34 protein-coding genes (1 of these 34 running past the window's edge) are annotated in these 47,284 nt (G+C 44.8%); 7 read left to right on the top strand and 27 right to left on the bottom strand.

The genetic code is table 11. The annotated features are described in order from the left end of the window. Positions 1–418: 418 nt before the first annotated feature. From folE to ACRRU2_RS18335, 12 genes are all read right to left on the bottom strand, one after another. On the bottom strand, positions 419–1,009 hold the full coding sequence (gene folE / locus ACRRU2_RS18390) for a GTP cyclohydrolase I FolE (RefSeq protein ID WP_331702566.1): 591 nt from the start codon (positions 1,007–1,009) through the stop codon (positions 419–421). Positions 1,010–1,039: 30 nt separating this feature from the next. Continuing rightward, entirely contained in the window at positions 1,040–1,258 is a 219-nt protein-coding gene (locus ACRRU2_RS18385) for a YneF family protein (protein ID WP_331702567.1), read from the bottom strand. 479 nt (positions 1,259–1,737) lie between these two features. Continuing rightward, on the bottom strand, positions 1,738–3,168 hold the full coding sequence (locus ACRRU2_RS18380; protein WP_331702568.1) for an extracellular solute-binding protein: 1,431 nt from the start codon (positions 3,166–3,168) through the stop codon (positions 1,738–1,740). A 265-nt stretch (positions 3,169–3,433) separates the two neighbouring features. Then, positions 3,434–6,796, bottom strand: a complete 3,363-nt coding sequence (locus ACRRU2_RS18375; protein ID WP_432503882.1) for a chitinase N-terminal domain-containing protein — start codon at positions 6,794–6,796, stop codon at positions 3,434–3,436. 148 nt (positions 6,797–6,944) lie between these two features. Next, positions 6,945–7,739: a M55 family metallopeptidase gene (locus ACRRU2_RS18370; protein WP_432503880.1), complete on the bottom strand. Its 795-nt coding sequence runs from the start codon at positions 7,737–7,739 to the stop codon at positions 6,945–6,947. Positions 7,740–7,753: 14 nt separating this feature from the next. Next, positions 7,754–8,512, bottom strand: a complete 759-nt coding sequence (locus ACRRU2_RS18365) for an FIMAH domain-containing protein (RefSeq protein WP_432503878.1) — start codon at positions 8,510–8,512, stop codon at positions 7,754–7,756. Positions 8,513–8,527: 15 nt separating this feature from the next. Next, positions 8,528–11,344 carry a hypothetical protein gene (locus ACRRU2_RS18360; RefSeq protein WP_432503876.1) on the bottom strand — a complete coding sequence of 939 codons (2,817 nt, stop codon included), beginning with the start codon at positions 11,342–11,344 and terminating at the stop codon, positions 8,528–8,530. 122 nt (positions 11,345–11,466) lie between these two features. Beyond that, positions 11,467–13,119 carry an extracellular solute-binding protein gene (locus tag ACRRU2_RS18355; RefSeq protein WP_432503874.1) on the bottom strand — a complete coding sequence of 551 codons (1,653 nt, stop codon included), beginning with the start codon at positions 13,117–13,119 and terminating at the stop codon, positions 11,467–11,469. A gap of 35 nt (positions 13,120–13,154) precedes the next feature. After that, complete coding sequence (locus ACRRU2_RS18350; protein ID WP_331702571.1) at positions 13,155–14,042, bottom strand: carbohydrate ABC transporter permease; 888 nt, start codon at positions 14,040–14,042, stop codon at positions 13,155–13,157. Between the two features lie 15 nt (positions 14,043–14,057). Continuing rightward, entirely contained in the window at positions 14,058–15,026 is a 969-nt protein-coding gene (locus ACRRU2_RS18345) for an ABC transporter permease (RefSeq protein ID WP_432503871.1), read from the bottom strand. Positions 15,027–15,137: 111 nt separating this feature from the next. Then, positions 15,138–16,712, bottom strand: a complete 1,575-nt coding sequence (locus ACRRU2_RS18340; RefSeq protein ID WP_432503869.1) for a response regulator transcription factor — start codon at positions 16,710–16,712, stop codon at positions 15,138–15,140. Beyond that, on the bottom strand, positions 16,712–18,460 hold the full coding sequence (locus ACRRU2_RS18335) for a sensor histidine kinase (protein WP_432503867.1): 1,749 nt from the start codon (positions 18,458–18,460) through the stop codon (positions 16,712–16,714). Before ACRRU2_RS18335 ends, ACRRU2_RS18340 begins: the two co-directional genes overlap by 1 nt. 703 nt (positions 18,461–19,163) lie before the next feature. Between ACRRU2_RS18335 and ACRRU2_RS18330 the strand changes: the two genes are divergently transcribed. Further along, entirely contained in the window at positions 19,164–20,468 is a 1,305-nt protein-coding gene (locus ACRRU2_RS18330) for an enolase C-terminal domain-like protein (protein WP_432503865.1), read from the top strand. Between the two features lie 84 nt (positions 20,469–20,552). After that, entirely contained in the window at positions 20,553–21,542 is a 990-nt protein-coding gene (locus ACRRU2_RS18325; RefSeq protein ID WP_432503863.1) for a hydroxyacid dehydrogenase, read from the top strand. An 80-nt stretch (positions 21,543–21,622) separates the two neighbouring features. Here ACRRU2_RS18325 and ACRRU2_RS18320 read toward each other — a convergent pair whose 3' ends face one another. The 3 genes from ACRRU2_RS18320 to ACRRU2_RS18310 all read right to left on the bottom strand — a co-directional run bounded on the left by ACRRU2_RS18320 (position 21,623) and on the right by ACRRU2_RS18310 (position 25,100). Next, the gene (locus ACRRU2_RS18320; RefSeq protein ID WP_432503861.1) at positions 21,623–22,465 is read right to left on the bottom strand and encodes a creatininase family protein; all 843 of its coding nucleotides are present in this window, start codon (positions 22,463–22,465) and stop codon (positions 21,623–21,625) included. A gap of 45 nt (positions 22,466–22,510) precedes the next feature. Beyond that, positions 22,511–23,887: an MFS transporter gene (locus tag ACRRU2_RS18315; RefSeq protein ID WP_331702579.1), complete on the bottom strand. Its 1,377-nt coding sequence runs from the start codon at positions 23,885–23,887 to the stop codon at positions 22,511–22,513. A 460-nt stretch (positions 23,888–24,347) separates the two neighbouring features. Beyond that, the gene (locus tag ACRRU2_RS18310) at positions 24,348–25,100 is read right to left on the bottom strand and encodes an AraC family transcriptional regulator (protein WP_331702580.1); all 753 of its coding nucleotides are present in this window, start codon (positions 25,098–25,100) and stop codon (positions 24,348–24,350) included. Positions 25,101–25,418: 318 nt separating this feature from the next. Here ACRRU2_RS18310 and ACRRU2_RS18305 point away from each other — a divergent pair, with 318 nt between their 5' ends. Further along, complete coding sequence (locus tag ACRRU2_RS18305) at positions 25,419–26,087, top strand: hypothetical protein (RefSeq protein WP_432503858.1); 669 nt, start codon at positions 25,419–25,421, stop codon at positions 26,085–26,087. Between the two features lie 332 nt (positions 26,088–26,419). On the opposite strand, the gene queG is transcribed toward ACRRU2_RS18305, so the two are convergent. From queG to ACRRU2_RS18275, 6 genes are all read right to left on the bottom strand, one after another. Beyond that, positions 26,420–27,589, bottom strand: a complete 1,170-nt coding sequence (gene queG, locus ACRRU2_RS18300; protein ID WP_432503890.1) for a tRNA epoxyqueuosine(34) reductase QueG — start codon at positions 27,587–27,589, stop codon at positions 26,420–26,422. A 9-nt stretch (positions 27,590–27,598) separates the two neighbouring features. After that, positions 27,599–28,033 carry a ribonuclease HI gene (gene rnhA / locus ACRRU2_RS18295; RefSeq protein WP_331702582.1) on the bottom strand — a complete coding sequence of 145 codons (435 nt, stop codon included), beginning with the start codon at positions 28,031–28,033 and terminating at the stop codon, positions 27,599–27,601. A gap of 92 nt (positions 28,034–28,125) precedes the next feature. Then, positions 28,126–28,659, bottom strand: a complete 534-nt coding sequence (gene lepB / locus ACRRU2_RS18290) for a signal peptidase I (protein WP_432503855.1) — start codon at positions 28,657–28,659, stop codon at positions 28,126–28,128. A 233-nt stretch (positions 28,660–28,892) separates the two neighbouring features. Continuing rightward, complete coding sequence (locus ACRRU2_RS18285; RefSeq protein ID WP_331702586.1) at positions 28,893–29,315, bottom strand: GNAT family N-acetyltransferase; 423 nt, start codon at positions 29,313–29,315, stop codon at positions 28,893–28,895. A 640-nt stretch (positions 29,316–29,955) separates the two neighbouring features. Further along, entirely contained in the window at positions 29,956–35,559 is a 5,604-nt protein-coding gene (locus tag ACRRU2_RS18280) for a phosphodiester glycosidase family protein (RefSeq protein WP_432503853.1), read from the bottom strand. Between the two features lie 153 nt (positions 35,560–35,712). Beyond that, positions 35,713–36,729, bottom strand: coding sequence for a helix-turn-helix domain-containing protein (locus ACRRU2_RS18275; protein ID WP_432503851.1), 1,017 nt, complete (start codon positions 36,727–36,729; stop codon positions 35,713–35,715). 231 nt (positions 36,730–36,960) lie between these two features. On the opposite strand from ACRRU2_RS18275, the gene ACRRU2_RS18270 reads away from it, so the two are divergent. Together ACRRU2_RS18270 and ACRRU2_RS18265 are read left to right on the top strand one after the other, a co-directional pair. Then, positions 36,961–37,572 (top strand): superoxide dismutase, encoded by a 612-nt coding sequence (locus tag ACRRU2_RS18270; protein ID WP_331702698.1) that lies wholly within the window; start codon positions 36,961–36,963, stop codon positions 37,570–37,572. 206 nt (positions 37,573–37,778) lie between these two features. After that, a complete protein-coding gene (locus ACRRU2_RS18265; protein WP_432503848.1) occupies positions 37,779–38,240 on the top strand; it encodes a hypothetical protein in 462 nt (153 codons plus the stop codon). A 141-nt stretch (positions 38,241–38,381) separates the two neighbouring features. Here the strand turns inward: ACRRU2_RS18265 and ACRRU2_RS18260 are convergent, their stop codons facing one another. The 6 genes from ACRRU2_RS18260 to ACRRU2_RS18235 form a co-directional block, all read right to left on the bottom strand. Beyond that, positions 38,382–39,500 (bottom strand): S1C family serine protease, encoded by a 1,119-nt coding sequence (locus ACRRU2_RS18260; protein ID WP_331702696.1) that lies wholly within the window; start codon positions 39,498–39,500, stop codon positions 38,382–38,384. Positions 39,501–39,513: 13 nt separating this feature from the next. Continuing rightward, on the bottom strand, positions 39,514–40,782 hold the full coding sequence (locus ACRRU2_RS18255) for an FxLYD domain-containing protein (protein ID WP_432503846.1): 1,269 nt from the start codon (positions 40,780–40,782) through the stop codon (positions 39,514–39,516). A gap of 1,091 nt (positions 40,783–41,873) precedes the next feature. Further along, positions 41,874–43,550 carry a ribulokinase gene (locus ACRRU2_RS18250; protein WP_432503844.1) on the bottom strand — a complete coding sequence of 559 codons (1,677 nt, stop codon included), beginning with the start codon at positions 43,548–43,550 and terminating at the stop codon, positions 41,874–41,876. 524 nt (positions 43,551–44,074) lie between these two features. After that, a complete protein-coding gene (locus tag ACRRU2_RS18245; RefSeq protein ID WP_331702182.1) occupies positions 44,075–44,569 on the bottom strand; it encodes a GNAT family N-acetyltransferase in 495 nt (164 codons plus the stop codon). 125 nt (positions 44,570–44,694) lie between these two features. Next, positions 44,695–45,573 carry a UTP--glucose-1-phosphate uridylyltransferase GalU gene (gene galU, locus ACRRU2_RS18240; protein ID WP_432503842.1) on the bottom strand — a complete coding sequence of 293 codons (879 nt, stop codon included), beginning with the start codon at positions 45,571–45,573 and terminating at the stop codon, positions 44,695–44,697. A 53-nt stretch (positions 45,574–45,626) separates the two neighbouring features. Next, on the bottom strand, positions 45,627–45,794 hold the full coding sequence (locus ACRRU2_RS18235; RefSeq protein WP_432503840.1) for a hypothetical protein: 168 nt from the start codon (positions 45,792–45,794) through the stop codon (positions 45,627–45,629). Between the two features lie 176 nt (positions 45,795–45,970). On the opposite strand from ACRRU2_RS18235, the gene trxB reads away from it, so the two are divergent. Beyond that, positions 45,971–46,912 carry a thioredoxin-disulfide reductase gene (gene trxB / locus ACRRU2_RS18230; RefSeq protein WP_432503837.1) on the top strand — a complete coding sequence of 314 codons (942 nt, stop codon included), beginning with the start codon at positions 45,971–45,973 and terminating at the stop codon, positions 46,910–46,912. Positions 46,913–47,001: 89 nt separating this feature from the next. After that, positions 47,002–47,284 carry the beginning of an MATE family efflux transporter gene (locus ACRRU2_RS18225; RefSeq protein ID WP_432503833.1) on the top strand. It continues 1,157 nt past the right edge of the window, so 283 of the gene's 1,440 nt are visible here — the first part of the coding sequence; the start codon lies at positions 47,002–47,004; its stop codon lies beyond the right edge, outside the window.

Genomic DNA, 47,284 nt, shown 5'->3' with positions numbered 1-47,284 from the left:
GGTTGAAAGAGTCTCCTGTCAAAAATGCCACTTGACAGGCTTTATTAAGATGCGTCAAAAACAAAGGTGCAACAGAAGCGCTTGACAGGTTTCGTTCATATCAGCGCTTCTGACAACCGTTAACGGTTTTCATTGACCATTTGCATAATCCGATGTCTAGACCAGGAAACTAATAATCGAAAGGCAGGAGCAACAACACCCCAAAAATTGTAAACTATGTAGGGCAAGGATAAACGGCTCCGCCATCCTTTGGGACAGGCGCGTTTACCGATGAAATATAGAAACATGTATAAGATGTAACTTATACTTTCTAGTATTTAAAAAAAGCTACCTGCCAATATAAACTGTACCCTATCGAGTAGACACTTTAAAAAAGTCTCTCGATAGGGTACTTTTGTTTATAGCAGATAGCTTTTGCTTATTTAATCAAAGACATAAATTCTGCACGAAGTGCCGGATCTGTACGGAACTGGCCGCGAACGCCTGATGTAACCGTCAAGCTGCCCGGCTTTTTAATGCCGCGTGCGCACATGCACATATGCTCGCCTTCTACGACGACCATCACACCATGCGGGGAAAGCTCCTCATCCAAAATATCAGCAATTTGCGCAGTTACACGCTCTTGCACCTGCAAGCGTCTTGTAACGGCATCGACCAAACGAGCCAGCTTGCTCAGCCCTACAATTTTGCCGCTTGGGATATAGCCGATATGGGCTTTGCCGAAAAACGGAGCCATATGATGCTCGCAATGACTGTAAAACACGATATCTTTAACAATAACCAGCTCTTCATGCTGCTCATCGAAGGTTACGCCAAGCACTTCACGAGGGTCTACGCTATAGCCTGCAAACACCTCTTCATACATCCGTGTAACGCGAGCCGGAGTTTCTATTAACCCTTCACGCTCTACATTCTCACCCATTAACCGCAATATTTCTTTCACATGGTGTTCTATCTGTTCCCGGTTGTCTGAAACATTCGAATTGACGTAGTCTTTCTTGCCCGCCATTCAAAACACTCCTTCCGGCATTCCGCCTCTTTATCTACGAGGAAACTTTTGATTTTTCATCATATTTTGTGCACGAGCCATTTGCTGCTTATTTAAATTGTATCCCATTTGTTTCGCCATCTTCTGCATCATTTCAGGATCGTTCTGCATTTTCTCAAGCTGCTTGCGCAAATAGAACACGCCAATAAAGAAGCCGCCTGCCAATCCAATCAGCAATGTTACAATGGGAATCACGTAATCATACCACATTCAAATTCACCTATTCCTTTTTAAATATAAAAACCCAACATCACTGTATAATAGCATGTTCAACCCTAGACCGCAATTGAGAAACGGAGAAAATATATAAAAGAAGTCTCTGCAACGCTAAAATCCCACGAGACTCCTTTTTTATTTTGCTGAATGGATCAAAACTGTTGCGATTTCAGCGCTATTAAAAAATGATACAAACGTAATTTTCCACTTTCAGCGCCTAACCACTTTGTATGTTTTTTCGCCACAATTGTGCTCCTCGGGGCATTTCCTTTTATTCGAGCTCACTCACCCGCGTTGCCGTTCCCCTTTCCCTTCTCGTTGCCTCTCCTGCTCCTGCTCTGATCCTCTTTCTCCGAACAATCAAAGCACAGCAGGGTCTTATCCTCCAATACAACCCCGTTAATAAACCCATCCTGACAAAAAACTTGCTTGTTGCATGATATACAATAGCCTACTAGTTCCTGCATCGCTCTCTACTCCTCCTTAGAAGCAGTCTCAGTGATTTGTTTCGCATGCAAACGAAGAAACATCTCATTCACTTCGACGCACAACGCTTCGTCATCAATGAGCCCCCACCAATATTTTTTAAACAACTGCCGAAGTCCGACGAATGATTCGTTCGATAAATTCATTTCACGATGCAGTCGATAAGATGACATTATTTCACGGTAGAGAGCGAATCGAGACGGGCGATTAATTCCTTGTTGCGGTTCAAGCTGTAATTCCGTCACCGACCTTCTGGCAGTCAAGCTGACTGTCCTCTCGCGAATTATTTTTTGAGCCCGATCAGAAGCTAGATAATCCACCAGCAATTTAGCCATTTCCTTATTTTTTGAATGTTTATTAATGGCAATGCCGATTACAGTTAAAAGCGTGCGCGGTTCATACCTGTAAGGCAAAGGCGATATATCAAAGTCTATATTTTTAAAATCATTCATAGACATGTACGTCGTCATAATCATTGAAATCTTGTCTTGCATAAATAATTCCGTCACATCTTGACTGCTCTCAGATACATAGCTTGGATACACTTTCGAATCCGTTACAATCCGCTTGCACAGGCGAATGCATTCCATCAAGCGAGTATCCGCCAACTGTAGAGAACCTTCCTCGTCCGGCTCAAACTTCATTCCGCTTTGCACAATAAAGATAGGCCACCGGTTATCAGATAACAAATAAAAATATAACCCGAATTTATCTCCGCCAGCGGTCAGCTCTGCTGCATAACGCAAACAATCATCCCATGTCCAGCTGCTATCCGGCTCGGGCACATTAGCTTCTTGAAAATGTTTTCTATTATATGCAAGTATAATGGGAGAGAATACTAACGGCCTAGCATATAGTGTTCCGCCATCATAAAAGGCATCTTCCGTAAAGGGGTATAAATTTCTATCTGCCTGCAGAGCTTCTAGCAAATGAAGCTGACCGAAATCCGCAATACTTTGAAAATCCGTATTATTTAATGTAAATACATCTATTTGAAATTGATCCAAATGCTCCTTCAAATTATCCGCATAATCCGATACCGTCTTTACGAGCACGGTCCTTACCCGTTTGTCCGGATACAAGGAATGAAAATCTTCCAGGAGAGCTGTTAAGCTAATATCCCGTTCGATGGAAGACGTTACGCCAAGCGTAATGGTAGATTGGCTGCCAGGTATATAATCGAGCACTCGGCTGCCGACGCGATCTATTTTGGCAATAAGCTGCTCCTCTACAAGCATATCAAGCCCTTTGCGAACCGATTTATTGCTTAATTGATATTGCTCGGACAGCATCTTCTCAGATGGCAGATATTGCCCCGGAGCCAAACGGCCATCATAAATATCAGAGCGCAAACGATCTATCATGCCATGCAGCCTCGCGTTAAAAGACTTTCGACTTGGTTTATCAGGTTTGTCCATAAGCAAATGGCTCCCTTTCTCTTTGTTCTAGACAAACACTATTCTACCAAATATTCAAAGTATTTATTAGTTATTTTACGCTTACCCCCGACAATAGTTGACTGAATCATTGGCTTGTCTCCGTTTAATCGATCATATTGACTTAATACGACGGTTGTCTGGTGTAGAGAAGTATAACAAGGGTTTAAAAAGAGTACACAAATGGGGCGATCCAGTGATCAGCTTTCGCTGACTTTCCGGAGCACCCCATCATTATATATTCTACTTATCGGACAACCTTTACACTCTTTATTTCGCTGGAAGTGACGCCCGCATCATTGACAAGCTCAATGCGATATTCATACGTTCCAATTGCCTTGCCGCTAATCTTTGTCTGCGCTGTCTGAGCGCCTGGTGTTGCCGCAACAAGCGGCTGCTCGTCAATCAATACGCCGTTCTCGTACAGACGATACGCAGTGCCGTTCGTTCCCCACCACATATTCATAGTTACGGTATAATCGCCGTCACCGTCCCAGTTGTCATGGGAGAGAACCGGTTTGTCCGGAACTGCGTCAGTCACTGTAACTGTAAGCAGACTGCTTGTCGTTGTACCATAGCTGTTGACCAACTCAGCGCGATATGTGTAGACGCCATTCTCCCGACCGCTAATCGCAGTTCCCGTTGTTTGTGCCGCCGGCGCCAGATCGTTCAACGATTTCGTATCAATCAGCACATCATTCTCATACAGTCGGTAGATAGTGCCATTATTCCCCCACCACATATTCATCGTAATCGTGTAAGCACCATCGCGCAAACCATTGTCATGACCATTGTTATGAGACAATACCGGCTTGCCCGGCACCCCAGCGCTTGGTCCGCTTGGAATTTCCGGCTTTTCCTCTACTACGTTTACTTGCAATCTATTTGACTGCTTCGTCACTCCATTGACAGTCAAACTAACATAAATTTCAGCCTCACCGCTCTGCAGAGACGTAACTATTCCCCCCTCAACAGATACAACCTCAGGGTTACTGGAATAATAATCAATTTGCAAACTGCCGGACATACTTAGTTTTCTGCCTTTCTCCAAGAAGGCCTGTATATCCAACACTGCATGTTCCTGCTCATACATTGTCATTTTCTCCAAAGCAATCTCTACTTTGTCCAAGTTTACCAATAGTGATTCGTCAGTATATTTCCACAAATTAACTTTATCATCTTGAAAATAAAAATTGCCGAAATCGTCTTGGGCCAAGAAATTAGGTCTCGAAGGCGTTTTAAATAAAGTTACCTGTTTCGTTTCAGCATCAACTTTAAAAAACTTATCCCTGCTTACCCCATATACATTGCCATCAGTGGCTACTTGCAAGTAAGCGTCTCCCCAAACCGTACTTATATAATTGACAGGAAACAGCTCACCGCTATATATGACTTCATTCTTTTGAGGATCAAAAATAAACAGATAGCCTTCGCTGACCCCCCATATATTTCCGTCCGGCCCTTCTATAAGTCCCGTAACAGCCTTCTTGCCTGCAACAGGCACAATTTCCATTTCCTTCACTCCGCTGCCCACATCCCAAACAAATAGCTTACCTTCCGTTTCCAAAGGCTCTATTCCTAGACCGCCCCAAACGCTGGTTCCGCCATACACCTTGCCATCCTTGTAAGCTAACGAAACTACACTTTGATTTCCAACTATATCCCCAATGACTTGAGTATTCTGGGTCTCAGGATCATAGATTGCAAACGCGCCTTGATGTTTACCGTAATTAGCTACAGTACCTATAAACAATTTATTTTCCTGCTCGACACCCAACATGCCGAATGGCCTATCTTGACCAGGGATATCGAATAATGTGTTGAAATTCCACTTCGTCGACACATCGTATTCCACGATTCTAGCCCCTGGATAAACACCATAATACAGTTTGTTCCCTAAACTTGTAATCGCTTCCGATTGACTAATTGCGCTAAACATGTCGATATTCCCTGTAATCGGGTCGTACACCCCTGCGCCGCCCAGGTAACCGCCGCTATATATTTTGCCGTCAGGACCTTGGGTAATACTGCGAATTTCATTTGGCTGGCCTGGAATTTCCAGCGGCGTAATTTCGGTTTCGCCTGTTTGCAAATTATATTTCAATAAAGTAGTGCTTAATAACGCCACAAGCGTAAAACCTGGATACTCTGGGTCATCCAATTCCATAAAGTGCATACTTCGAGGATAAGCACTTAGTCCGATATTAGAAATCGTCCCCTTCTCCTTGCTAACTAAATCATAATAATTAAAATCCCCGTCTTCCGTGAAATAATATATCTTATCGTCATATGGGGACACGGGACTAACTTTTTCGTGTATACGATCGCCAAGAACATCATCGACGTTGTCAGTCTCGGTATCAATCACAATCATCGTATTGTTATCACCCAGTCGAACGAACAGTTTTCCTTGGCGCAAGCCGAGCCAATAAGGGAAAGCGCCTTCCGCATATTCCTCCGGTAAAATATTATTCTTTTGCCCTGTTTGCATATCGTACTTAATGATATGCGGTTTTGTCCCGACTGCCGCATAAAGAAGCTGCTTGTCAGAATCGACATCCAATCTTCTTACATAATATTCGTTATCAGTCATTCGACCAAGGTCTGAAAATTGATTTGCATGAATGTCATAGGCAAATACTTTTCCGCCCGGGTAGGTGCCTCCATACAACTTACCGTCCGCTCCATTTTCCAAAGACCAGATATGGGTTTCACCCGAGATTGCCGCCCCCAAATTATCAACCTTGTCTGAACCGGGAGTATACCGATAAATTCGTCCGGTGTTAGAAGAACCTATATAAATATTACCGTCAGGTCCCGTCGTCATCGCCCATGAGATCTTTGTATCCGGAAGTTCGATCATCTTTTCAACCGAGTAAGTCTTCAGATCTACTACTGCCAGTTGGGCTGGAGTCCCATTAACGCCAACAAATAATAGAGGTTTGCCACTTGGATCATAACCAATAGTAGAGCTTGCTGTAACTGCTCTAGTAATTTGTGTCCCCAAATTAGTAAACTGTCCTTTGTCCGGTTCCTCCTGCATGAGAGCGACCTTATCGAAATATGCTGTTGCGATACCAGGTAATGTTGAATAAAGCAGAATAGTTGCATAGGCCGTATTTTCGGGAGCTGTAGCGGAAACGGCAAGTGGCGCGAAGTTATTTTGATGTGCAGCTGTGCTTGACGCACTGGCCTGATTCAGCCTTACATTTTGGCTATCGTAAAATCTCAAATATATTTGCACTTTGCCTTCTAGCGTATACGCCATAACAGATGCGTTATAGCTCTCTCCCGCGACTATTGGAATAGGTTTGGTTTCCACCCCTGCTGTATGCTCTGTACTTCGATCAATGATCTTCAAGCTTTGTGAACCTTTGTAATACTGTTCATCCGTAATAATATATTCATTAAGAGGAGTGTTAATAATTTTGTTCCAACCGGGAATATTATTTTTGCTATCCACAGGCTCTTCAAAACTATCGTTTGTAACGATGACAGGAACATCCGCACGGACCGTTTTTGGAGCAACAAACATGGACGGAAACAACAGAGTTAATACAATAAACAAGATGATGACGCTTCCAAATCTGTTTGATTGAGTACGCAACATTTTCTCACCTCATCAGAAATAGATGGGCTGTCGTTTAGACAGCCCTCATATTATTTGATTAACCGGATATTGGAGTGTATCGGTTAACTGTGATAGGGCAACAAGCAATTGAAAGCGATGTTACTGCGATCAAGTTTGGGTACTCCTGTTAAAACGCAGCAGCCAAAAGATCAATTAAGTCATCACTTCTGTACACAGCTGTCAAGCCATCCATTCGTTGTGCATTAACATTATCATATCTTCTTGCATCAGCCTGTTCCGTATGAAGAAAACGAATTATCAATTCATACGGTCCAGATAAAGAATACGGCTTACAGAAAGCAGTATTTTGCACTGCTTTCTTGACCGCATCCTTCAGCTCTGAACGCGAACGTGAAGGAGGCTTGATTATAGCCGAGTGCCTGCCAGTTGCGGTTTTTGTTGCGTATACAGCTATGTCGCCCAACTCATCTACCGCTTCGGCACAGGTTTTATCGTCACCAGATACTAAGCATACGGGAACTCCATATAGACCAAATATTAGAGCATCCAATCCAATCTCACCAATCATTCGACCGTTCAATTGTATGGATTGCCATCCTTGCGATGTCATTGTATGATCCCTAACTGCCTCACGAGCCCCATTCATTGCATGGTATCCGATTAAGAAAGCGCCATCAAAGCTGCTATCGAGACCTGGAAAGCGCTGTTCAACCCGAGTTGCACCCATCACATAATCTGCTGCAGAATGCAACAGCTCAGGAATGAAGTTAAAGCCGCTGCTATGTGCGTCTTTAACAATAATTTGAGTTGCGCCAGCTTCTACCAATGCTTCAGTAACAGCATTCACTTCCATTGTTAGTAAATGACGCGCTTCTTCAAAGAGTGGTGCTCCACGTAATAGTTGATCCGGAAGCATAATTCCAGAAATCCCTTCCATATCTGCACTTACATAGAATTTCATATCTAACACCTCCGCTAATCTGTGTCCGCGTGATGCCACTGAACCAGCAATTCGTGAACCGCATGCTCCAATGTTTGCTTGGCATCCGCTTCGATATGCCGCCCCATAGGCGGGTTGTTCATCCGCTTCAGGAAATCTTCCAGTTGCTTGGTAGCTTGTGCAGTACGACCAGCCGAATAATGATGCTGGGCTTGACGCAGGCTATTAGACAACTGATTAACAAGAGGGCCTCGTACATCGCCGGAAGAAATATATGCTTTCAGTTGTTCGTTAAGCCCTTCCAGCGTGACATCGTCAGGCTGCTCATTAACGATCACAGATAGAGCTTCCTCCGATTCATTGCCAGCATAATCAATTGCTGTTACCTCATATGCTCCTGGTTCGGCAAAATCGGCAGCCATGTTAAACTTGGCCGTTCCATTGCCTCCTTCACGGCTCAATTCACCGTTTGCGGTCACATCCACGCCGTCCCGCGTAATTTGGAATTTCTTCATATCTGCGTTAACCGGCCATTCCAGCACAAGTCCGCCATCTTCGGTCCATTCATATTGAAGCGATGCGTCCGCTGCGAATATGGGAGCAATGTCATCATACATGTACAAGTCCATTGAATTTCTGCCCGTGAATACCCGGCCGTACTCATCTTGAGCGAAGTAATGCCCTTTTGACAGTATTGTATGCTCCCAGGTAACTGGATCCAATCTGAAAATACGACTAACCGCCTCACCGTACAAATAACCGTCATGGAAGTTTAAATAACCACCTGCAAGCACGATCTTATCCCATACTTAAGGTGTAATCGTCTTAGTCTGAACAATTTCCCGCTTGTCTGGATCGAATTTGAACAGCATACCGTTAGTCAATCCCCAAAGCATGCCATGCTCATCGAAGGTTAGAGCCGTAATCGCTCGTTCTCCCTCCACCGGATTTATCTCGAATACTTTCTTCTTTGTCTTCATATCGAATATAAACAGAGTGCCATCCTCCTTGACCGGCTCGGCTGAAACACCGCCCCACACAGTCGTGCCTCCGTATAGCAAACCGTCCTTGTAAGCAAGCGCCATCGGACTTTCATCTTCAACGATCTGATGGAACGACTCATACGTTTCCGTAATAGGATCGTACAGCGTCAGAGCTCCTCCCAGCTTACCGATGATAGGCACTGTGCCAATCGCGAGCTTGTCGCCCGCTTCGACGAAGGCGAACGGCCGATCCTGATAAATCGGAGACAACTCGATATCGAGCTTTCGCGGATTATTTTTTTGGGGATCCCAAGGCAAGGCCGGATCATATTCGTAAATTGCAGATGCTGGATACAGCCCCATGTACAGCTTGTCTCCGAACACGCCCATTCCTTCGATTTGTCCCATTCCGCTGAGCGTCTCCATCTTGAACGTATCGATATTAAAACGGGTCATGGAAGACGGGGATAAGTATCCGCCGATATAAATGTTACCATCTGGACCAGTAGCCATAGAACGAAGTGCATTGGCGGAGCCAAGCGGATCTCCATCAATCCATTTCCCCTTCTTAGTCTCGGGATTGTAGGCCATAATTTTGCCCCGTGACGTAATCGATACGACGCTTTCGCCCGGCATATCGGGCAGATTAAGATTGTACCAGCCAAATCCCCTGCTTGCCACATTCCCAACCGTGAAGCTTGTCGGCTTTATCTCGCCAGAGTCCAAATGATAGGCAGTCATCACACCATTCTGCAAGAAATAAATATTGCCATCCGGACCAAGCGGCGAGACGTCGAAGCCGATCGTATTCGCTATCTCCTTAATCCATTCCTCCTTTAAGGTGTCATATACGAGAGTTACATTATCAAGCGGGCTGCTGGGGTCAAAATGGGTCATTCGTGCGAACAGAAGCCCGGCTGTGTACGTTAAATCGTAGATTTCTTTATGCTGACGAAAGCCTTCCGGCAATTCAATTGCTTTCTTCGCTCCTGTGTCAGGATTGAGCTCGAATAGCTGCGCCTGCTGCGCTCCTGTTCCCGCGTACACTTTACCGCCGCCGTAAGCGATACTCCTGACATACTGCTCTTCTTCCGCCATGCGGCCAAAATCCGTATATTCTTTGGCAGCAGGATCATATCGGAATACTTTTCCTCCCGGATAAGTACCGCCGAATATACGTCCATTCTCGTCGGATACGACGCGCCAAATATGTGTCTCTTCATCAATCGCCATGCCTAAATTCTCTACCGTATTGGCGGCGGGACGATAACGGTACAAGATGCCATTACGCTGCGTGCCGATATACACATCACCATTTGGAGATACCGTGCTGCCCCATGAATAATTAGCTCCTTGAAGCTCGAACGAAGCTACCCGTTCGCCTGTTTCGGCCTGCAGTACAGAGAAAACTGCGGGCAAGCCGTTAGCTGTTGTATAAATATAGTTTTCACCTTCGGGTCCTTTGCCGAAAGCTGCATGTGGAATCGTAATAGAATTAATCGCAGTCCCGATCCGAACAAGATGATCAGTCGCGACAGGCTCTTCCGGTTCCTGTGCAGCGACACCTATTGTTACATCGTCAAAATAAGCTCTCGACACGGCGAGTGGACCGGAATACAGCAATACCGTCATGTATTCAGTTCCTTCTGGTGCCTTCGCTGTCGCTTCTAAAGGCAGCCACTTATTCAGGCCAGTTTGACCTTCCGATTTGTGTCCAATCCTGGCCCTGTCATTGCCTCCGCTATGAAATTGCAAATAGATGACTGCTTTTCCTTCAAGCACATACGTATTTACTGCAGCTGTATAAGTAACACCCGCTTCCGCAGGGATATATACACTTTGCATTCCATAGTTTTGGGCAGTTTTTAAATCCTCCATATAGAGACTGTTATTTTCAGAAAAGCTTCTCTCATCTGTAACGGTAAAGCCGCCTTTTCCGTAAGTTTGCTGCCAACCGGCAGGCAAGCTATTCGCGTGGAGCGGCTCCTCGAATCCTGGATTGATCAACACATCATTGGTTGGGGGTCCTTCCTGCTTCGGCGTTTTAACGCTTAACACGACATCATCGAAGTACGCTTTCGTCACGGCGAGTGGGCCAGAATAGAGCAGCACCGATACATATTCTGTACCTTCCGGAGCTGTCATGCCAGCCGTTAGAGGCAGCCATTCGTTAAGATTGGATTGGGTTTGCGACTTGTGTCCGATCCGGGTTTTATTCTCGTCTCCGCTATGAAATTGCAGATAGATGGCTGCGGTTCCTTCGAGCACATATACGCTGGAAGTCACAGAGTAAGCGCTTCCAACTGTAGCCGGCAAATACTCACTTTGCATTGCATAATTTTGGTTAGATTTCAAGTCTTCCATATAAAGACTATTGACTCCTTCAATGCTCTTCTCGCTTGTCACAGTGAAGCCGTTTTTTCCGTAAATGTTCTCCCAGCCAGGAATTTTTCCGTTCTCATCCTCGGGCTGTTCGAACCCGCCATTAATCAAATCGAGGGCAACCCAATGCTCTGTCGCTCCCTCCGCTTTCAGCGCACCGACAGGTATTAAACCGATTGTCATGACAAAACATAGCATCCAAGCAATTGTGTACCGGAACAGATGTTTTTTACTGAACGGAAGATACTTTGAATAGCTCATTGAACTTAACTCCTCCCCTAATGTAAATGTGTTGTGCTGATTGAGTACGAGACATGATCTAACCAATCCGATATATAAGGGCTGTCGATTAGACAGCCCTTATATATTCGCTTGGGTTGCTGCTACTTCGCATCAAAGCCGCCGACAGCGCGAATTTGTTCGCTATACTTATCAAAAATATCTTTGCCTTTATGCTTCGTCAGCAATTCATTCAAGTAGCCTTCCCAACCATCCAGCGGCAGGTCGCCAAAAACCAGTTTTGAAAGTGTTGCATTCATTTCTTTGCGGTAGTCGGCAATATTAATTCCCTCAGGTGGTGTAACATAAGCTCCTCCAGCGTAAGATACAACCTTGTAAGACATTACTGTGTTCACAATTTCACGGTCGCGCTCTGTTTCATTCGGGTTAATAATTTCCAGTCCAATCGGGGCCGCTCCGGCAACGTTAGTAAAGAATCTATAAATCTCCAGGAAACGGCCATTTTTCTCGTTTATTTCATTAATAACGTCAGGATTTAAGGTGACCTTATCGCCATCTCTTGTATAAGATTCGCCTTCTTTGCCGTAATGCGTAAGCAAGAACCCTTCCGGACTTGCCAGAAACTCCAATATTTCCATCATTCTGGTTACCTTGTCTGGCTCATTCTCAATTAATTTAACCGGAATAACAAAGCCATCCGAACCTTGCGGTTTAGAAATAATTCCTTTCTTATCAGGAAACGGATTGAACGGAATAATTTCAGCGTCCGGGTTAATTTCACGCATACGATTCAGCACACTGGTATCAACGCCTTCCAAAGCGAAGTCCCGTCCCTGAGCTTTAACGATCCCCACTCGCCCTTCAATAAAGCGGCTATAATGATCTGTGCCTTTGTTCAAGAACCAGTTCGGGTCTACAATTTTCTCATCAACTACACTCTTAATATCTCGCAGCGCATCCACTGTTCGAATATTGGAGCCGGCATCTATCAATTGGCCTTCATCAACAAACATGCTGGAGTAGAAGTCGTTCTTCACCCATTCCAGCCAATCGAATCCAACATTCGCTCCATTGCCGGATGTGCTGAATCCATAAGTATCATCCTTGTTATTGCGATCCGGATCATCGAATGTGAAAGCACGCATCGCATGGAGTGCTTCTTCATAATTCCCCGGAACCTCCAAACCAAGATTGTCCAGCCAATCTTTGCGGATATACCAAGAAACATACGGATCAAGGTTATACGGAACAGGCGCACGCAATCCGTCTGCTGCTCCTTCAATCGTATAGAAGCCCTTCAAATCACTTTCAGTAATCCATTTGAAGTAGTTAGGCATTTTCTCAGGTGTCAGGAATGGGCGCAAGTCGCCAACCAATCCATCTTTTGCATACGTTTGCGAATCCCGCCCGCCAGCAATAATCAGATCAGGCGCAGTATTGGACGCAAAACGGGCATTTATTTTATTCGTCGAATCAGGACCCGCTGCCATATGAGTGACATTCCAATTTACATTAAACTTCTCATCAATTACTTGTTTCACAAAATCCTTATCTCCACTGGGGATGGAGCCGCCACTCCCCGAACGTATGAAAAACTCAATATCGTATTTGACAGAACTATCCGGCCCTTTCGTGGCTTCTTGATCGTCGCCTTTCTTATCGCCATCTCCGCTCGCATCAGATGGCGGCGGCGTAGCAGCCGGCGGTTTCTCTTCTGTCTTGCCGCATGCAGCTACGAATAACATGGATACTAATAAAACAGATAACACAACAAGCAAACTTTTTCTCATTTTCATGTAAAATAACCCCTCTCCTGCTATATAATTTGTGTTCAACCTTTCACAGCGCCAAGCATAACACCACTCGTAAAGTATTTTTGTACAAATGGATAAACGAATAAGATCGGCAATGTTGTGGCAACAACCATCGCCATCCGCATCGCAACCGGCGGAAGCTGAGACTCAAGCCCTTGCACCTGGCTCATCATTTCCTGGCTTAAATTCGGCTGCAGCAGCATATCCCTCAGTATGACTTGCAACGGATACAGCTTTTGATCGGTAATAAACATAATGCCGGCAAAAAATTCATTCCAGTGAGCGACAGCATAAAACAAGCCGATCGTTGCGATAATGGCTTTCGACAGCGGCAAAACAATGAGCACCAGCGTTTGCAAGTCATTACAACCATCGATTTTAGCCGCTTCTTGAATTTCGATTGAAATATTTTCGAAGAATGTTTTTGTAATAAGAAAATTAAAAGTAACGATTAAACTTGGGATAACCATGCTCCATACTGAATTTAGCAAACCGAATTCTTTTACGACCAAATAAGTTGGAATCAGTCCTCCGTTGAACACCATTGTAAACACAATCAGAAACAAAAATGTGGAACGGCCCGGCATTTGTTTGCGTGATAATGGATAAGCCAGCAACATCGTAAACACAATGTTCAGAATTGTGCCGACAACAGTAACAAAGACTGTAACTTTGAGCGCTTGTGAAAATCTCTGTCCTGTGAAAATAGCCTGATAAGCGCCAAACGTCACTTCTTTCGGAAATAAAACCATACTCCCGCTGCGCGCCAATTCCTTCAGCGGCGTAATCGACATGACGACCACATAGTAAATCGGCAACAGAGTAAGGAGGCCCAGCAGCGTCAGCACGACATAAAAGCATGCATCAAGCAAACGATCGCTACGGGATTTTATTTGCAGATTCATGTTTCTGATTCCCCCTTACCATATTCCTGATTCGTCGAAGCGCTTCGCGAGAGAATTGGCTCCAAGGACAAGTATTAAACCAACTATTGATTTGAAGAAGCCTACCGCGGCGGCAAAGCTGAATTGCATTTCCTCGAGCCCCCGCCTGAACACCCAGGTGTCAATAATATCTCCGACATCATATACCCTGGCATTGAGGAAAACATAGACTTGGGCGAAGCCTGCATCCAATATACTTCCTACACGAATAATGAGCAGAAGAATGATGACATTGCGAATGCCCGGTAACGTAATATGCCAGATTTGTCTCCAGCGTCCCGCTCCATCGACAACGGCCGCTTCATAGAGGGTGGAATCAATGGCAGTAAGCGCTGCCAAGTAAATAATCGCGCCAAATCCGACTTCCTTCCAAATTTGCGACAAATACAGAATCGGTCTGAACCAGGACTTGGAAGTCAGAAAATCAACCGGCTGGCCTCCAAAAAACTTGATTAATTCGTTTAATAGTCCATCGCCGGGTGAAAGAAAAGCAAGCGCTAATCCGTAAATGATAACCCATGACAAAAAGTGCGGCATATATGAAATCGTCTGGATCGTTCGTTTGAACCATCTCGACCCGACTTCATTCAAGATAAGAGCTAGCATAATATCCGGAATCATGCCAAAAACAATTTTGAATATGCTAATGACCAGTGTATTTCTTAGTAAAATGTAAAAATCATTGCTCTGGAATATTTCACGGAAATGCTTCAGTCCAACCCAATCACTTCCGAAAAAACCTTTCATAATGCTGTAATCTTTAAAAGCCACTACCAATCCGAACATCGGTAAATATTTGAAGCATAAATAATAAGCCAATCCCGGAATTAACATGAGGTACATCCACTTGTACTCTTTCAAGGCTCTAATGAGCCGGCTTGAGTCCCCCTTTCGCTTTGGCAAAACTGCATATGCCGTTTCTTTATCTACTCCCATCCCCGCCATATTCTCACCTCAGTCTTTTTTAAACCGCTCTCAGTATGTACGCTCATTATAGCGAGTAAGAAATGACGGAAATAGGTAACGGATTATGGATTATGTGCAAATATTATAGAGTTATAGAGCCGATCGTTTGAATGCTGTCGGTGTCGTTCCGACATGTTCCTTGAACATTTTGCAAAAATACCGGTAGTTATCGATCCCTACCTTTTGGGACACTTCGTAGATCTTCAAATCCGATTTTTGCAGCAGCTCCTTTGCTTTCTCAATGCGAACCCTGGTGATATAGTCTGACAAATATTCGCCCGTTTCCTGTTTAAACAATTGCCCCAAATAAGCTGAGTTCATCTGCATTTCGTCAGCCAACATACGAATTGTCAAATCTTTGTCGACGTTCGAGGCAATACGTTCGCACAGCCGTTGAATTTCTTTGCGCACCGTTGGCTTTTCGTGGAGCAACTGCAGCGGGATCGATAATTCAGCTATTAATTGCTGCCACCACTCGCGATATTGCGCCCATTCTGTAATAAGCTTCAACTTTAAAGAAAAATGACGAAATACACTGTTCGGGATATCTGCGATGTGATCCAGAGCCATCTTGGCCACATTTACCAGATATAGAGGAGAACAGAGCGGTGTTTGAAGGGTTGTCAATTTGCTCACTTCGGCCAGGAAAGCCGCCGACTCTCTCTGCTCAAGCATTCTGGTCAGCTTGGCGGCTTGTTCCAGCTGCTGGACTCGATCATAATTGCTCAGTTCAACAGTGTTTTTCGGTTCAACAACATCATTCAGTTCGGCAGCGTAAAAGCTTTGCTCTACCTTTTGCAAGGCTATTGAAAACTTGCTATTTCGCTCGTTCACATTCGAGCCAATCGAGCTTACATTTACGATGCCATTTACTTGAAACAACAGACTTATTTCTTTCGCAACCTCATGTCGAAATTGATGAACAAGCTGCTGCATAACGTGAATGCCGAACCCTTGAGCTATACTTAGCTGAACAACAAGATGGAAATCCACGAGCGGAAAAGCAACAATTTTCACATCAGATACGATTTCACTTGTCCAGCTCTGTATTTTTTCAGCAATTTTTCTTTGCAACGACTCCAGGCTTCTTTCACTTTGAATCTGGGTTTGATCTTGCAAGCTGTAAATAATCGAAGCATATACATAGTATTGGCCATGCAAATACAAGACCGTTTTCAGCTCGCTCTCCAAATCCGGAACGGATTGATTGTATAGCCAAGCCTCTATAAGCATCTTCTTCCGATTCCACAAATCAATTTCTTCTGACCGTTCATTTTTCGTCCGCAGCATACCTTCAGCCGCTTTCTGGCACGCCCCTATAATTCTTTCTTTGGAAAGCCCCATCTTCAACAAATAATTTTTCGCTCCCAGACCAATCGCTTGCTGCGCATAGGTAAACTCATCATGAGCTGTCAAGAAAATAATCTCGACTTGCGGCCATCGTTCCTTCACTTTTTGGGCAAAACTAATCCCGTCCATAACAGGCATCGTAATATCCGTCAACACAATATCCGGCAATTCGCGCTCCATCATTTGCAAGGCTTGCTGGCCATGAACAGCGGCTCCCACCCAGCTGAACCCCGATTCGGCCCATGGAATATGCCTTTCAAAATGCTCTCTTACAAATTGTTCATCGTCCACTATTAAAATTTTGCATTCGCTCATCACTTTTCCCCCTTGTTCATCGACCCGGCCATCGGCAATTGAATACGCACCATTAGCCCTTCATCGTCGTTATTTTCGATTTTCAAACCGTATTCCAGCCCATAATAAAGCTCAATTCGCTCTTGTATATTGCGAACTCCCAAATTATTCAATCCTGAATGCGAATCCCGTTTCAGTCCCTTCTGGAATAACTGTTCAATCTTCTCCTCTTCCATTCCGGGACCGGTATCGCTGACTTCGATGACCACTTGATTCGCCGCTGACTGTGCAGCAGTAACTATAATATGATTTACATCCCTTTGATCGGACAAGCCATAGAAAATACTGTTTTCAACGAGGGTAATCAAGGTTAGCTTGGGAACAGACACCAAATACAACAATTCGTCTGGAATAACAACGTCCAATTCAAAAACAGAACCGTATCGCAATCGCATTAATTCTGCGTAGTTTTCTAGCTGTTTTATTTCCGAGCCAAGCGGTACAACATCCCCTACTTTGTCGATCGAATATTTCAACAGACCCATCAAGGACTGTATTAAAGGCCCAATCTCTTGTACACGCTCCGTTTCACTGAGCCAGTAAAAAGCATTCAGCGTGTTATATAAAAAGTGCGGTTTTATTTGGGAATGCAAGACGCGGATTTCCTCCACCCGTTTCCGTTCTTCCGCTTCTTTCAAATTTTCGAATAATTCTTTAATGTTTTGCATCATTTTATTAAAGTGCATGGAGATAAGACCAAACTCATCTTTTCGTACTTTGGAAATTTGCGTATCCAGCTGACCTAGCGATCCTTTATTCATTTGCTTAATAATTTGACTGATCGGTTTCTTTATGTACCACGCAAGCCGATTGGCCATAAATATCGATAATACAATCCAGATTAAAAAAATAACAAAAAATTGTTTCTGCACTGCTGTCAGCAGCGGATAGGCGTCCCTTTCGTTAACAACCGCAAATACAATCCAATCCCATCTGTTATTGTCGCTTTTCAGCACCCTGTGCGCTCCCTCTGACGTATGCACCGTGTTAAAGGAATTTCCATGATCCAACAGGACGGAGCGAAGCTTCTGCACCATTTCATCCTGATGTATTTTTTCTCTGTGATAATAAACATTTGCATTGGACGCCAAAAATTCGCCGCTTCTCGAAAAAACATAAATATTTTTGTTCGGTGAATACGAATTTACACCGCTTACGAACGAATCTACGTTCAATTCCAGAGCAATTGTAATTTTCTTTGCCTTATCATTTGTCGTAAAAGATTTTGCTACCGTAATCGCCCTGCCAAACCCCGAATCAAACGGCTCGCTCCACCAGAATCCCCACTGTTCCGCTTGCCGAGTCACATCGGCAATAAAATCGTCCGTCAACCAATGACGATAAAGAGCCGGTGAAGATATAACGACATTCCCATCTTCAATCACATACGCTGCATTCATTTCATCCGAATTCAAATCAATATAATTGCTCATCAATAACATAAAGTTCTCACGGGCCAACGATTCATAGATATTGCTATTCGAAAAATAAACCAACTGAGACTGCACATTCACCATATACCACTTCAAATAGTCTTCCACATACTCCACAGACTGCTGTAACGACTTTTCCTGATTTTCCTTCACTACCACATAGATGGTTGAATAGGCAATGATGCCTATCATAATTAAAACAATCACAACGGAGGTAAAGGCAATCAAAAATAATTTAGTGCTGATGCTTTGCAAAAAAAGAAACCTTCTGCTCAAGATTCCCTCTCCTCCTTTGTTTTTTTGGTAAGCGTTTTCATTTTTTCGTGCAAATCTTTTCCTTATTATACTCAAATTTATTGTCCGGTTTATAGGCTACTTCCTATAGAAATGTACAAAAATTATAGATTCAAGGTGAAACGGCTGTCGCCGTCCTTTGGACTGGCGCGTTTACCGATGAACTCACTCAAATGATCTAACGAATCGTGAGAGCGCTATTTCGTCTAAAAAGCGCCTTTTTGAAATCTAACGAAGATATACGCTCTTATTTGCTCCTAACTGTGTCAAAATGAGTGGAATGTTCACACCTAGCACAACTGATCTTCGTTATATTTTTAAACGAGCTGATTTTCGCCAAATAGAGCATTTAATCTTCGTTAGATTCAAGTCCTGTCTCTAGTATTTCAAGGATATACGGCATCGCCGTCCATCGCTTTGACGAAGGAGGCGCGTTCATACAAGACAGAGACGAAAGCTTCCGATCCTATTTATACACCAGTTTGATGTATATACGAAAACACTTTTCAGAAATCGCAAGCATCAAAAATAAATAATATTGCATATTGACAGTAGTGCGAATCAATGAGTAAGATATAACACAACAAATGTACATCAAATATACACCAATACTCTTATTTTTATTCAAAATACCAATAGATGTACACCAGTTTTTTTATTGGAGAAAGGAGATGAGGATTACGGTATGACGATCAAAATCACCCTTGCCAAACACGCTGTCATGAAGGAGCCGCTGCTTATGCCCTTCGGCTTTAAGGGCGCTTACTTATCAGAGCTGTGGCAATCGATCACACTGCTAAGTAATGAGCACAATCAAACCGGTATAGGCGTCGGAGTACAAAGTGTATTGTGGTCAGATGCCTCTGTATTCGAGCAGTTCGGGGAAACAGCCGGCAACGAGCTGATGGCGGATATGACACGCTATGCTTTGAAGCAGATAGAAGGCAATCAATACTCCACCCCCTTCGAGCTGCTGGAAGAAACGTTGCCTATGGTTTATCAGTACGGGCTTAATACTTTGCGGTTAACTGATTTACGAAGCACTTTCGCCCTTAATGCACTCGTAGCTGTTGATCAAGCCGCGTGGGCGTTATTCAGCAGAAACAGTGGTTCTTCCTTCAAGGAGCTTGTTTCTAAATACTATCAGGACGCGCTTGGAGAGCCGCAGCCGGCATTGGCAAGCATACCGCTTGTTCCGTACGGAATGCCGGAAGAATCGATTGACCGTTTACTTTCCGCTGGTTATTTTCTGTTAAAAATCAAGGTTGGCGCTGATCCGGAGCAGGACGGCGATCTGGATAAAATGCTGAATTGGGACTGCCAGCGGCTGTCTCAAATTCATAGCATCGCTTCTCAATATAGGACCGCTCATACAGCGGACGGGAAAATTGCTTACTACCTGGATGCTAATGGCCGATATGACAGCCCGGACCGTCTGATGAAGCTGCTTGAGCATGCTGACCGTATTGGCGCATTACCTCATATCATTTTATTCGAAGAGCCTTTTTCAGAGGATCAAAGCTGGGATGTGCACCATATTCCCGTCAGGCTGGCAGCCGATGAGAGTATTCATAACGAAGCCGACGCTGTGAATAGAATCGAACAGGGCTACGGAGCTCTGGCGCTTAAGCCTGTAGCCAAAACGATGAGCATGAGCCTCAAAATAGCCAAACTGGCCAGAGAAAGAAACATTCCATGCTTCTGTGCCGATTTAACTGCAAATCCGGTTCTGGCGGACTGGAATAAAAATCTCGCAGCCTATTTGCCTTTATTACCCGAATTAAAGGTAGGCGTAATTGAGACGAACGGTTATCAAAACTACCGGGAATGGGAGCGCATGAAAAGCTGGCATCCTCTTGCAGGCTCCATTTGGACCGAGGCTACCAACGGTTTATACCATTTAGATGATCAATTCTACCGAACCGCTGGAGGAGCGCTGGACATTGCGGAGCCATACGAATCGTTAGTACGTGGAAAACACGAATATTGAAGCCAATGCGAATAGAAGAAGTTGGTTAGCGGCGCAGATTTCGCAAGACTATAGCAAAAACATTGTGCTAAAGGGGAATATACGATGACAAAGATTGTTTTTCTTCAAGGTAAAGATGCGATAGAGAGAGGATTCAGCAAGGAACAGCTTGATCGGTTGCGCACACTTGGAGAGGTAGTGCTTAACGAAACGGACGGTCCGCCAACGCTTGAACTGATGAAGCGGCAAATTGCCGGCGCCGACATTGCTATTACCTCGTGGGGCTGCCAGCCGCTTACGGAAGATATACTTGCACACGCCCCTGATCTGAAGGCTGTACTGCATGCGGCAGGAACTGTCAAAGGCATTGTGACACCGGCTGTCTGGGAGAAAGGAATTCGCGTCTCCAATGCTTCGGAAGCGCTTGGTAAAGGTGTTGCAGAAACAGCTCTCGGGTTAACTATTGCTTCTTTGAAGGATATGTGGCGACTTTCACAGCATACGAAAACCGGAGCTTGGGGCAATAGAGAACGGGTCAAGGAACTGTACGATGTTACCATAGGAGTAGTTGGCGCTGGGAAAGCCGGCGGACATTACATCAAGCTGCTGCAAAATTTCGACGTCCGGGTTTTACTTTACGATCCGATAGCGACTCATGAAGAAGCACAGAGGTTAGGAGCGCATAAAGTCGATTTCGATCAGCTGCTGACTACATCGGATGTCATTTCTATCCACGCCCCTTCCCTGCCTTCTACCGATAATCTGTTCAATCGGGAGACGCTTGCAAAATTAAAGGATGATTGTATTCTCATCAATACAGCGAGGGGCAGGATTATCGATGAAGCAGCCTTGACCGAGGAGCTCCGCAGCGGCCGGCTGTTTGCTTGCCTCGACGTTACTAACCCGGAGCCGCCTGTGCCGGACCATCCTTTCCGCGAGCTTCCCAATGCTATCTTACTGCCGCATATTGCCGGCTCCGTCAATAACGGAGTACACCGATTGGGAGTTTTTATCGTTGATGATATCGAACGGTTTCTTAACAAAGAAAAGATGCGCGGAGAGGTATCGAGCGAGCAATTAAGTATATTGGCTTAAGCTGGACTCCTATTGTTCAAATGATAGTAATAATTAAAGTGCAGTCCGCCTCATAACAGAGGTTGGACTGCATTTATGAGTTACTTTTGCAAATTCGAACCATACTTCGGTAGAATCGTATTTTGCGTGTATAAATCCGTTTGACGCAGCGCCTCCACGATTGAAGCCATATCGAGTGCTTGCACCAATTGATCAATTGCCTTCACGCCAACTGCGGCATGTGCAGATCGCTCCTCCTCCGTCTTCAATAACGGCGTAACCATGTGATCTGACGGTTCATGGAAGTAAGAGCCGACTGCACCGGACTGATAAGCGTACTTGCCAAGCGAATTGCCAGGATTTTTAGCCATTCCCGCCATCATATGCTCAAAATCATACGTGACAGAAGACGATTCTGGCATATTTAAAGGAACATCCTCCAGCCTGTCCAACACTTGATAAGCCCCAATGCTTATTTCATGGAATACATCCAGCAAATTGAATGATACTGACTCTGCAATCTTCAACAAATCCATATAAAGCGCCGGCACCTTTGTTTCGTCAAAGAAATCGCGAATCATGCCGCTCACAGTCAAGTATGCTGGACCGTGACATGTAATATAAATCTGTCTTCTGAAGCCTTGATAAAGCAATGATTTAGCAATTTTGTCGAGATAAGCCATTCCGTCCTTTACACTCATCTGCACCGTGCCCCGGGCAATATTCGTACCGCCTGCGAAGAAATACGGCAAATTATGCAGCACTAAACCATCTGTTTGCTCTGCCATCTTCAAGGCAATCGCTTCTGCCAATACTGTCTCGGAATCAAGCGGCAAAGCACCGTGAGTTTCTGTCACCCCGACAGGCACAAAAATAATATCATTGCGATCCAAGTACGCTTCAACTTCGCCATTCGTTAATTTCGAAAGAAATCTTGTACGCATGGTTTCCTCTCCCTCTATCCTTTTCTTCCTACCGCTGTTGGCTGCTCACAATGGATCGGCAGCTTCTCTTCTCTCTTTTAAAGCGGCATACATTTCTGTTGTTTTTTTCGCATTCAGATTATAAATCAATCTTATTCCTATCAATATGATAGCGAATGCTAGAATTGGCATGCCTGTATACATTTTTAAAACACCATTTGCCACATCAGCTGATTGCGATTTCGCACCGGACTCAAAGCCAACCCAGCCCAGAGCGTAACTTCCAATGGCAGCACCTAGTCCCATCCCGACCTTGCGTGCAAACGAGTAGAACGAGAAAAGCGTTCCTTCATAATGCTTGCCTGTCTGCAGCTCTGCATAATCGATACAATCTGTTACAAGCGCCCATACGACCATAACGAACACGGAATTGCCAATCATAGCCAAATTATATAAAACCATGAACACGTATACGTTCTCAAAAGTGACCAGCGTCATCAACAATGAAGCAGCCAGGCTGAAGATCGAAGTCGCAATAACCAAATTTCTTTTATTAAACTTAGCAACCAATTTCGGGACGATCACGAATAACACGAGTGTAATGCCAATATTGATAAAGGAGTTAATAGCAAATGCGCCCGGCATATGATAACGCTCTGCGAACACGATTGGAGCTAATTGACTGACTCCATTAATCACTAGAAGTGAACCGATGGACGCGACCATCATACCGATCAACGGTCTGTTTTTCATTCCGATTTTGAATGCATCCTTGAAGCTATAATCCGACTTCGCCCCTCCTGGTTTATCCTCACGAATACGTTCCGTCGATAGCTTCACAAGTCCTGTATAGGCTAATACGGACAACACACTGAACACAATTGCGATTTGGAAAAAAGCCTCTGGGATAACAGCTCCCGACTTATCATAGATAAAAATAGGGACAAGCGACAGAAACCCAAGACCGACTACCATCCCTCCAATTGCGCGGGCGCGAGACAGCTTTGTACGTTCAACCGGATCATTCGTAATGACTGATGCCAGTGAACCATATGGGATCGAATCTGCTGTGTAGGCGACACAGAAAAATAAATACACAAACACTACCCATACATGAACCGCTGTAGAATTCCAGCTCGACACATCCGTAAACGCTAACAGACACGAAGCTGCTAAAATCCATTTGGAAATACTAATATACGGCAGAAACTTATCGCCAGACTTGCCCAATCTCCAGCGGTCAGGAATTGTCCCCATTACAACATTACATAAAGCATCAAAAACTTTGCCCGCCAAAAACATCGTCCCCATGAAGTAAGGGCTTACATTTAATACATACGTACAGAAGATCAAGAAAAATCCGCCAATGTATAGATTGACAAAACTCCCGCCTATATCTCCAAGCGCATATCCAACCTGGTCTCTTGCCCCAAATTTCCTCATGATGCATCCTCTCCCAGCAATAAAGTACTTTCGTCCATCGTGTTGCTTAAACGTTTACATTTATTAAAAACTCTGTTGCATAGTAAGTAGTATACCTTGATCGACGAAATTACTTTTGCATTACAATTGCATCATTTTATATTAAAATTGCATCTTCACGATCCCAAAATAAACATTTTCCATTCATTGGACGAAGTATGTCACCTATCGGTGACCTTACTTGCCATCATCGTTTGTAAAGAACTTACGATGCGTCGCTATTTACAGTGCGGTCATCTATGACCGTTAGAACAAAAATAACAGTCTTTTTGTTGCATATGGGGACATTTATGACCGTTAGAAGAACATTCCGTTGAATTCTCTAACTTTTTTCCCGATAACGGATATTTATGTCCGCTAGAAAGTGAATGTTGGTGAAAAATGAGCGCTAAACAAAGAGACATCATTGCTCATGCCCCTGTCATTTCTTGCTTTGTTTCTTATATTCAATTGGTGTTATCCCTTCAGCTTCTTTGAAAAATGTAGAGAAATACTGCGAGTTGCCGAAACCGACAATAATAGCAATCTCCGTCATCGAGAGATGGGAAAAGGCAATGAGCTGCTTAGCTTCCTTAATTCGTCTCAGGTTGCGGTAATGACTGATCGTAATCCCCTTCTCCTTCTTGAACGCACGCATCAAGTGGGAGGGATGAACATGCAGCTTCCTTGCAAGCTCCTCCATAGAAATATTTTCCGAAAAGTTCATCTCGATATAATCTTCTGCCTTCTCAACAACTGAATTGCTATTGTTTTTAGATTTCCGTATCGAACGGTCGGAATATTCAGCCAGCATCTTCTTATGAATTTCATCCAGCTCCGGCGTCGTTTTAGCAAACTCTATCATAATTGCATATTTTTCCGATATAAAATGACATTGCCAAGGGCTTAAACCTCCTCTTTCAGCTGCGTAGCTATAAAGAGTGTTATGTGATAATAAAATATTTTTGAAGGAGCGAATTTTATCGTTAGGGACACGATTCAAAATATTTAATTGCTGATCGCTGAATTTCTTAGACGCTTCAGCCTCATATTGTCGAATGGTAGATGGATCACCAAGTTGAATGCCTTCAAGCAATGCTTCCCTTAGCTTGTGAACGGCTTCAATATATTCAGGCGTAGGTCCGTTGCGATTCGTATGCATATTCGGAGACTTTACTTGTTGTTCTTCGTCCATGCCCGACTCCTTCCTGATCCTGACGCCATCAATTTTACATGCGTGACTTATTGTTTGCTCGTTTGTTTAATTTACTCAATCTTGCAGCTCATAGTCAAGAAAAATCGAAGGACGAGTCGCAGAGATAACCATCATTCTGTTGTAACGCTATTTATGCTCACAGAAGCTTCGCAAACTTGGATTCTAGTTATAAATTTGCATTGGTGTAGATAAAAGATCCTATTCCTAATATAATTGTAGTAATGACGAAGAACGTACCAATTCATCCTTAGCGGATAAATTGGTGCGTTTTTTTATTTTCAAGGGAAGGTGATAAAAATGAATTTTGAACAATGTCATGCTGCATTCATCCAGGATCATGCGCAAAAAAGAACAGGAGAACGGAAAGGCAGATTAGAAAGAGGGCATCGAGAGGCAGAAAAACTGTTTTGCCTAAATGTGTGGTGGGCGCTTCATTCTAACTTTGTCAATTTACATCCGGAATATGAAGTGTTGGATTGGAAAGGACATTCCTTCTTCTGCGACTTTGCTTGGATTACTTCAGCTGTAAAGCTAATTATCGAAATCAAAGGCTTTGGGCCGCATGTGCGGGATATGGACAGGCAGAAATATTGCAACGAATTAAACCGCGAAACTTTTTTGACGGGAATGGGATTCCAAGTTATTTCATTTGCATTTGATGACGTTGCCTATCGCCCGGAGCTTTGTACAGCTCTACTTCGATTGGTGCTAAGCCGCTATCAGTCTGCTGCTTCTCCGGTCAGCTTGAACAATGTAATGGAGAGGGAAATTATTAGACTTGCCTTCACGCTTGGACGCCCTTTGCGCCCTGTAGATATTGAGAATCACTTGGGCATTAATCACCGGACCGCTGTTCGCACCCTTCAAACGCTTTGTGCCAGTGGAATATTCGAAGCTGAAGCACGGAAATCGGGCAAATACGTCGTCCGATATCATATTAGACAGGATGCTATTCAATATTTGTAAAAATTCTGCGATTATACATCATTTTATTCGAGATAATCGATCTTAATGGTTTCTTCCTGCAAATATACAGGATATTAGTATATATTCCGGAAATGATCCAATTACCTCCATAAAATCCTGTATTTTAGCAGAATTTTGCGATTTTCCGTTAATTCCAGAGAAAAATGCTGCACTTTCGCATCATCCCCCCTGAACGCAGTTAAACGTAACATACTTTTTGAATGACGCCTCTTACATCCTAAGCCCCAATCAGGCTGGAGTCGTCCTTTCGCTCAATAAAACAGTAAAGCTAATCATGCTAAAAAAAGTCGTTGAAATTTGCTTAAAGCAAATCAACGACTTTTTGTATTTTCCTGCTCTTCGTCAGATGTTTCCCAGTTACGCAGCGCTGCTTGTACCGCCTCCAGAGCTTCCGGGTCTTCCTCTCTGCCAAGCGCCCTTTGCAACGCCCGCTCAGCTTCCTCTCCGCCAATTCTGCCTAGCGACCAAGCAGCAGTACCGCGCAAAACAGGACGGCTGTCTTGCTCCAGCACCCGAATTAAATCTGGAACCGCGCTTGCCTCCTTGAAGTTTCCCAGCCCAATAACAGCATTGCGCTGAATCGGCTTTTTTCCTCTCCAAGCTGATGAGGTGCTGCCGTATTTCTCCTTGAATTCACGGTTACCTATCGTTAGCAGCGGCACGAGCAGAGGCTTGGCAAGCTCTACATCCGGCTGCAGCTCCGGCTGATGCGTCCAGTTTTTATGGCGGTTAATCGGACATACGATTTGGCAAGTATCACAGCCATATAAGCGATTGCCGATTTTTCGCATCAGCTCATCCGAGACCATTCCTTTCGTCTGTGTAACAAACGAAACACAGCGCTTGGAATCAAGCTGACCAGGACCGACCAAAGCACCAGTAGGGCAAGCATCTATGCATTTGGTGCATGTGCCGCAGCCTTCAGTAATCGGCACATCAGGCGGCAGCGGCAAATTGGTTATCATTTCGCCCAAGTAAATCCATGAACCAAGCTCTGGCGATATGATGGCGCAATTTTTTGCGCTCCAGCCGATTCCTGCCCGCTCCGCAACTGCGCGGTCAGACAATGCCCCCGTATCCACCATACTCTCAACTCGCACATCTGGCACCCGTTCGCGAAGCCACTGCTCCAGCTTCGCCAAGCGATCACGAAGCACCGTATGGTAATCATCGCCCCAAGCGGATCTCGCCATAATGCCTCTTCGCGCTCCCGGCTCCGACTTCGGCGGATCGGGAAGCTTTGAAGGATAAGCAATAGCGATAGCAATAATTGACTGAGGCTTGTCAAATAAAAGCGATGGATCCGTACGCTTGTCCAAATCGGGCTCCTCAAAACCTGATTCTCTGCCCAACTCTCGGTGACGCAGCAGTCTTTCCTTCAGCACGGTGAATGGAGCTGCGGAAGCTACGCCTATTTGATCTATGCCAAGCGACTTGGCGGCCGCCTTCATTTCTTCCTTAAGTTCAGCCCATTGCATCATAATCAACCTTTACAATCTTTTTATAGCTGCGCGGGCAAGCTCATCGCAGCGGTTATTCCATTCATTATCGCTATGCCCTTTTACTTTTACATAATCAACCTGATGCTTCTGCATCAGCTGCCATAGTTGCTTCCACAGCTCCTGATTTTCTACCGGATCCTTTTTACTGTTGCGCCAGCCATTTTTGATCCAGCCATGAATCCAGCCTTTTTGAAAACAATTGACGACGTAAGCGGAATCACTGTATATCGTAGCTTTGCATGGCTCTTTGAGTAAAGACAGCCCTTCTATAACCGCTTGAATTTCCATCCGATTATTAGTAGTATGCTTGTCTCCGCCGGAAATTTCTTTTTTATGCTCACCATAAAATAGAACCGCTCCCCAGCCGCCAGGCCCAGGATTGCCTGAGCACGCGCCATCAGTATAAATCATAACCTCTTTCATATCAACCGCCTCCAAATATAAGCCTCGATCGTTTTTCTCCCTTTAATGAGGAGCACTAATATCGTTCGTATTGTATTTTTTACGCCCTTCAGCTATAAGCTGTTTAACTCCGAAAGCGGCCAAATAATGAAATCTGCCTTGCCCAGTATGAGCTTCCTGTCGACCGCGGCAAAATCACGACTGTCCAAGCTGGCTTGCGCACGGCGGTTATCGCCCATTACAAAGTATTGATCTGCCTGCACCTCGTAAGGCCCAAAAGACTCCCCTTCAATTTCTGTATCGATGTAGCTTTCGTTCACTTGCTGCCCATTCCGGTACAAGAGACGATCATATACTTCAATTTTATCACCTGGAGCGCCGACTATACGCTTTACAAGCAGCTTTTCTTTTCCGTCGTTACCATGCGGATTTTCCAGAATAACAACATCGCCCACTTTCGGGCTGCCAAATAAATACTTCCACTTGTTTATAACAAGAACCTCTTTTTCCTTTAATGTAGGTTCCATGGAATGGCCCTTCACAATAGATAGCTGGAACACGAACGTATGCAAAATAATAACTATAACAAGTGCAAGCGAAATGGTTTTCATCCAGCTGATAAACTCCGAGCGTTTGGAACGCTGCATATCTGTATGCCCTCCTCCAGTCCTCAAAATGGCTTTACGCAAGGCGGGCAATCGGCTCTTGTAAAGCTCCCTCAATATAATAAGAAAAGCATATCCCGCAGCCAATTGCAACGGCAGCGCTGATATGCTTTCATAGATTTCCCAATTTTCATGATTCTAAAGTTATATATGACTTCATCTTGATAATAAACAACATGTGTGTAATGTTAAGTAATGGCGGAAATTAAAACTTATTAGCCTGCAACAATGCTCAGCTTATGAAAGGAACGAAAAAAATCATTATCTGCATAGCCTAACGACTCGTACAAAGGCAATACAGGTTCATTATGTTCATCTGCAGTAATCATAATTTGCGAAACTTTTCGAGTCTCAAATCTTTCCTTCAGCGCTAACACTAACGCTTTGCCGACACCTTTGCGCCGATAAACAGGAGAAACAGCTATCCGGTAATAATATCCTTTATTATTATCGATCGTACCGATAATAACGCCTGCCGCCTCAGACCCCACAGTAGCTACAAGGACAAGATCGCTGTCCCAAGAAAGTTGGCGAGCAAAAGCTTCCATCGTCTGCTCATAGCATTCCTCAGACAGTACTTCTTCAAGCAATGCGTTGACCAATTGATAATCCGACAATTGAAAAGAACGAACGTTCATTACTTTTACACCTTCTATACCTGTCATTTATGCTGCAAGTATCTATTATACGACAAATATTTTATAAAATCCTCTCTTTCCTGCAAATTTCTCAAAAAAAATTCGACAAAGCCGCAGCTTGCTCTGACATGTACAGTGTAAACCTGCCGTCCATTGCTTTACCTGCGAATCATGGATAAACGGCTCAAACTTATAACTCATCAAATTTCGTGAAGCGAAAATCGGCATACTTGCCCTAACGGTTGCCAAAGTTGCTATTTCGATTATTTTAGCTCATTTAAGCATTTAACGGTTGTCACGAGCGCTATTGTATGATTTCTCAAGCAAAGTCAGTGCTTTTTGGATAATTAAGTGCAATTGCAACCGTTAGAAAATTTAAGCTGTCATTTTTGTATGAATAACGTTAGTGGCAACCCTTAGATGTTCATCATTGCCCGATATACTCTGCGGCGAAATAAGTCAACTCGAATGGGCGTTAACCGTAATGGTTTGCCGATATCACCAGTTACATCAAGGCTTATCTGCCGAATTTAAGCTGTCTTATAATAAAAAAGCACGGCAAACGTTATGTCTGCCGTGCTCGCCGTGTTATGTTTGCCGCGCTTCCTTAACCAAAGACGCGGAGCGTTTCTTCTTGCATTTATTTTACAAAATGCTGCAGCAATCGGAACATTGTAACGGCTGTTTCCGCTCTTGTAGCTTGCTTAAGCGGGTTCAGCCTCTCACCGTTTCCTTGCACAAGTCCTGCTTTCACAAGCGCATTGATGCTTGCTTCAGCATATTCAGCTACTTGCCCATGATCCGTAAACTCTGCCAGTTCGTCTTTATCGCCATCTGCCTTTAGCTTGCTAAGTGCAGTCAAAGCGCGAGCTGTCATCGTAAACATATCTTGACGGGTAATGCTGGCTGAAGGATCGAATGTATTATTGCCCTTGCCTTGAACAATGCCCAATGCTTTGGCGATTTGTGCAGCTTCATAATAGAAGTCTCCCTTATGAACATCACCGAACGAAGCGCCTTGCTCTGCCCGTAAGTCTAGTGCGCGTACAAGCATTGTAATAAACTCTGCTCTGGTCACATCACGGGACGGATTGAATACATTTTCCTTTACACCTTTTACTACATCACGTACAGCCAATGCTTCAACAGCAGTGCTCGCCCAGCCGTAGCCGTTCATATCACCAAAGGATTTGCTCGTATATACGACAGCAAACTGGCCGGAACGCGTTGTTTCGAACACAACTGTCTTTGTTGCCGGATCATATTGCCCATTTGGAATGCTGGCTACTGATCCATCCTCGCCAATAAACCTTACGGCTATTTGATGCGGATGCTGCATTTCCTGAGCTGACGGTTTGTACGGCAGTGAGATGCGAACAAGCTTCTCATTTCTCGTTTGCTCAAACCGCTTTCCATTGACGCTTACCGTAAAGTCAATAACAGGACGATTGTCAGCCAGCTTTTGCATTCCTTCAGGCAGTTTGCTCTTATCTGCTTCTTTCAAAGTCAGTGCTACTGTATCCTTGCCTGTTATCATACCAGCGGGAATGTAACCTGCCGGCAATACAACCGTTGCATCAGGAGCAGCTACTTGCAATTGCGCCGGATTTTCATTCTCTGCCCATACACTGCCGGGTAATTCTAGCGTATAACCGTTTGCTCCGGATACTTTATCCAATTGCACTTGTATCTGCTTAACACCGTTGCCATCAGGCTTTGCCTGCTTCTGCAATTCCGCCCACTGCTCGGCAGTAAGTGAAGCTGTTGCCTCTGCTGCACCCGGCTTAAGCACTGGCGTTAGTGTAATTCGGCCGTCCTCCGGCTGCGGTGTTCCTCCATTTCCTTCCCCAGGACCTGGATATGGGTTCGGATTTTCGCTGCCATCATCTTTTGTTTTAATAAGCGTGAATTCATCAACAAGACGGTCATCTATCGTTCTGACTTCAAATTTAACTTCATTATCAACAATATTTGCAGCTACATACATCTGCACCTTTTCGCCGTCAGCTTTATAGATCCAATCGCGTTCGACGACCTGATAATATTTCCGTCCGGTAGAGCCGCCGACAATGTAAACCGTTCCTTTTCCGTCCTCTGCCTTCTCCATGTCCTTCATAGGCCAGCTGCGCACATAAACGTGATCATGTCCGTTCATGACAACATCAACCTCGAATTCATCAAATACAGGTGTCCACACTTTGCGAATATGCTCGGAGTCATACATACTGCCGTACGGTCCGCGGTGAAAAGCGACAAACTTCCACATTTTATCGGTATTTTTCAGATCATTGCGCAGCCATTCCTTTTGCTGCTCCAAATCATACTCGCTGTTAAGCACAACAAAGTGGGCATTATTGTAATCGAAGGAGAAGTTGCTGCCCTTTAGACTTTCAATACCGTTCTGCGGATGATTGAAATGGGCCAAATAATCCTCGCTTTGTCTTCCACCCGTAACCTCGTGGTTGCCGACAACAGGGACGATGGTCGTTTGCGCCAATTCATCCTTGGCAGCATTAAACCACATATTCCATTCGTTTTCCTTATATCCGTCTTCTACCAAATCTCCGCCATGAATGACGAATTCAGTATCAGGATGATCACTGAGAGCCTTTTTGAAAATGCTTCCCCATAGATCAAAGTCTGCCTGATTTGTTGCTTGCGAATCGCCCATAAACAAAAACTTCGTTCCTTTGCTAGTTCCTGCAGCGGTACGGAATGTTCCTTGATCGCTGTAATTTCCATCCCCATCTCCGACACGGTAAACATACACCGTTCCAGGCTCAAGTCCTGTCGCCTCTGCTTTATGAACGCGAATCGTACCCGTATCATACGTATTGAACAAGTTGCTTCTTCCTTGTACTCGAATAATATTATTAGCGTCGAAGCCGGTAAAATCAGTCTGCTTCACAAGCTCGACAACTGTACCTTCCGTTGCAGGATTCGTATGCCAGTTGAAAGCTTTAGTCGTACGAGTGTCTTCCCACATCGTAACGCTGACGTTCTGCGGGATAGGCGTTCCCGCTTGCTCAGAAACCTTGAAGGTTACAAGCGGGCTAAATTTCTGTTCCTTCATAGCCTGCAGCTTGTATGTTTCTATAGTTGATGTCAGCTTATCAGTTGCGACCGTACCCGTATTATCCGTTATACCAGCCAATACTCCTGCAAGATCACGTATCTCGGCACCTTCAACTGGATTTCCTTGCTCATCCTTCACCATAAAGATAGTTGTGCTGCCATGCATCGTACCGAATTCATCCCAAGTCAATATCAGATGATGCTTAATTGGAGCTGTTACAGGAATTCCATAAAAGCTGAACATCGACGAGCCGTGTCCAGCAAGCTGGAATGCGCCTGAACGAAATTCGATCTTCATATCTCCTTCGGCTGCTTGTTTTACTTTGTAGCGAAGCTGAGCTAATACAGCCTCGTCAGGAAAAGCCGCGCCTGCCAGATTGCTGTATTCAATGCGGACAATTCCCGTTTTTTCATCATAAGTCCAATTTAATTGCTCAGCTGTAAGGTTGCTATTAGGTACAACTTCGATATCTTCAGCTTTTGCTGCATCTAATTGCAATTCAATATGCCCGTTTGTTATTTTGGAAGATTTGACCGCATTAATATTCAGCTCAAAGCTATTGCCGGCATATACTTCAGAAGGATGATCATAGTTGATTTGCGAAGAGCCTGTTTCAACTGTAAAGAACCATTCCTGTTCTGCACGGTTGCCGTTCAAATCTCTAATTTTAAGTTTCACTTTATGAGTGCCGTCTGCAAGCGGAACTTGCGGTGTGTAGTGAATTAGCCCCTCCGGCGGGTACAAGGTTTCCTCAACAAGCATGTCATCCACATACAATCTAATTTTATCCGGATCAATCAGCGTAGTTCCTGGATGAGTTTCCTTATCGTAATTAGCGGCCTCGCCAATTGCGCTGATTCTCACTTTATTATCGTTTACGACCGCCGAATCTGCCGGGGAAATATTTTTAATGACAGGGGGTGTAAAATCCTCATCTGTTGGACCATATACAGCGCGAATATCGTCTACATACAGCACGCCTGCATTTTTATTCGTTGCTTTTGTTTCCATATAACGAACCGGCATATCTAATGATAAAGGCGCAGGACGTCCTGGCGGCACATCTGCTTCGAGATAACGCCACCCAACGAAATCCAGACCCGCTGTTTCTTCCGTAAAGTTAATATCTACAGCACCGTTGTTGGCATCAACGAGCTTGCCTCGCAGCCAGTGCTTCTGACCGTCGCCGTATACCCACATCCCGATTTTTTCGGGGTAATCAGGAATGACAATTCTATTATTTTTATCATCTACTTCCAAATACGTGCCTGAAGTACTTGGCCAGCCTGTAAAATCATATTCCAGCTTCAATGCCGCATTTCCTGAACGCACATATTCCTCATCTGTTTCCAAGCTGGCGATACTTTTCACATAACGTGCGCCGGACTCTGTTTTATAACGATCAAAGCCGTTTTCGAAATCCTCAAGTATAACTGGCAGCTTGCCTACATTTACTTCCATAGATGTTTGCGTATCGCCATGCTTCACAATAATTGTACCGCGCAGCCCTGAGCCGTTTGCAGCTGTGAACACACCGTTCTTATCAATAGTGCCGATATCGCCTTCCACGATCCATTCGAAGCTGTCATTACCTGCCTGAATCACTTGTCCGTTATTTTTTGCAGTTACACTAAGAACAGCCTGCTGGCCGGCAGAGTAGGTTTTAATTTTGTCCGGCAAAACAAGCTCAGTAAGGTGATCAACAACTTCAACTGACGAGCTTCCTTGTATCTGATCAAGCGATGCCTGAACAGTAGTCATGCCTGCTTTATTGCCTGCTGTAAATGTCCCGTTGTCATCAATCGTTCCATATTCCTCGTCCGTACTCCATTTCGGATGGCCTGAAATAGCAGCCGGATGGCCGTTCACGTTAACACCTGCCGCTTTGAAAGTGACAGATTGCCCAGCAAGCACGCGCTCTTTGACAGGCGCGATAGCTAATTTAGAAGCTGGTTCGCTTTCAGACGCCTTATTTACTAGAAGCAATCCGTTCGACGTTTTGCGTTCATTGCCGTCAGAAGGAGAGTTCATTACTTTCACGCTATTTTCACCTGGCAGCTTTGCGATAAGCGTAGCAGAACCGCCGCCGTCTAAATTAACGGCATTAACAACACCCATATCTTGAAAAATTTTAATAAGCTCATCCAATGTTACGCCTTCGCTAAAGCCTGGCTGGCGACCATCAAGCTCAAGCATAACGATTGTTCCGTCAGCCTTAGTGCCTATGGCAGTTCGAGGGTAAACAGCCTGGTCACCGGAGTAGTCTATAGGCTGTCCGTCAACCAGCAGCATATGATAGCCGCCGATCGCAAGCGTGACATCCTTCCAGGCATCTTCAAGCTCGAAGCTAGCTGTAAGCTCGCTGCCCACCTGCAGTGCTGCCAGCTGATCCCTATATTTTCCCGAGACAGATAATACAACATGCCCCGGCTCTAGAGGAGTATTTCCCTGCTCCTTGTGAATCGCAGTAACACGGAGCGATACCGTTTGGCCTGATTTTATTTCGCCTGAAGTAATTTCTGCAACAATTTCATTGCCTCCATCATTGGTCATTGTAGAGGTGTGATAATCCTCTGTATATAATACAAGCATGTCTTCTTTATCTCGCAAACGATTGATTCTCGTAATCGGGAATGTATTTCCGTCAACAGTCAGCGTTTGTGTCAATTGAGGAGGCACACTGTAAATCGTTGTACCGTCACTTTTTAAACCAAAAGCAAAGTTAGAATCGGGATTGTTCAGCAGCTTTCCGCCTTCCATGAAAAAGCCAAGCGGAACACCGTTTGACATATCATAGTAATCGCCGTTGATGCCTGCTATTACCCGATTGCCGGGCTTGTCAGCCACTCCGGCCATGCCGGACAACGTCTGCATGCCATACACTTTTCCGTATGTTTTTGCCGCTTGCAGTTCTAAATGAGGATTATCATTCAAGTTGAACGCAACAGTATGAATTTTCTGGTATCCCCGTTCGATCTCTACATCTTTCCAAGTGTAGGTAACTCCCGGACTAAGCTCCATTATCCGCTCATCTAGCAGACGCCCGAAGCTCGGCTGTGGCAGCTCCTCTGCATATACCTTGCCCGAACCAGGAACTGCAGCAGTAGCAATCATCAGCAACGTAAGCAGATACATAATTGATTTTCTTTTAATACTGTCATATTTCATCTTTTTTCTTGTCCTCCTGTTATTCGCATATTGCCTTCAGTAAACAGTCTACTGGACATAAAAGTCGGATTGTTGAACCGGATTTGCTTTTTTTGAACCGTTTTTCTTTTTTACTTTATCTTTAAAAATCAGCAGAAATGCCTCCTTAAGCCTTCATCCCTTCCCTTCCAGGCACGCAGCGCCGAGACGTCGCCGATACTCATTAGGCGTCATTCCTGTTTCCTTCTTGAACGCTCTGTTAAAATGCTGCATCGTAGCAAAGCCGCAGCCAGCCGCAGCTTCAGAAATGATCAGCCTAGAATTTAGCAATAGTTCCTTGGCCTGTTCAATTCGGATATGATTCACGTACTGAATAAAGGTCATTCCGGTATGTTCTTTGAACTGCTTGCTGAAATAAGACATGCTGACATCAAATGAGCGGCATATTCCCTCCAGCGTCAGCACGGAGAAGTAATTGTCCTGCACATATCTGCATGCTCGTTTAATAAGCAGCGGCATTTCATGCCCCCGCTGCGGCTTGACCCGCGCTACCCATAGCTCAGCGGCCCTTCGAAAATATATGGCTGCTTCAAGCTTGCTGTCAAAGGCTTCAGCAGCTTTTAAGCTGATCTTATGCCCGGTAAGCACTTGCTGCCACTTGGCTGAAAGCATATACAGCAGCCCTTGTCTTTCTCCTTGCAGCTTCTCCTGCATATTAAAAATATAGCTTAATAAGTCTGACTGCTCTTTCATAATCACATCCGGCTCCCGTTCCGGGAGTTGTTCAAAAAATGATTTAATGAGATGAATGTGCCGATACTGCAAATAATGCGACTCCGTTTGTTTCATCGCTTGCTTTAATGCATCAATGAGTTCTGCGTCTTCAAACGGTTCTACTAAATAATCAATGGCTCCGCAGCGCATAGCTTGCCTGATATGGCGATGCCAGCTGCTTTTTCCGGTCACGATAACAGCAATCGGCAGCTTGCGCTTATCAATCGCCTCTACCAGCGCCAAACCACTCAAATCAGGCAGCATAATATCAATGACGAGGACATTGGGCCAGCCGTTTCTTAATATCATCTCCCTGGCTTCCCCTGCAGATGACGCCTCGCCAATTATGGTATGACCGTTTTCTTCAGCTGTTTTTCGAATGGCTTCTCTGGTTGCGTTGTCCTGGTTTGCAATCAATATGTACAGCCTGATCTCCTCCTTCCGCGTCTGCCTGTATAATAAGCATAGCTTGTAAAGAGAAGAAAAATGACAGAAACGCAAAACTTCATCAAAACTTAATATGTTCTGCTTACAAATGATCACCGTTTTGCTTCAAATACTTTTTAAACACAAATGTTGATTTATTCATTTGTATAGGAGATAATAGAAATGATCAAACTACACATATTACTTAGGAGGTAATTTACAATGGCACATCAACTTCCAGCTTTGCCTTATGCACACAATGCGCTTGAGCCGCATATCGACGCACTAACGATGGAAATTCATCATGGCCGTCACCATAATACTTACGTTACAAATTTGAACGCAGCACTTGAGTCTGCTCCAGAGCTGCAAAACAAATCGGTAGAAGAGCTTATCGGCGATCTTGCCAGCGTTCCTGAAGCAATTCGCACTGCAGTGCGCAATAACGGCGGCGGACACGCTAACCACAGCTTGTTCTGGGAAACAATCGGACCAAACGCTGGCGGCGCTCCAACTGGCGCACTAGCGGCTGCAATCGACAGCGAGCTTGGCGGCTTCGATGCTTTCAAGGCCGAATTTGCAAAAGCTGCAACGACTCGCTTCGGCAGCGGCTGGGCATTCCTTGCTGTAGCTGACGGAAAGCTTAAAGTATACAGCTTGCCAAACCAAGACAGCCCAATTATGGAAGGTGAAACACCTATCCTTGGCCTTGACGTTTGGGAGCATGCTTACTACTTGAACTACCAAAACAAACGCCCTGATTATATCGCAGCATTCTGGAATGTTGTCAATTGGGATGAAGTTGGCAAACGTTACGAAGCAGCAGTAAAATAATAATGAAGTAACGGTTCGTCCTTTGTAAGGGCGGACCGTTTTTCTTTGCACCCTAAATAGAAAGCGCCTTCCCTGTGCCTGAGCATAGGGAAGGCGCTTTTTTATGCGCAAGGCAATTAACAAAAGAATAACACCATCTAGACGTTTGCCGCATATGATGAGAGCAAATTAGCTAGGCACTTGTTATATAAAGGAGAAGGTTAGGCATGACATCTTTCGATTCAACTATTGGCAACGAACATTTTGAAGGCGAAAATTTCCAAGAAGAGACTGGCTCCTTCTGCAATTGCTGCTTCTGCCGCTTCAATGCCGAGCAGGCGCTTCGCGCCCAATACTTCTTTGATCGCCCAGGCCCAGGAGGGCATGGCGGGCACGGTGGAGGTCACGGCGGGCATGGTGGACACGGAGGAGGACATGGCGGGCATGGTGGACACGGCGGGCATGGTGGACACGGCGGCTTCCCGCATGGCGGATTTCCACATGGCGGATTTCCACATGGCGGCGGAATTTTTGGACCTTGGGGCTTCCCACTCCCTATCCCGCTGCCAATTCCTTATCCGCAATATCCTCAATATCAGCCGTATGCTCCATATCCGCCATTATACATTTCTGTAGATGGCACCGGCGCCCCGGTCACTTACCCTGCCATAACAAATGAGCTGGCATAAGGATAAACGGCTTCACTTTTAGACAGGCGCATTTAACGGTGTAAAATAAGCGTGTATAAGCTTTCAAAACTTATATACTCTTATCAATTGGAAAAACGAGCTGGTTAGCGCTCTTCCTGAGCGCCAGCCAGCTCGTTTGCTTTAGGTGTTATTTATCGCTTTGCCTTTTCCAATCAGCAGCTTCAATTGATCGTTCTCATAGGCAACCGTATACGTTACCTGGTATTTACTTAACACATACTCCCCGTTTTTACGCTCGTCAACGGATAATACAGCTGTTACGATCGCTTCCTCCGCTGTATTGATCGATACATGCATATCGTCAATGACGACGTTGCGAGTATTCAAATACCCGGAACGGAACTTGTCATAGCTTGTGCCGTCGCGCCATGTGCCGCCCAACAAAGAGTAGGCATATACATAGTCATTATTATTTAAGCTGTCGTAAAAATGCGTAACTAAATATCCTGCCATTTGCTCCAAAGAAGTTTCTTCCAGACTGTTTTCATTCTCTGACGAAAGACTTAAGTTAGGGAGCATTTCCATTGGATGCTCTGACCATTCCTCAGCCATACCAATGACATTGGAAATAGGAATGCTAAATCCGATCGTTCCTTCCTCAACACCTGCTGAATTGATGCCGAGAACCTCGCCTGTTTTTTGGTCGACAAGCGGTCCGCCGCTGTTGCCTTTGGCGATCGGAGCTGATATTTGATAAAGATCAGTGTAGTCGTAATTATCTATTTTAAAGCTTCTGCCCACGCCGCTTATCATACCGGTTGTTACTGTGTTTTGAAACCCGAGCGGACTGCCGACAGCCAGCACATCATCGCCTACCTCCGCCTTTACATGCCGCACGAGCACCAGCGGCTCGGTTCCAACTAGCTCAGCTACTCGCACCACAGCTATATCCGTCGTCGTGCTTATACCGATCACCTCGCCTACAAGCTCTCTGGCATCAGAGGTTTTCACTCGAACATGTCTCGCGCCAGCCACAACGTGAGCATTTGTAATCAGGTCGCCCTTCGTATTATATAAAAAACCTGAGCCTTGATTGCCGCCTTCTGTTTCAATCATGACAACCAGCTTCTGGGTTTCAAATATTATATCCTTTAGCGATCTCGAATAATCGGTTAGTGCAAGCAGCGGCTTGCCAGCCAGCTGCGCAGGCACTTCAGCCCGAACGTAGAAGGCAGCTACGCTGCCCGCACAAATAATAATCAGAAGCCCCATTACTGTAAACCATAAATAATTTTTCATGTATTGCCGCCTCCTAGTCCAAATACCAAGTAGCATGGTCGATGACTACGGTACAATCGTCTACAAACACGCCGTATACCGTCGTATAAAATTTCATCGATTCGCCTGCTTCAATATAATCCGGAGACGCCGATGCCGTACCGCTGCTAACTTTTTTACCGGAAGCATCATAAATCGAATATTCTACTTCAACCGAATGAATCGGTTTTGTAGCAGCATTGCGCAAAAAGCCTTCAATAACAAGATTGCCTTCCTCATCTAGCATGCGGTCAATTTTCACAACCTCAACAGCAGCTGTTTGATTAATTAAATCTTCCTCCGCAGCTTTTTGCATAGCCTGCTCAATCCTTTGCTGCTCTTCACGTTCATATTTGGCTTGCTCCTGCCTGATTTTATCCTGCAGCGACAGCAGCTCCGGACTGCCAATTACTAAGGCCAGCGCTTGTTCCACGATAGCAGATGCTTTTGTATAGTTTTTCTTTTTCAAAAAATCATTAGCTTCTTTAGTGCTTAGATCAATAAGCTTCGATTGCAGCTCATCCTTCAGAGCATCCGCTTCACCGCCTGCAAGCCCGCTGACCGCATGCAAATGCTCCGTTATTTGCTTAATCGTCGTGGCATAGTACATTTCTTTTGAAAGCTTATGTACTTTAAGTCCTACCGACAGCTCATCCAGCTTGCCCCGCAGCTTAGAGTAAACAGGCTCCTTCCTCCCTGTAAGCTTGGAGCGCGCCTGATCCAGCTGTTTTTCCGCTTCGAGCGCCGCGCCGGCTTGAATTTGCTCCTCCGCTTTATTCAGTAATCCTTCAAGCTCTATCGCATGAAGCACGATATCCTCATCGGACTGCAAAGCATTGAACTGGGGACGCTTGGCAGAAGCGACATGCAGCTTGGCGAGCGCATCGTCGTAATTTCCGGCAAGCGCAGCTGTTCTGGCATCCTGCTGCAATTTCAACACTTCGTTATTTATGTTCAGTTCATATTGATAATATAAGAAAACCGCGCCTGATGCTGTTAATGCAAAAGCCAGCAATGCAGAAATTGTAATCCATATTCCTACCTTGCTTTTTACTCTGCCCCTGCTCGATTCGGGTTTACTATCCACTACTTCTATCGCAGCTGCCTGCTCTCGTAAGGATGGATTTAATTCAGCTGCTGACAACGGATTGCCCTCTATATAATCACCAAGCTGCTGAGTATCAAGCTTGGCACCGCAATGGCTGCAATAGTTAGCATCTTCAGCATAGCTTCTGTTGCAATGAAGACAATGCACTTTATTCATCCTCCAACCCCAATATTGTTTCTCTCTCTACGTCCATGATTATCCTTTATTGGTATCCGTCTATTCTCTCTCTATTTAACTCTTTCTCTACCTATCTATTCTATATCATCAAGTTAATAATCTCCATTTTATTTTGCTAGTACAATTTACCTAACTCCCAGCTCCGGCTGGCAAATTTCGTGGAAAAATAGTCCATTTGACGCACCTTGAGCACCTCTGGCCGCAAAGCTATGTCATCTTTTCTTACATGAGAATGCCTGCAAATATGAATCTATGACATTCATCAGAAAGTTGACAAACCCTTTATATCGCGAAGTATGCTAACTAAAAGTAGTTTTGAGGTGGTCGCGACCGGTTTGAGACGTTTTAAGGTGGCGCCTACTGGTTCTGTATGAAATTTCATATTCAATCCTGACCTTAAGAGGTAAGCGGGAAGCCGTCGATTCGTTGTAGTAGTTTAATAACCGAACAAAACGTCTTAATGCCATCTGTTTAGAATTGTAACGGAACTGAGAGGCTCTATTTAGTAATAAAAAGGTGTTTTAATACTGTAACGGAACTGTGGAGCGCTATAGGTGATCTTTTCCCCGTTTAGGTGGTGATTTTGAGTAAATAAGGTTTCTCAGTTCCGTTAGATTTTAGAATAAGCTGATTTCCGTACAATAGCGTGTCTCAGTTCCGTTAGCATTTTTCAACGGCCTGAAAAACTGTATTTAGTTTGGCATAATTCACAAATTATGGGGGATTTCTATCTGGATGAACGGCTCCGTTATCCTTTGCTTTTACGAAGGAGGCGCGTGTACCGATGAAAAAAACTGCCGATTAGTATCGGCAGTTTCACAGTAAGAACAATTGCTGGTTACTCTTTAACATTTCAATTTTTTGTTGAAGATACTCATCTAAATGTACATGCTCTAGCAAAACATTATGCTTCCGTCAACGCTTTCGTCAATGGTCGCTCATATGATGGCATTATTATCGCAAAATTAAACAGTATGCTTCCTCACGCGCTTTAATCAGCGGCCCTCTCTTGTCATCCCATGATCTAGTAATACTCTCTTGATCGTTTTGTTGGCAAATGGCTCTTCGCATTAGTTTGCGGCTTGCCCTTCTTTAATCACTCTAAGGCGTTTCATTACGTCATTTCCGCCTCTGCCGAAGTAATCATGCAGCTGCAAATATTCCAAATACAGCTGATCATAAATAGCTGCACGCTGCGGATCAGGCTTATAGGTTTCCTCGCGCACTCGTCCCATTGCTGCGGCAGCGTCAACCAGGCTATCATAGCCGCCCTTATCGGAACCGGCAGCAACAGCGCCATACATCGACGCGCCTAGTGCATTAGTTTGCTTGGAATCGGCAATTTTGATTTCTTTATTCGTAACGTCCGCGTAAATTTGCATCAATAACGCATTTTTTTGCGGCAAACCGCCGCAAGCATACAACTCATCTATAACAAAGCCGTTCTGCTCAAATGCTTCGATAATTTTACGAGTGCCGAATGCAGTTGCTTCAAACAAGGTTCGGTATATTTCCCAAGGCTTAGTCAGAAGATTAAGACCTACGATTGTTCCAGTCAAACTCGGATCTACAAGTACGGAACGATTGCCATTCCACCAGTCAAGCGCAAGCAGGCCGGACCGCCCAGGAGACAGCTCGCTCGCTTTGCGCGTTAAATACTGATGCACCGACTCCCCCGCCGCTTCTGCATCTTTATGAATATAAGCAGGTACGGCTTCCTCAACATACCATTCAAAAATATCGCCTACCGCTGCTTGCCCAGCCTCGTAAGCATAGTATCCGGGTATAATGCCGTCCTCTACAACTCCGCCTACCCCTTCGACATGCTTTTCTTCATCGGCGAGCAGCAAATGGCAGATCGAGGTTCCCATCGCCATCACTAGCTTGCCGGGCGTAACAACGCCAACTCCCGGCATTCCCGCATGTGCATCAATAATGCCTACTGCTACGGCAGTGCCAGCCTCAAGGCCGATCCGTTCCGCCATTGCTGCTGTAAGCTCACCCGCCTTCGAGCCTAAAGACAGAACCTCGCCCCGCAGCTTTGTGTCATGAAGATTGGCGAGTCTTGCATCCAGGCTTTCCAGGAACTCGTTAGACGGATAGCCATCCTGCTTATGCCAAAGCGCCTTATAGCCTGCTGTGCAGCTGCCCCGCTTTAACGTACCGGTCATTTGGCTAATAACCCAATCAACAGCTTCAACAAATTGATCACTTGCTTCAAAAATTTCAGGGGCTTCATCAAGTACCTGCCATATCTTGGCGTGCATCCATTCGCAAGAAATCGTTCCGCCGTAGCGAGGCAGCCATTTCTCCCCGCTCGACAGCGCCTGACTCGTAATCTGATCCGCTTCCTCCTGCGCCGCATGATGCTTCCAAAGCTTCACCCAGCTATGCGGATTATCGCGATACTGGGTCTGAACGCATAGCGGCGTGCCATCTGCGTCAATAGGCAATATCGTACACGCCGTGAAATCGATCCCGATACCGATAATATCACTTGGTTCAACACCTGACTGCTGAACGACAGCAGGAATAGATTGCTCTAAAACTTCAATATAATCAGCAGGGTGCTGCAGCGCCCAGTCATGCTCAAGCTTTGTGCCAGAGATAGGAAGCCGCTCATCAATGACATGGTGCCGGTATGGCGTTACATGCTCAGCAATTTCAGTTCCGTCATGCAAATCTACTAAAACCGCACGGCCAGATTGTGTACCATAATCCAATCCAATTGCATATTTTTTTGACATGAGTAGTACTCCCCTATTCCATGTTATCGATAACATTATCGACATCAGTATAGCATAACTTTTTCGAAAAAAGTATAACAATGTAAAGGATTTCAATTTGGTTTTACGGGAGGCTGCAGGTTTTACTTTATTACATCAAATTTGCTGAAAGGATACATGGACAATGCGGACGAGCTGCGGACCGTCTTTCTTTCAAACCTAAGAATGAAAGACTGCAAAAGTTAAACGCTAAAGAACTCGATTGGACACTATAACGAAGGAATAGGAGAGTGTTGGTTAATTGGGTTCAGTGGTTTCCATTTTCTAAACTGGTTTTCTTTATTCGATCTACAAGTGTGTTTAAACGCTTGACTTTTTCCTCGTTAATAGTGAAGGAATATCCTTGCTTGCTATAATATGAACCATGTCCACCGAATCTAAGGGATATTTTCGATTCATCTTTCAAGTAGTAAATTAATTTTGGCGTGAATTTAAAAAGCGCCCTGCCAAGCTCGAAAGCTCGCACAGAACGCTTGTTCAACAATTTACGAATTTGCCAGCAATCCGCGATATACCCCTGGCACGGAATCCGGTATTTCGATAGCGCCAACCTGTTTGGCATAAAAGTCCACCGGTCCTGCGGCGCCAATAACGGCATAACCGTAGCCTTCCTCCTTCATCGCATGCAGAGAAGCTAAAAGCAGCGCTTTACCTACGCCTTGTCCACGCGTTTCTTCAGATACGCCAGTCGGCCCAAAAAAGCCGCGCAAGGTGCTGTCATAGCATGCAAAGCCCAGCATCTTACTCTTGTTTGAACCCGGAATTTCAGCAGCGGCAATAAAACATGTTACAGGCTGTCTTGAAAAAGCAACCTCGCACTCGCTCTTCCAATATTCGCTGAAATGCTCCTGCGCCCATTTTGCTACAGCATTTTTCTCCGGGCCAAGGCCTCTGCGAATAACAATCCCTTTATTTTTCATATCCTCCATCACTGGTCCAAGCTCTGGCAGATCATACAACTTCACAAGCATATCCGGCATTTGAATATTCCTCCATAGCAGCATATTTAATAATTAGCTATTAATGACACGCTAGTAGTTTATCACATTGTCTAAAGGTTTGTAATCACTCTCAATGGCGCTTGAACGGCCACCAGCGGTACCAGTTACTTCTCATATTCACGCAAGCGCTCCAGCATATAACGTCTCACACTTTCACTAAGATCCTCCCGCTCCAGCGCAAAATCAATAGTAGCCTTAATAAAGCCAAGCTTATCCCCAACATCATGCCGCCGTCCTTCAAAGCGATACGCCAATAAAGAGCTTAGCTTGTTCAGCTCCTGCAGACTGTCTGTCAATTGGATTTCTCCGCCCTTTCCAGGCTGAGCCTTCTCAAGCAAATCGAATATTGCAGGGTCCAGAACATATCGTCCGACTACCGCAAAATTTGACAGCGCAGTACCGGGGGCAGGCTTCTCTACAATCGATTGGACTTTTTCTACTGCATTTTTGCCTGAAATATCGACGATGCCATATCGATGCGTTTGATCCTTTGGCACCTCCATTACGGCAACGACAGAAGTGCGCTGCTCTTCATATATATCTATCATACTTTTTAAACATGGAGGATTAGAGGTTAAAATATCATCGCCAAGCAGCACTGCAAATGGTTCATCGGCAATAAATCTGCGTCCGCACAACACAGCATGTCCCAGCCCTAGCGGCTCCTTCTGCCGGACATAGTAAATATCTGCCAACTGCGAAATATCACGCACAATTTGGAGCATCTCTTCATTGCCCCGCTCCTCCAGCTCCGCTTCCAACTCGAAAGATTTGTCAAAATGGTCCTCAATTGCACGCTTATGTCTGCCGCTTATAATTACAATGCTTTCAATGCCTGATTTAACAGCTTCCTCTACAATATATTGAATGGCCGGCTTATCAATAATAGGCAGCATTTCCTTGGGCTGGGCTTTAGTTGCAGGCAAAAAACGCGTCCCAAGGCCGCCTGCGGGAATAATCGCTTTACGAATCGTTCTTCTCACTGATATAACCACCTTTACTCTAATTGCTTTTGCGAGCCTTTCGAGGGTGTCGATTAATTGTGGATAGGGCAATAAGCAGTCGAAAGAGACGCTACTACGATCAAGTTTGGGATTCCGACCGCTTGGCCTACAAAGGCGGATGCTGCCGCTTCTCCATTCCAATCTTGCTCTTCGTTCCCCATTCTTTTTGCTTGCAATAGTTGCCCACAATTAATCGACACCCTCCTTTCTTTCATTATAACCTGTAGCAATAGCAATATCCTATATTAAGACGCCCTGATTTTTTCAAAATCATTTCAATGTACTAGAAGGCTTACGGAACAGCATTGACATTTTTTCTTATTTATAATAATTTTAATTTACTATTCATTATATAGCATGACTAGGAGGTCATATTATGTATAAAACGATTATTGTCGGAACCGGACCTGCGGGACTAACGGCCGCTATATATTTGGCTAGAGCAAATATGCAGCCATTAGTAATTGAGGGCTGGCAGCCTGGCGGGCAGCTTACAACTACGACTGAAGTGGAAAACTTCCCGGGCTTTCCAGACGGCATTCTAGGCAGCGAGCTGATGTCTAATATGCGCAAGCAAGCTCAGCGTTTCGGAGCACAATTTAAAACTGGTGCTGTTAAAAGCATTGATTTCAGTAAGCAACCTTATACGTTGGAAGTAGAAGGATTAGGAGCTTTGCAAGCAGAGTCCGTTATTATATCAACTGGCGCTTCCGCTAAATATTTGGGCATTCCTGGGGAGCAAGAAAACTTAGGCCGCGGGCTAAGCACTTGTGCAACCTGCGACGGCTTCTTCTTCCGGGGCAAAAAAATTACCGTAATCGGCGGAGGCGACTCTGCAATGGAGGAAGCTTCATTCCTTACGCGCTTTGCCACCGAGGTTCGCATCGTTCACCGCAGAGATGAGCTGCGTGCCTCCAAAATAATGCAGGATCGGGCAAAAGCCAATCAAAAAATTAAATGGAGCCTCAACCGCACGCCTCTTGAAGTAGTAGCAACTGAGAACGGGGTACAAGCGCTCAAGGTTCGCAATAACCTTACAGGCGAAGAAGAATTGCTTGAAACAGAAGGAATATTTGTATCCATCGGTCATACGCCAAACACAGCTTTTCTAAACGGACAAATTACTACAGACGAGCAAGGCTACATCATCGTTAAGCCGGGCAGCTCGGAAACGAATATTCCCGGCGTATTCGCCTGCGGAGACGTGCAGGATAAAACGTACCGCCAAGCCATTACGGCGGCAGGCAGCGGCTGTATGGCGGCGCTTGATTGCGAGCGCTACTTGGAAGCGCTGGCTGATGCTGCTATTACCGTATAATCGTAAAGCTGCTGAATGAATCACAGTTGGGGATAGGATTTGCCTTCCTGATATGCTAATATGATTTATTGGCTATTTACATCAGGAAGGTGACACACTTGACAAACGCTTCATCGTTGGAAAATTCCTCCGTCAGCAGCAAACATTTAAACTTATTTTTATTAACCTGGCCTATATTTATAGAGCTGTTTCTCTTCATGTTCATGGGGATCGCCGACACGCTGATGATCAGTGCCATATCGGACAATGCTGTATCAGGCGTCGGCGCCGCGAACCAATACCTGCTTATTGCTATTTTGCTGCTAGAGGTAGTAGGAAACGGTGCTTCCATCGTTGTTGCCCAATATATTGGGTCGCGCAATTATTTGGGGG

The sequence above is a fragment of the Paenibacillus sp. GXUN7292 genome (assembly GCF_050864975.1).
Lineage (GTDB): Bacteria > Bacillota > Bacilli > Paenibacillales > Paenibacillaceae > Pristimantibacillus.
This window is presented reverse-complemented; position numbering and strand designations above follow the sequence as displayed.

Excerpts from the sequence above, each read along its gene's own strand:
- folE (WP_331702566.1), bottom strand. The coding sequence starts at position 1,009 with ATGGCGGGCAAGAAAGACTACGTCAATTCGAATGTTTCAGACAACCGG.
- ACRRU2_RS18385 (WP_331702567.1), bottom strand. The coding sequence starts at position 1,258 with ATGTGGTATGATTACGTGATTCCCATTGTAACATTGCTGATTGGATTG.
- ACRRU2_RS18380 (WP_331702568.1), bottom strand. The coding sequence starts at position 3,168 with ATGGACAAACCTGATAAACCAAGTCGAAAGTCTTTTAACGCGAGGCTG.
- ACRRU2_RS18375 (WP_432503882.1), bottom strand. The coding sequence starts at position 6,796 with ATGTTGCGTACTCAATCAAACAGATTTGGAAGCGTCATCATCTTGTTT.
- ACRRU2_RS18370 (WP_432503880.1), bottom strand. The coding sequence starts at position 7,739 with ATGAAATTCTATGTAAGTGCAGATATGGAAGGGATTTCTGGAATTATG.
- ACRRU2_RS18360 (WP_432503876.1), bottom strand. The coding sequence starts at position 11,344 with ATGAGCTATTCAAAGTATCTTCCGTTCAGTAAAAAACATCTGTTCCGG.
- ACRRU2_RS18355 (WP_432503874.1), bottom strand. The coding sequence starts at position 13,119 with ATGAAAATGAGAAAAAGTTTGCTTGTTGTGTTATCTGTTTTATTAGTA.
- ACRRU2_RS18350 (WP_331702571.1), bottom strand. The coding sequence starts at position 14,042 with ATGAATCTGCAAATAAAATCCCGTAGCGATCGTTTGCTTGATGCATGC.
- ACRRU2_RS18345 (WP_432503871.1), bottom strand. The coding sequence starts at position 15,026 with ATGGCGGGGATGGGAGTAGATAAAGAAACGGCATATGCAGTTTTGCCA.
- ACRRU2_RS18340 (WP_432503869.1), bottom strand. The coding sequence starts at position 16,712 with ATGAGCGAATGCAAAATTTTAATAGTGGACGATGAACAATTTGTAAGA.
- ACRRU2_RS18330 (WP_432503865.1), top strand. The coding sequence starts at position 19,164 with ATGACGATCAAAATCACCCTTGCCAAACACGCTGTCATGAAGGAGCCG.
- ACRRU2_RS18325 (WP_432503863.1), top strand. The coding sequence starts at position 20,553 with ATGACAAAGATTGTTTTTCTTCAAGGTAAAGATGCGATAGAGAGAGGA.
- ACRRU2_RS18320 (WP_432503861.1), bottom strand. The coding sequence starts at position 22,465 with ATGCGTACAAGATTTCTTTCGAAATTAACGAATGGCGAAGTTGAAGCG.
- ACRRU2_RS18315 (WP_331702579.1), bottom strand. The coding sequence starts at position 23,887 with ATGAGGAAATTTGGGGCAAGAGACCAGGTTGGATATGCGCTTGGAGAT.
- ACRRU2_RS18310 (WP_331702580.1), bottom strand. The coding sequence starts at position 25,100 with ATGGACGAAGAACAACAAGTAAAGTCTCCGAATATGCATACGAATCGC.
- ACRRU2_RS18305 (WP_432503858.1), top strand. The coding sequence starts at position 25,419 with ATGAATTTTGAACAATGTCATGCTGCATTCATCCAGGATCATGCGCAA.
- queG (WP_432503890.1), bottom strand. The coding sequence starts at position 27,589 with ATGATGCAATGGGCTGAACTTAAGGAAGAAATGAAGGCGGCCGCCAAG.
- rnhA (WP_331702582.1), bottom strand. The coding sequence starts at position 28,033 with ATGAAAGAGGTTATGATTTATACTGATGGCGCGTGCTCAGGCAATCCT.
- lepB (WP_432503855.1), bottom strand. The coding sequence starts at position 28,659 with ATGCAGCGTTCCAAACGCTCGGAGTTTATCAGCTGGATGAAAACCATT.
- ACRRU2_RS18285 (WP_331702586.1), bottom strand. The coding sequence starts at position 29,315 with ATGAACGTTCGTTCTTTTCAATTGTCGGATTATCAATTGGTCAACGCA.
- ACRRU2_RS18280 (WP_432503853.1), bottom strand. The coding sequence starts at position 35,559 with ATGAAATATGACAGTATTAAAAGAAAATCAATTATGTATCTGCTTACG.
- ACRRU2_RS18270 (WP_331702698.1), top strand. The coding sequence starts at position 36,961 with ATGGCACATCAACTTCCAGCTTTGCCTTATGCACACAATGCGCTTGAG.
- ACRRU2_RS18265 (WP_432503848.1), top strand. The coding sequence starts at position 37,779 with ATGACATCTTTCGATTCAACTATTGGCAACGAACATTTTGAAGGCGAA.
- ACRRU2_RS18260 (WP_331702696.1), bottom strand. The coding sequence starts at position 39,500 with ATGAAAAATTATTTATGGTTTACAGTAATGGGGCTTCTGATTATTATT.
- ACRRU2_RS18255 (WP_432503846.1), bottom strand. The coding sequence starts at position 40,782 with ATGAATAAAGTGCATTGTCTTCATTGCAACAGAAGCTATGCTGAAGAT.
- ACRRU2_RS18250 (WP_432503844.1), bottom strand. The coding sequence starts at position 43,550 with ATGTCAAAAAAATATGCAATTGGATTGGATTATGGTACACAATCTGGC.
- ACRRU2_RS18245 (WP_331702182.1), bottom strand. The coding sequence starts at position 44,569 with ATGCCGGATATGCTTGTGAAGTTGTATGATCTGCCAGAGCTTGGACCA.
- trxB (WP_432503837.1), top strand. The coding sequence starts at position 45,971 with ATGTATAAAACGATTATTGTCGGAACCGGACCTGCGGGACTAACGGCC.